General features: G+C 62.8%; 43 protein-coding genes (1 of these 43 only partly in view). 24 read left to right on the plus strand and 19 right to left on the minus strand.

The window, feature by feature from the left end:
• The 11 genes from V2L18_RS21950 to pufC form a co-directional block, all read left to right on the plus strand.
• Positions 1-534: the 3' end of a methyltransferase gene (locus V2L18_RS21950; RefSeq protein WP_336180489.1), read on the plus strand. Its footprint begins 663 nt before the window's first position; the window shows 534 of its 1197 coding nt (coding positions 664-1197); the start codon falls outside the window, past its left edge; it ends in the stop codon at positions 532-534.
• A gap of 110 nt (positions 535-644) precedes the next feature.
• Positions 645-1586 (plus strand): chlorophyll synthesis pathway protein BchC, encoded by a 942-nt coding sequence (bchC, locus tag V2L18_RS21955; RefSeq protein WP_336180490.1) that lies wholly within the window; start codon positions 645-647, stop codon positions 1584-1586.
• On the plus strand, positions 1583-2587 hold the full coding sequence (locus V2L18_RS21960) for a chlorophyllide a reductase iron protein subunit X (protein ID WP_336180491.1): 1005 nt from the start codon (positions 1583-1585) through the stop codon (positions 2585-2587). Before bchC ends, V2L18_RS21960 begins: the two co-directional genes overlap by 4 nt.
• A 16-nt stretch (positions 2588-2603) precedes the next feature.
• Complete coding sequence (gene bchY, locus V2L18_RS21965; protein WP_336180492.1) at positions 2604-4145, plus strand: chlorophyllide a reductase subunit Y; 1542 nt, start codon at positions 2604-2606, stop codon at positions 4143-4145.
• A complete protein-coding gene (bchZ, locus tag V2L18_RS21970; RefSeq protein WP_336180493.1) occupies positions 4139-5581 on the plus strand; it encodes a chlorophyllide a reductase subunit Z in 1443 nt (480 codons plus the stop codon). The genes bchY and bchZ overlap by 7 nt, the downstream gene beginning before the upstream one ends.
• Before the next feature lie 44 nt (positions 5582-5625).
• Positions 5626-5859 (plus strand): hypothetical protein, encoded by a 234-nt coding sequence (locus V2L18_RS21975; RefSeq protein ID WP_336180494.1) that lies wholly within the window; start codon positions 5626-5628, stop codon positions 5857-5859.
• Between the two features lie 118 nt (positions 5860-5977).
• On the plus strand, positions 5978-6199 hold the full coding sequence (gene pufB / locus V2L18_RS21980) for a light-harvesting antenna LH1, beta subunit (RefSeq protein WP_336180495.1): 222 nt from the start codon (positions 5978-5980) through the stop codon (positions 6197-6199).
• 12 nt (positions 6200-6211) lie between these two features.
• Positions 6212-6409 carry a light-harvesting antenna LH1, alpha subunit gene (gene pufA / locus V2L18_RS21985; protein WP_336180496.1) on the plus strand — a complete coding sequence of 66 codons (198 nt, stop codon included), beginning with the start codon at positions 6212-6214 and terminating at the stop codon, positions 6407-6409.
• A gap of 118 nt (positions 6410-6527) precedes the next feature.
• Entirely contained in the window at positions 6528-7373 is an 846-nt protein-coding gene (pufL, locus tag V2L18_RS21990; protein ID WP_336180497.1) for a photosynthetic reaction center subunit L, read from the plus strand.
• A gap of 12 nt (positions 7374-7385) precedes the next feature.
• Complete coding sequence (pufM, locus tag V2L18_RS21995; protein WP_336180498.1) at positions 7386-8351, plus strand: photosynthetic reaction center subunit M; 966 nt, start codon at positions 7386-7388, stop codon at positions 8349-8351.
• A gap of 11 nt (positions 8352-8362) precedes the next feature.
• Positions 8363-9505, plus strand: a complete 1143-nt coding sequence (pufC, locus tag V2L18_RS22000; RefSeq protein ID WP_336180499.1) for a photosynthetic reaction center cytochrome PufC — start codon at positions 8363-8365, stop codon at positions 9503-9505.
• Between the two features lie 135 nt (positions 9506-9640).
• Here pufC and idi read toward each other — a convergent pair whose 3' ends face one another.
• Genes idi through bchF form a run of 15 tightly spaced genes read right to left on the minus strand, consistent with a single transcriptional unit; the run spans position 9641 to position 25961 of the window.
• Positions 9641-10162, minus strand: coding sequence for an isopentenyl-diphosphate delta-isomerase (idi, locus tag V2L18_RS22005; protein WP_336180500.1), 522 nt, complete (start codon positions 10160-10162; stop codon positions 9641-9643).
• 36 nt (positions 10163-10198) lie between these two features.
• On the minus strand, positions 10199-11416 hold the full coding sequence (gene hemA, locus V2L18_RS22010; protein WP_336180501.1) for a 5-aminolevulinate synthase: 1218 nt from the start codon (positions 11414-11416) through the stop codon (positions 10199-10201).
• 29 nt (positions 11417-11445) lie between these two features.
• A complete protein-coding gene (gene puhE / locus V2L18_RS22015; protein WP_336180502.1) occupies positions 11446-12300 on the minus strand; it encodes a putative photosynthetic complex assembly protein PuhE in 855 nt (284 codons plus the stop codon).
• A gap of 10 nt (positions 12301-12310) precedes the next feature.
• A complete protein-coding gene (gene acsF, locus V2L18_RS22020) occupies positions 12311-13420 on the minus strand; it encodes a magnesium-protoporphyrin IX monomethyl ester (oxidative) cyclase (protein ID WP_336180503.1) in 1110 nt (369 codons plus the stop codon).
• Positions 13417-13722 carry a hypothetical protein gene (locus V2L18_RS22025; RefSeq protein WP_336180504.1) on the minus strand — a complete coding sequence of 102 codons (306 nt, stop codon included), beginning with the start codon at positions 13720-13722 and terminating at the stop codon, positions 13417-13419. Before V2L18_RS22025 ends, acsF begins: the two co-directional genes overlap by 4 nt.
• The gene (gene puhC / locus V2L18_RS22030; RefSeq protein WP_336180505.1) at positions 13719-14213 is read right to left on the minus strand and encodes a photosynthetic complex assembly protein PuhC; all 495 of its coding nucleotides are present in this window, start codon (positions 14211-14213) and stop codon (positions 13719-13721) included. The genes V2L18_RS22025 and puhC overlap by 4 nt, the downstream gene beginning before the upstream one ends.
• Before the next feature lie 11 nt (positions 14214-14224).
• Entirely contained in the window at positions 14225-14899 is a 675-nt protein-coding gene (gene puhB, locus V2L18_RS22035) for a photosynthetic complex putative assembly protein PuhB (RefSeq protein WP_336180506.1), read from the minus strand.
• Positions 14896-15705 carry a photosynthetic reaction center subunit H gene (gene puhA, locus V2L18_RS22040; protein WP_336180507.1) on the minus strand — a complete coding sequence of 270 codons (810 nt, stop codon included), beginning with the start codon at positions 15703-15705 and terminating at the stop codon, positions 14896-14898. Before puhA ends, puhB begins: the two co-directional genes overlap by 4 nt.
• Before the next feature lie 34 nt (positions 15706-15739).
• Positions 15740-17179 carry a BCD family MFS transporter gene (locus V2L18_RS22045; RefSeq protein ID WP_336180508.1) on the minus strand — a complete coding sequence of 480 codons (1440 nt, stop codon included), beginning with the start codon at positions 17177-17179 and terminating at the stop codon, positions 15740-15742.
• Entirely contained in the window at positions 17176-17895 is a 720-nt protein-coding gene (gene bchM / locus V2L18_RS22050; RefSeq protein WP_336180509.1) for a magnesium protoporphyrin IX methyltransferase, read from the minus strand. The genes V2L18_RS22045 and bchM overlap by 4 nt, the downstream gene beginning before the upstream one ends.
• 16 nt (positions 17896-17911) lie before the next feature.
• Positions 17912-18841, minus strand: coding sequence for a ferredoxin:protochlorophyllide reductase (ATP-dependent) iron-sulfur ATP-binding protein (bchL, locus tag V2L18_RS22055; protein ID WP_336180510.1), 930 nt, complete (start codon positions 18839-18841; stop codon positions 17912-17914).
• Entirely contained in the window at positions 18838-22608 is a 3771-nt protein-coding gene (locus V2L18_RS22060) for a magnesium chelatase subunit H (protein WP_336180511.1), read from the minus strand. The genes bchL and V2L18_RS22060 overlap by 4 nt, the downstream gene beginning before the upstream one ends.
• Positions 22583-24121, minus strand: coding sequence for a ferredoxin:protochlorophyllide reductase (ATP-dependent) subunit B (gene bchB / locus V2L18_RS22065; RefSeq protein ID WP_336180512.1), 1539 nt, complete (start codon positions 24119-24121; stop codon positions 22583-22585). Before bchB ends, V2L18_RS22060 begins: the two co-directional genes overlap by 26 nt.
• Positions 24112-25419, minus strand: a complete 1308-nt coding sequence (locus V2L18_RS22070) for a ferredoxin:protochlorophyllide reductase (ATP-dependent) subunit N (protein ID WP_336180513.1) — start codon at positions 25417-25419, stop codon at positions 24112-24114. Before V2L18_RS22070 ends, bchB begins: the two co-directional genes overlap by 10 nt.
• Entirely contained in the window at positions 25416-25961 is a 546-nt protein-coding gene (gene bchF, locus V2L18_RS22075; RefSeq protein WP_336180514.1) for a 2-vinyl bacteriochlorophyllide hydratase, read from the minus strand. The genes V2L18_RS22070 and bchF overlap by 4 nt, the downstream gene beginning before the upstream one ends.
• A gap of 78 nt (positions 25962-26039) precedes the next feature.
• Between bchF and V2L18_RS22080 the strand changes: the two genes are divergently transcribed.
• From V2L18_RS22080 to V2L18_RS22095, 4 genes are all read left to right on the plus strand, one after another.
• The gene (locus V2L18_RS22080) at positions 26040-27161 is read left to right on the plus strand and encodes a hypothetical protein (protein ID WP_336180515.1); all 1122 of its coding nucleotides are present in this window, start codon (positions 26040-26042) and stop codon (positions 27159-27161) included.
• Positions 27158-28597, plus strand: a complete 1440-nt coding sequence (gene ppsR, locus V2L18_RS22085) for a transcriptional regulator PpsR (protein WP_336180516.1) — start codon at positions 27158-27160, stop codon at positions 28595-28597. Before V2L18_RS22080 ends, ppsR begins: the two co-directional genes overlap by 4 nt.
• A 113-nt stretch (positions 28598-28710) precedes the next feature.
• Positions 28711-29622 (plus strand): chlorophyll synthase ChlG, encoded by a 912-nt coding sequence (chlG, locus tag V2L18_RS22090; protein ID WP_336180517.1) that lies wholly within the window; start codon positions 28711-28713, stop codon positions 29620-29622.
• Between the two features lie 60 nt (positions 29623-29682).
• A complete protein-coding gene (locus tag V2L18_RS22095) occupies positions 29683-30888 on the plus strand; it encodes a geranylgeranyl diphosphate reductase (RefSeq protein WP_336180518.1) in 1206 nt (401 codons plus the stop codon).
• Here V2L18_RS22095 and V2L18_RS22100 read toward each other — a convergent pair.
• A complete protein-coding gene (locus V2L18_RS22100; protein ID WP_336180519.1) occupies positions 30879-31121 on the minus strand; it encodes a hypothetical protein in 243 nt (80 codons plus the stop codon). The genes V2L18_RS22095 and V2L18_RS22100 overlap by 10 nt on opposite strands.
• 29 nt (positions 31122-31150) lie before the next feature.
• Positions 31151-31600, minus strand: a complete 450-nt coding sequence (locus V2L18_RS22105; protein ID WP_336180520.1) for a TspO/MBR family protein — start codon at positions 31598-31600, stop codon at positions 31151-31153.
• A gap of 135 nt (positions 31601-31735) precedes the next feature.
• Between V2L18_RS22105 and V2L18_RS22110 the strand changes: the two genes are divergently transcribed.
• The 7 genes from V2L18_RS22110 (at position 31736) to V2L18_RS22140 (ending at position 38567) form a co-directional block, all read left to right on the plus strand.
• Positions 31736-32116 carry a cytochrome c family protein gene (locus V2L18_RS22110; protein ID WP_336180533.1) on the plus strand — a complete coding sequence of 127 codons (381 nt, stop codon included), beginning with the start codon at positions 31736-31738 and terminating at the stop codon, positions 32114-32116.
• A gap of 232 nt (positions 32117-32348) precedes the next feature.
• Positions 32349-34244: a 1-deoxy-D-xylulose-5-phosphate synthase gene (locus tag V2L18_RS22115; protein ID WP_336180521.1), complete on the plus strand. Its 1896-nt coding sequence runs from the start codon at positions 32349-32351 to the stop codon at positions 34242-34244.
• Positions 34245-34366: 122 nt separating this feature from the next.
• A complete protein-coding gene (locus V2L18_RS22120; protein ID WP_336180522.1) occupies positions 34367-35296 on the plus strand; it encodes a cobalamin-binding protein in 930 nt (309 codons plus the stop codon).
• Positions 35297-35660: 364 nt separating this feature from the next.
• Positions 35661-36359, plus strand: a complete 699-nt coding sequence (locus tag V2L18_RS22125; protein WP_336180523.1) for a glutamine amidotransferase — start codon at positions 35661-35663, stop codon at positions 36357-36359.
• Positions 36356-37036, plus strand: coding sequence for an MOSC domain-containing protein (locus V2L18_RS22130; RefSeq protein ID WP_336180524.1), 681 nt, complete (start codon positions 36356-36358; stop codon positions 37034-37036). The genes V2L18_RS22125 and V2L18_RS22130 overlap by 4 nt, the downstream gene beginning before the upstream one ends.
• A 339-nt stretch (positions 37037-37375) precedes the next feature.
• On the plus strand, positions 37376-37915 hold the full coding sequence (locus V2L18_RS22135) for an alpha/beta hydrolase (RefSeq protein WP_336180525.1): 540 nt from the start codon (positions 37376-37378) through the stop codon (positions 37913-37915).
• Between the two features lies 1 nt (position 37916).
• Positions 37917-38567, plus strand: coding sequence for a LysE family translocator (locus tag V2L18_RS22140; RefSeq protein ID WP_336180526.1), 651 nt, complete (start codon positions 37917-37919; stop codon positions 38565-38567).
• 64 nt (positions 38568-38631) lie between these two features.
• Here V2L18_RS22140 and V2L18_RS22145 read toward each other — a convergent pair whose 3' ends face one another.
• Positions 38632-39975: a PLP-dependent aminotransferase family protein gene (locus tag V2L18_RS22145; RefSeq protein ID WP_336180527.1), complete on the minus strand. Its 1344-nt coding sequence runs from the start codon at positions 39973-39975 to the stop codon at positions 38632-38634.
• A gap of 430 nt (positions 39976-40405) precedes the next feature.
• On the opposite strand from V2L18_RS22145, the gene V2L18_RS22150 reads away from it, so the two are divergent.
• Positions 40406-41332 carry a LysR family transcriptional regulator gene (locus V2L18_RS22150; RefSeq protein ID WP_336180528.1) on the plus strand — a complete coding sequence of 309 codons (927 nt, stop codon included), beginning with the start codon at positions 40406-40408 and terminating at the stop codon, positions 41330-41332.
• Positions 41329-41457: a hypothetical protein gene (locus V2L18_RS22155; RefSeq protein ID WP_336180529.1), complete on the plus strand. Its 129-nt coding sequence runs from the start codon at positions 41329-41331 to the stop codon at positions 41455-41457. The genes V2L18_RS22150 and V2L18_RS22155 overlap by 4 nt, the downstream gene beginning before the upstream one ends.
• 73 nt (positions 41458-41530) lie before the next feature.
• Here V2L18_RS22155 and V2L18_RS22160 read toward each other — a convergent pair whose 3' ends face one another.
• Entirely contained in the window at positions 41531-42025 is a 495-nt protein-coding gene (locus V2L18_RS22160) for a cupin domain-containing protein (RefSeq protein ID WP_336180530.1), read from the minus strand.
• Positions 42026-42188: the final 163 nt, after the last annotated feature.

Raw genomic sequence — 42188 nt, forward strand, 5'->3', positions numbered from 1 at the left:
GCAGCGCACGATTTCGGCCGTTACGAATCAATCCTCGATGTCGGAGGCGGCGACGGGACCTTTCTGGCAACGGCCGCCGCCGCCTATCCGGATCTCAAGCTGCAGCTCTTCGATTTGCCGCCCGTCATCGAATTGGCGCGCCAGCGATTTGCCGAAAGCTGCCTCGTCGAGAGGATCGAATTTCACAGCGGAGATTTTGCGAAGGCCCCGGTCCCAGCATCCGCGGACTGCGTCTGCCTGACCCGGGTGCTGTGCGACCACGATGACGATCGCGTCCTGACGATACTCACTAACCTCCACGGATCTCTCAAATCCGGAACCCGGATCATGGTCGCCGAGGCGATGGCGGGAAAGACCGAAGGCGCCCGGCTCGCTGCGGTCTATTTCAACCTCTACTTCCTCGCTATGGGTTCCGGCAAATGTCGAACTGATAACGAAATCAGAAACTTGCTGAAATCTGCCGGTTTCAGGCGCCCGTACACAATTGCCACCGCGAGCCCACTCCTGGCCACGCTCGTTTTCGCCACGCGCTAGCGCCGGGCATCGTCCAGTGTCAAAAAGTGTAAAATTTAATTGACACTTCATTGCGTCAATTTACAATTACACTTCAAGAAACGCCGAACCCAGATGCGGGAGGCACGGAGATGTACACCACAGCGGTCGTTTTCCAGGAGCCCGGCTCCCTGCAGGTCAGACGTCTTGCGTTGACCAGGCCGGGCTGCTCGGACGTGGTCGCTGAATCTCTTCTCAGCGGCATTTCCACGGGCACCGAGAAAATGCTGTTCGATGGCTCCATGCCGCCATTTCCCGGGATGCGCTATCCGCTGGTCCCGGGATACGAGACAGTCGCCCGCGTCGTCGAAGCGGGACCGGACTCAGAGCACGCGATCGGCGATCTCGTCTTCGTGCCGGGAGCGAACTGCTTCGAAGATGCGGCAGGCCTCTTCGGCGCAACCGCCGAACGGATCATCCTTCCTGGCGGCCGCGCCATTCCGATCGCAGATGATCTCGCCGAGGACGCAGTCCTGCTTTCGCTCGCGGCCACTGCCCATCATGCGGTGAAACGTGCCCATGCGCCGGCGGATCTCGTCATCGGACATGGTGTTCTGGGCCGTCTGATCGCCCGCGTTCAGATCGCTCTTGGTCACAAGCCGCCGCGCGTCCTGGAGACTTCCGCAGATCGCAGGAAGGGAGCGGACGGATATGAGGCGGTTGATGCGGCTTCCGAGTCCGCCGGCGCGCCTTGTGCCTGCATCATCGACGCAAGTGGCAACCCGGCGGCGATCGATGGCGCCATTGCGCGGCTGGCCAGAGGTGGCGAGCTCGTACTCGCCGGGTTCTACGGAGAGCGGGTCGGCTTTGCGTTCGCCCCCGCCTTCATGCGCGAGATCTCCATCTCGCTCGCCAGTGAATTCAAGCCCAACGACATTCACGCCGTGCTTGCACTGGTCGCCTCAGGCCGCCTTTCGCTGAAGGGGCTGATCACGCACAGCGCCCGGCCCGCCGACGCGGAAGCCGCCTACCGCACCGCCTTCGGCGACCCGGCCTGTCTGAAAATGGTAATCGACTGGAGGACTGCCGGATGACCCTGCACGAGCCGATCGGCCAGCACCAGATGCGCGATTTCCTGCGCGCGGAAGCGGAGATCGAACCGGATGCCCCGGCAACGGGTCCGGTGACCAAGGAAACGCAGATCATTGCGATCTACGGCAAGGGTGGCATCGGCAAGAGCTTCACGCTTGCGAACCTCTCCTACATGCTTGCCCAGCTCGGCAAGAAAGTACTGCTGATCGGCTGCGATCCGAAAAGCGACACCACGTCTCTCCTCTTCGGAGGACGCGCATGCCCGACGATCATCCAGACCGCCTCCAACTGCAAGCAGGCCGGGACGGAAGTCACAATCTCAGATGTCTGCTTCAAGCGGGACGGTGTCTTCGCGATGGAGCTTGGCGGACCGGAAGTCGGACGCGGTTGCGGCGGACGCGGCATCATCCACGGTTTCGAGACACTCGAAAAACTCGGTTTCCATGACTGGGATTTCGACTTCGTGCTGCTCGATTTCCTGGGCGATGTCGTCTGCGGCGGCTTCGGCCTGCCGATCGCGCGCGACATGTGCCAGAAGGTCGTCGTCGTTGGCTCCAACGACCTGCAGTCGCTCTATGTGGCGAACAACGTCTGCTCAGCAGTGCAATATTTCCGCAAGCTCGGCGGCAATGTCGGCGTGGCGGGACTGGTCGTGAACAAGGACGACGGAACCGGCGAGGCGCAAGCCTTCGCAGACGCCGTCGGGATCCCGATCCTTGCCTCGATCCCGCAGGACGAGGACATCCGCCGCAAGAGCGCCAACTACCAGATCATTGGCAATCCCGACGGGCGCTGGGGGCCTCTCTTCGCCTCGCTTGCCGCCAATCTCGCGTCGGCACCGCCGGTCCTTCCCAACCCTCTCGATCAGGACGGTCTGCTTGCCCTTTTCGATTCCAGCGAAACAGGGGCCGATTTCCGGCTTCAGCCCGCATTGCCTGAAGACATGTGTGCAGCCGGCGCGCTGAACGCTCCGTCTCTCGAAGTCATCTATGACACCGTTTAACCGACCGGACCTGGACATGGATACGCACCCCACGGAGCTTGAGCTTGAGGCCATCGCAGGCGACGTCGCGTCCGCTGCCGACAGCGGCTGCCACGGTGGAGCAGAACGTTCCAGGGCCGCGGCCCGGGCTGCCGGCAACGACGCCCTGATCGACCGCTACGAGGCCGACTATCCGAAAGGACCGCACGACCAGCCGCAATCCATGTGCCCCGCCTTCGGCTCGCTCCGCGTCGGGCTGCGCATGCGCCGGGTGGCGACGATCCTTTCGGGGTCCGCTTGCTGCGTCTACGGGTTGACCTTCACCTCCCACTTTTACGGCGCCAAGCGCTCGGTCGGCTACGTACCGTTCAATTCCGAGACCCTCGTGACCGGGAAACTCTACGAAGACATCGTAGAGGCCGTGCACACGATGGCCGATCCGGAGAAGTTCGACGCCGTCGTGGTGACGAACCTCTGTGTTCCCACCGCCTCGGGCATCCCGCTGAAGATGCTGCCCCGCCAGATTGACGGCGTGCGTATCGTGGGCATCGACGTGCCTGGCTTCGGCGTTCCGACCCATGCGGAAGCCAAGGATGTCCTCTCCGGCGCCATGCTCGCCTACGCGCGCCAGGAAGCGATGGAAGGCCCCGTCCTGCCGCCGCGCGACGGGCTGAAGGGCACGCCGACCGTCAGTCTCGTGGGCGAGATGTTCCCGGCCGATCCGGTGGTCATCGGCGGCATGCTCGCGCCGATGGGACTGGCGGCGGGGCCGACCGTCCCGGTTCGCGAATGGCGCGAACTCTATTCCGCGCTCGATTGCGCGGCGGTGGCCGCTATTCATCCCTTCTATACGGCGGCGTTCCGGGAGTTCAAAGCGGCCGGACGCACTGTCGTGGGCTCCGCTCCGATAGGGCTGGAGGGCACGGATGCGTGGCTGCTTGCCATCGGCGAGGCGTGCGGCGTCTCGCCAAGGAAGATAGATGCGAGCCGCAATGCCATGTTCGGCGCCATTCGCGCGGCGCTGGCCCAGAACAGCGTCAAAGGTCGCATCACCTTGTCGGGCTACGAGGGTTCGGAACTGCTGGTCGGCCGACTTCTGGTCGAACTCGGCGCGGACCTGCGCTATGTCGGCACCGCCTGCCCAAAGACACCCTTCAGCCAGGCCGATGCCGAGTGGCTTGCAGACCACGGCGTCGAGGTGCGCTTCCGCACCTCGCTGGAACAGGATCTGGCCGCCTTCGAGGAATTTCAGCCCGATCTCGCCATCGGCACCACCCCCGTCGTGCAAAAGGCCAAGGAAAGCGCGACGCCGGCGCTCTATTTCACCAACCTGATTTCCGCCCGCCCCCTGATGGGGCCGGCAGGCGTCGCCTCGCTGCCGGGTGTTGTCTCGACGGCGATTGCCAGCAAGGACCGCTTCCTGCAGATGCAGGATTTCTTCAAGGGCGTCGGCCACTGCGACACGGCCGGCATCTGGCAGGACGTGCCGGAGGACAAGAGCGGCTACCGGGCGAAATACGCCAGGAAGACCCAGAAATCGCAAAACGCGGTCGACAACGGGGAGAGCGTCGGATGCTGATCCTCGACCACGACCGCGCCGGCGGCTATTGGGGCTCGGTCTATGCCTTCACCGCCATCAAGGGCCTGCAAGTCGTCATCGACGGACCTGTCGGCTGCGAGAACCTGCCGGTAACCTCGGTTCTGCACTACACCGATGCGCTGCCGCCGCATGAACTGCCGATCGTCGTAAGCGGGCTGTCGGAGGACGAGCTGGGTCAGCACGGCACCGAGAACGCGATGAAGCGCGCGCGCGCGGCGCTCGACCCGGAGCTGCCTGCGGTGGTGGTAACCGGCTCGATCGCCGAGATGATCGGCGGCGGCGTGACGCCGGAAGGTTCCAATCTCAAGCGTTTTCTGCCGCGCACCATCGACGAGGACCAGTGGCAGAGCGCCGATCGCGCCCTCAAATGGCTGTGGACCGAGTTCGGCCCCAAGACCCCGCCGAAGCCGCGCGCCCGCAAGGAGGGCGCGAAGCCGAAGGTCAACATCATCGGCCCGATCTACGGCACCTACAACATGCCCTCCGACCTCGCCGAGATCCGGCGTCTGGTGGAAGGGTTGGGGGCGGAGGTCAACATGACCTTCCCGCTCGGCAGCCATGTCGAGGACGTGCGCAAACTGGCCGATGCCGAATGCAATGTTTGCCTTTATCGAGAGTTCGGCAGGCTCTTGTGCGAGACGCTGGACCGGCCCTACCTCCAGGCGCCGATCGGCCTCCACTCCACGACCGCCTTTCTGCGCACCCTTGGCGAAATTCTGGGGCTGGATCCCGAGCCGTTTATCGCCAAGGAGAAGCACACCACCCTGAAGCCTCTTTGGGACCTTTGGCGGTCGGTGACCCAGGACTTCTTCGCCACCGCCAATTTCGCGATCGTCGCCAACGAGACCTACGTGCGCGGCGTCCGCACGTTCCTGGAAGACGAAATGGGGCTGCCCTGTGCCTTCGCGGTTCCGCGCAAGGCGGGCGCAAAGACGGACAACGGCGCAATCGCAGACCTCGTCGCGGCGCGAAAGCCCATGGTTCTGTTCGGTTCTTTCAACGAGCGGATGTATATGGCCGAGGCGGGGAGCCGAGGCAGTTTCATCCAGCTCTCCTACCCGGGCGCGATCGTGCGCCGGCACACCGGCACCCCCGTGATGGGCTATTCCGGCGCCTGCTGGCTGATCCAGGAAATCTGCAACGCCCTGTTCGACATGCTGTTTCACATCCTGCCGCGCGCCGGCGAGCTTGACGCGATCGAGCCGACGAGCGCGCGCGCCCCGGACATGACCTGGGACGCCCAGGCACAGTCCGCGCTTGAGGATCTGATCAATCGGGAACCGGTGCTCGTCCGCATTTCGGCGGCCAAGCGGCTGCGGGAGGCGGCCGAACGGGAAGCCCGGCGAGGAAATGCGTCGCACGTCGTCTTGGAACATGTCGAGCGGGCATCGGCACGCCCGCCCGTACCAGCCTGAGATCTGGAACCATGGCGCCTGCGAGATCGAGAGGAGGTTGAGAAATGGTCTCTATCGCAAGTCCTGAAGAGTTCACCCGCCGCCATCGTGAGCGGGCATCCGAGCGCCTGATGATGAGGCGGCTCTTCTTCGTGGTCTATCCGCTCTGCCTCGCCGTCGTCACCGTGACCCGGCTCGGCAAGCTCCTCGCCCCCCGCGACGGGACGATAGAGGGGTCCGTTTTCGCCGAGGCGAGAGCATCGGCATACGCCCTGTTGGGTTACGCGTTCAGCGTGTGATCCCAAGCCTTTGCCGGTGTTCTCGACGTCGGCAAGAGCCCAGTGGGACTGTTCATCCGGCTTCACTGGAACCTGGCCGCGGGGGCCCCGCGGCGTTCGAGACTAGGAGGTGGATTTGATGGCGGAACCATCAAATGTCTCACTTTCGGGTCTGACCGAAAGCGAAGCGCAAGAGGTCCACGGATTCTTCATCCAAGGCTTCCTGATATTCACGGCGATCGCGATCGTCGCGCATATCCTGGTCTGGCTGTGGCGTCCCTGGATCCCTGGTCCGGATGGCTATGCCTCTCTTGAAGGCATCAACCAGACGGCTCAGGCGCTTCTGCCGATGCTTGCATAGGGGGATCGCAACATGTGGAGAATCTGGCTCATGTTCGATCCGCGCAGGGCGCTCGTTGCCCTGTCGGTCTTCCTGTTCACGCTCGCTCTCCTGATCCACTTCATCCTGCTGAGCACGGACCGCTTCAACTGGCTTGAGGGCAAACCCCTCAAGACCGGGGCGATCGAGCTGTCCGTTCCGGTGGGCTGGGATCTGAGGCTGATCGGCTGAAACGAAAAGGCGGCGGGCGCGGCCGCTTACGCGGTCCTGGCCGCCGCCGTACACGAACAATCGTCATACACGGGCAATCGTGTTGCACGACAGGGGCGAGCCCCTTGGGGAGGAGACTATGGCGCTGCTGAGTTTTGAACGCAAATATCGTGTGCGTGGCGGGACGCTGATCGGCGGCGACCTCTTCGATTTTTGGGTCGGTCCGTTCTACGTAGGTTTTTTTGGTGTCACGACGGCGTTTTTCGCAAGCCTCGGGACGGCACTGATCGTCTACGGCGCGGCCCTCGGACCCACCTGGAATATCTGGCAGATTTCGATCGCGCCGCCCGACCTTTCCTACGGCCTCGCGCTGGCTCCACTGAAGGAAGGCGGCCTATGGCAGATCATCACGGTCTGCGCGATCGGGGCCTTCTGCTCATGGGCGCTGCGCGAGGTGGAGATCTGCCGGAAACTCGGCATCGGCTATCACGTGCCGTTCGCCTTTTCCTTCGCGATCCTGGCCTACGTCACGCTGGTGGTGGTCCGCCCGCTGCTGCTGGGAGCGTGGGGACATGGCTTCCCTTATGGGATCTTCAGTCACCTCGATTGGGTTTCCAACGTCGGCTACCAGTACCTGCATTTCCATTACAATCCGGCGCACATGATTGCGGTGTCGTTCTTCTTCACGACATGCCTCGCGCTGGCGCTTCATGGCGGGTTGATCCTGTCGGCAGCCAATCCGGGCGCCGCTCGTGAAGGCGACGGCAGGCGGGCCGAGGTGAAGACCCCCGAATACGAAGACACATTCTTCCGCGACATCATCGGTTATTCGATCGGCACGCTGGGTATCCACCGCCTCGGCCTGATCCTGGCGCTCAACGCAGGTTTCTGGAGCGCGGTCTGCATCGTCATCAGCGGACCGTTCTGGAACCAGGGCTGGCCGCAGTGGTGGAACTGGTGGCTCGAGCTGCCGATCTGGAACTGAGGGGCCCCAGCCATGACACAATATCAGAACATCCTTACCGTCATTCAGATCCACGGCCCCGTCGATGACGGCATCGACCTGCCGCGAGGCGACAGCGAGCGCGTTGGAAGTCCCCGCGTCTCACGGCTTCTCGGATGGATCGGCAACGCCCAGATCGGACCGATCTATCTCGGTTTTCTCGGCACCCTGTCCCTCGTTTTCGGTTTCATCGCCTTCGAGATCATCGGTCTCAATATGCTGGCTTCTGTCGACTGGAATCCGATCCAGTTCGTGCGCCAGCTCTTCTGGCTGAGCCTCGAACCGCCGTCCGCGCAGTATGGCCTGAAGGTCCTGCCGCCGCTCGGCGAGGGAGGCTGGTGGCTGATTGCCGGCTTTTTCCTGACGCTATCGGTCTTGCTGTGGTGGGTCCGGGTCTACCGCCGCGCACGGCAGCTGGAACTCGGTACACACGTGGCATGGGCATTCGCCTCGGCGATCTTCCTGTTTCTCTCGCTCGGCTTCATCCGGCCGCTGCTGATGGGCAATTTCTCCGAAGCCGTGCCCTTCGGCATCTTCCCGCATCTCGACTGGACCGCGGCATTTTCGATCCGTTACGGCAATCTCTACTACAACCCCTTCCACTGCCTCTCGATCGTCTTCCTGTACGGATCGGTGCTGCTCTTCGCCATGCACGGAGCCACCATTCTGGCCGTCGGCAAATATGGCGGCGAGCGCGAGCTGGAGCAGATCACCGACCGGGGAACGGCGTCCGAGCGCGCGGCTCTCTTCTGGCGCTGGACGATGGGCTTCAACGCCACCATGGAATCCGTTCACCGCTGGGCCTGGTGGTTCGCCATCCTCACACCGCTCACCGGCGGGATCGGCATCCTTCTGACCGGCACCGTCGTCGACAACTGGTACCTGTGGGGCATCGAGCACGGCATCGTCCCCCCGGCGCCGCACGTCTTTCCGGGCGTCGTCGACCCGGCAGCGCAATAGGGAGAAGAACCATGCAACTCTGGGTACCTTTTGCCGCCTCGGCCGGATCGCTTCTTCTCGTCGCCAGTTTCTTCACCGCCGGCTGGGATGCCCCGCCGGTGGAGTCCACCCAGATCGGCTACCGTGGAAGTGGCATGTACCTGGAAAAGAGCGTGGAGAGGCAAGCGGCCCTGAAGGCCGCCAACGTCGCCCCCCCGGCGCCCTGGGAGGCAGACCCCAGCGGCGACCGGGCTGGAACCATCTATGAGAATCTCCAGGTTCTCGGCAACCTCTCCGACGACCAGCTCAACCAGTTCATGGCGTCGATCACCGAATGGGTCGCCCCGGAACAGGGCTGCGAATATTGCCACAACCTGGAAAACCTCGCCTCTGACGAGAATTACAGGAAGGTCGTTGCTCGGCGCATGATCCAGATGAACCAGGCGATCAATGTCGACTGGGACGCCCATGTCGGCCAGACCGGAGTAACCTGCTACACCTGCCATCGTGGCAAGAACATTCCCGAAAATCACTGGATGATGGAGCCGCCACCTGCCAACTTGTTCAGCCAGGCCGGAATGAACGGCGTCAATGACGCCGCCGGCAAGTCGTCGCTGCCCAAGGCCGCCCTCACCGATTATCTTCTCGGCGACGAGCCCATTCGCGTTCACTCGCTTTCCGCGCTTGCCGCCGGTACCAATTCGGCGGGTGTGAAGGAGACCGAACGAACCTTTTCCTTGATGGTGCACATGTCGGAATCGCTCGGCGTCAACTGTGTCACCTGCCACAATTCCCGCGCCTTCAACAGTTGGGACCAGAGCCCTCCCCAGCGCGTTACAGCCTGGCACGGCATCAAGATGGTCCGGACGCTGAACAACGACTATCTGACGGGCCTGACGCCGATTTTCCCCGAAAATCGCAAGGGGCCGGATGGCGACGTCTTCAAGGTCAACTGCGGCACTTGCCACAATGGCGTGCAGAAACCGCTCTACGGCGTCTCGATGCTGCAGGACTATCTCGATGCCCTCGACAAGAAGGGCCCCGCCGACGCGCCCGACTATTCGACCTACGTGCCTGGAGAAACCAAGGTGATGGGCGCCGCTACGTCCGATGCCTCGCCCCCTCCCCCGGCACCGGGCCCGGGCCCGGGCCCGGGCCCGGATCAAGCCAACTGAACACCTTCAGGAACGGCAAGCAGGAACGACAAGAAGGGAGCTCTCGGGCTCCTTTCTTTTCTGCCAGCGGAGTTTTGTCCGGAAGGAAGACCGAAGGCCCGCCACTCCCCCAGGATGGGTTGGGCGTTTTTTTCGTCAGAATTTCAATTCGGGAAATCGGTTCAGATAGATGCGGAACCATGGCGTGAACGCATCGGGACACGCGCCGAGCTCGTATCGCAACTGCGATGGTGCGATCCAGCGCACCGCTTCCACCTCACTCGGGTCAGGATTGATCTCTATCGAATCCGCTGCGACCTGTGCGCAGAAAAGGGTGACGCGTTCATGCTCGCTGAGCCCTTCGCCGACGCTTGCCGCATACTCGACCGTCTGACGACGGATGAGCGGAACGGAAAAGCCGAGCTCCTCTTGCAGCCGGCGGCTGGCGCAGTCTTCCAGGGTCTCGTTCCAATGCGGATGACTACAGCACGTATTCGCCCATTGCCCGGCGCAATGATATTTCACTGCCGCCCGCTTCTGGATGAGGAGCCGGTCGCCATCGAAGACAAAGACCGAGATCGCGAGATGCAGCACGCCTTGGACATGCGCCGCCATCTTCTCCACCGGGTAGAGACTGCCGTCGTCGGCTATTGCCGGGATGATAATGGTCTTGTTCACGTCGGAGCTGGTCCGGCTTAGATCGGGCACGTAAGGTCAGGCCACGGCCCGGGCGAGGGCACATTGTGACCACATGGCGCACAATGCTTGCGCAAGATGCCGGATGTCGGCATCGGAATGCGCCGGGGTCGGCGTGATGCGCAACCTCTCGGTTCCGACCGGAACAGTCGGATAGTTGATCGGCTGCACGTAGATGCCGAAATCGCGCAGCAACACGTCCGAGATCCACTTGCATTTGGACGCATTGCCCACCATCACAGGCACGATATGGCTCGGGTTTCGCATATGCGGAATACCGCGCGCGTCGAGAGCGGACCGGACCTTGGCAACGTTCGCCTGATGGGCCTGACGCTCGACCGAGCTCTGCTTGAGATATCGGATGGATGCCGTGGCGCCGGCGGCAAGGGCGGGCGGCAGCGCGGTCGTGAAAATGAAGCCGGAGGCGAAGGATCGAATGAAATCGACCAGAACGGCCGGTCCGGTTACATAGCCGCCCATCACCCCGAAGGCCTTGCCGAGCGTTCCCTCGATTACCGTCAGCCGGTCCATCAGCCCCTCGCGTTCGGCGACACCGCCGCCGCGCGGGCCGTACATCCCCACCGCATGGACCTCGTCGAGATATGTCATCGCGCCGAACGCATCGGCGGCGTCGCAGATTTCCGCAATGGGCGCGATATCGCCATCCATCGAGTAGACGCTCTCGAAGGCCACGAGCTTGGGCGCATTCGGGTCATCGGCTGCCAGAAGTTCGCGCAAATGAGCCGGGTCGTTGTGCCGGAAGAGACGCTTCTCGCAGCGTGCATGGCGGATGCCTTCGATCATCGAGGCATGATTGAGCGCATCGGAATAGACGATGATGCCGGGGATGCGGGACAAGAGCGTTCCCAGCGCCGCCCAGTTGGAGACGTAACCGGAGGTGAAGATGAGTGCGGCCTCCTTGGCATGGAGGTCGGCGAGTTCTCGTTCCAGCAACACATGGTAATGATTGGTGCCGGAGATGTTTCGAGTTCCCCCTGCCCCGGCGCCGCACTTGTCGATGATTTCCTTCATCCGTCCGGTCACGATCGGGTTCTGGCCCATTCCGAGATAGTCGTTCGAACACCAGACCGTCACCTCCCTGGTATCGCCCGTCTCGTCGAAGAAGGTCGCTTTCGGGAACTCGCGACACTGGCGTTCAAGCTCGGCAAAGACGCGGTAGTTGCCGTCAGACCTGAGACCCGAGAGTGCGGCTTCCATATGGTCGAGAATGTTCATCTTGGGTTCCCCTTGCTTCTCAGGTGCCGTCAGGACTTTTCGGCCTGTCGGTCCGCGCCGGCGGTCACCGGTGCTAGCTTTGGTTGAATTCTCTTGGGCCCGCCGATCGGCGACCTGCGTCCGGGAACCGCCCAGCGCCAAAGGGCGGTATCGGAGACCGGCAGCACAAGAATGAGATGTTCGACGATTGCGAGCGCCATGAAGGCCGCCAGGAGGATATGGCCCACGAGCGCATAGTCGTGCTGTGCCCGCAACGCCCCTGCGATCAGCACGGCGAACAGCCCCACCGCCACCGCGAGCAGCAATGGAAAAAGCGGCGTTGTCTGGCCGGTGTTGAAATAGGTTCTGAGATGCAGGATCGCCGGCGGCATCAGTCCGCTGATCGAGTGCCGCGCGCCTAGGAAAATCAGCACCTTTGCCGAGATACGCATGCCCCAGAGGAGGCCGAAGGTCGCGAGGGCAAAAAGATTGTCGCTGCCGCTGAGCGTCAACCACAGAATAACGCCGGTGAACAGCAGCGCGATTTCATGGTCACAGACAGCCTTCCATGCGGCCATGAAGCGGGCAAGTCCGGTCAAACCCGGCGGGCATTCCTCCTTGCGCCGACCTGTGACCATGCCGGTCAGAAAGGTGGTTTCGTGCCAGGTCCATACAAGCAGCGCCCCTAAAAAACCCGCATAGGATCCAAGCGGCGTCTTCTCACCGCTGCCATAGAGCATCAGCAGGAAACCGAGGACACCGACAACGGTAACCGCCGGAAGCAACTGCCATGCGCCAAGGCCTCGCCTCGTCGACCAATGAACCAGGGCGAGCACGAGCCCGGTCGCCAGCCACCAAACACCGATGGCTATCAGGACCGCAATGAACGGGCTCGCGAGGGTCATGGTTTCAGCCCTACCAGACCGGTTGCAGACGAGAGGTGTCGGGCAGCGTGTTCTTTCTCGAGGGGATCATGTACATCCTCAGGAAATTCAGGCCTGCGGCCGCCCCCCAGCCGAGCCTTGCGACGCGCCCGGCGATGCCGCCTCTGGCTGTCGCCGCCCGCAGCTTGCGATTGATCCGCTCCATCCGCCGGAAGCCCTCGACCAGCAACGGGTTGTCCAGATCCAGGACCAGAGGGAAGCACTGACGGGAAATTTCGGAGGTCAGCCTAAAGACCTTCATGTCGTAGTCGTCGATATCGACACCCATCGCCTTATGGAACGCCGGGCGCATGTGGTCACGCACATACATCGTCGCGAAGACGGCGAGCAGGAAGAACTTGATCCACAGCTTGTTGCGCCCTTCCAGCAGGCGCCGGTCGGACCGGATGATCAACGAGAACGCCTCGCCGTGGGTGAACTCGTCGTTGCACCACTGGCGGAACCAAAGAAAGATCGGATGGAACCGGTGCTCGGGATGCTTCTCCAGATGGCGGAAGATCGTGATGTAACGGGCGTAGCCGATCTTCTCCGACAGATAGGTCGCGTAGTAGATGAACTTGGGCTTGAAGTAGGTGTATTTCTTCGCCTTGGCGAGAAAGCCCATATTCACGCCGATGCCGAAGTCCTTCAACGCATCATTGATGAACCCCGCGTGCCGGGATTCATCGCGGCTCATGTAGCCGAAAAGCTCGCAGATTTCCTTGTTTTTGCCGCGCCGCTTCATCTCCTTGTAGAGAACGCAGCCCGAAAATTCGGAGGTCAGCGAGGAGACGAGAAAATCGATGAGCTCCTCTCGCAGATCGGCAGGAAGGGCCTCCAGATCGATCGCGTCCCAATTCTCGTTTCGCTTGAAGTGGTTTTTGTTCGGATCGCTGCGCATCTGCGCGATCAGCGCATCCCATTCACCGCGCACGGGTTCCACGTCGATCCTGTCCATTTCGTCGAAATCGGTCGTATAGAACCGGGGGGTCAGCATTGTCGAAACCAACGCGCTGCGCGTCGTATCGTTGAGCGTATCCCTGCGGCTCTCGACGCTCGCTTCGTGCTCGGCCAGGTCTGAATTCGAGACGAGCTTGTTCATGACAGCGCCCTTTCCGTGAAGCTGAATTCACATAATTCCATCATCTCGAAATCGCCGGTCGCTCGCGTCCAGGCGCGTTCGATGAAGCCCGCGCGCCGGATCGTCGCCTCGCGGCGGAAGCTACGGCACTCGCCATAGGGAATTGAGACGGGAGCGCCATGGACCAGGACTTCGTCGCCGGGATGGACGACGACCCCGTTGTCGAAGCGGACATGGGCGCCCAACTGGTCGAACGTGTTGTTGATCTCCACGGTGCAGTCGACCGTTTCCCTGCGCCGCATAATGTCGAAGATGGATATCATCGGCCTTTCCCTCCCTGGGCGCCGAGCAGTGCCGCGAAGGCCGCGGCGTTGTCCTTGCCGAAAGCTTCCAGATAGATGCGTTCTCCCGTCGCCGTGTCCGACAGGCTCACGGCGCCGTTTTCCCATTTGATCAGCCGGTATGGCGTCGCCTCCGCCACGTTCGCCACCATCCGCATGCGCTCGAACGCGCGCAGCGAGCCGCGCACGAAGCCGCCCGTCTGCGTCTCGTAGGCAGCGATCTCGATGCCGCTTACGGCATCGGTGACGACCACGCGGTCGTTTTGCCCGCGCTCGATGGTGATGTCGCGCATGGCAATCGGCGCGCCGGTGCGGTATTTGAGCACCCCAATGCCGGTAATCTGACCAAAAACCACGGCGCCGACGGCGAAAAGAAGCAGCGCGGCAGCGGAGAACAGGATGCGTTTGGGAAACGCATTGGCCCCCTTTCCCGCGGCAGGCGCCAGGTAGCCGAGATGAGATGCCGAGGCCATCAGTTCCCTCCCTACTCTGCGGCCGCGATCGCCGGCGGCAGCCTGCGCTGCGGCGCTGCCTTTTGCGTTAGAGACGCATGGCCGGAGGCGAGTGCGGCATGTTGCGTGATCGCAAGCACCAGGATGTCCGCCACGGCCGAGGCATCCGCCAGACAGATCTGGCCCGGTTCGGGCTCGGCCAATCGCCATGCCCGGACGTGCGGCCACTGCACCAGCCAGGACATGCGATGCCCCGGAAGAAGCTGGATGGCGATAGAGCCCGCCTTCCCGCCGAGTTTGCCAATCGAAACGGCATTGACCTGCGTAAAGGGCAGATTGAGCGTCATGGAGAAGGCAACGCCGAAGCGCAGCACAACCCGGCGCGACGTGATCGTGTAGAGCGTGGTCTTTTCCACCGCGAAGGCGAAGAGCTCCAGCAAGCCGAGAACAACGGCGGCAAGCGCCGTCAGCACGGCAACGGAAAAGACGATTCCCGCCAGGGGTCTGCCGTCATAGAGCCCCCCGATAAGAGCCCAGACGCCCAACACGACGAAGTAACCGGCAATCCAGCGGTTCTTGAGAACATGGCGCGCCACGAGCCTTGCGGACGGACGCCCCTGCCAGAGCATTTCCTCGCCTTCCGGCAGAAGGCCGGGAAGGCCAGGCACGGGCTCTATTTCGTGTTCGCGCGCAACAAACTGTTTCACAGCAGGGCCTCCCGGCGGTTGCGCAGGGCATAGAGCAGACCGCTGCCGTAATACGCGGCGATCCGATCCTCCTCCAGCCGCGTTACGGTCCGCGCTGCGGCCCTGGCCGGCACGAGGGCGAATTGCTCCGACGTGATCGCATGCACGTAGAGATAAGGCGCCCGTGCGCGACCGCGCTTGATGACCACGAAATTGTTCGGCAGCAGCACCCCGAAACCGTCCTCTTCGGCGTCCGGATCGGTTGTTGCCTGGCCTTCCACATCGACCTCGTAGTACCGGATCAGATGTTCAGACCGATCGACCCACACATCCCGGACAGTGCCGGCCACGAGGCGGTCGCATCCGACGACGGCGAGACCGCGCGGGTCGATCTCGCCCGCCGCGATCTCGAAGCCGGTCGCCATGCGCATCGGCACGATACGGGCCTCGCCGTGGGCAGTAAGATCGGGAACGTCCTGCCGCATTGCCCAGGAGCCCGGCCCGACGCCCGCCAGCATCGGATCGCCGACCGGCTCAAGCGGATATCCGGAGGCCCGGGAGATCCGCTCGGCATTCGCCGGAGGCGGGTCGCGTCTGAAGTTCGGTGCCTGAACGGCACCTTGCCCGTGAGGCAGCAAGAAGGTCTTGGCAGGCGGCACGAAGAGCCACGGGCTCTTGTTGTAGGCGCCCGAAACATCCGCTTCCAGCGGATAACCCTCGCGACGATCCTCTGTGCGCAGATACCAGATGAGGCCTGCGAAAAATATCCAGAACGCATAAAGCACCACCTGGGCGACATCTATGCTGCCGACGATTGTCCCGGTCATGGGTCACTCCTCCTCCTGAGCGCTCCGGCCCGGCTCAGCCGGGCATCTCGGCCAGCCCAAATCGAATGTCGCTGCCGCGTTGCTGCCGGTAGCGATGCCCGGCCAGCGGGCCAAGCACCGCCAGGCAGATGAACAAAAGCCCAATTTCGATGTGATAGACGACGAGGTAGCCACTCGCAGCAGTATCCATGGCGGCGCCGAGCACGTGGTCGAGCGCCAGCATGTTGACGGTGTTCTTGATCAATGCTCCGAGGAGCAGGCTGACACCGATGGCAGTGGCCTGAACGGCGCTCCAGGCGCCCACCAGGATGCCACTGTCTGAGCGTGCGGAAACACTCATGGCCGCCAGCATGGTTCCGACCGCGAAGAGCCCGCCGCCAAGGCCAACCCCAGCCGCCCCCGCATAGAACAAACCGTCTATTCCGAGGGGATAGGCGAAGATGACGCTTGAAAACGCGACGATGCCGACCAGCAGACCGCGCGCGGCGACGCGATAGACATGCGCGCCGTGATTGAGATCGTGGGCGGCCCAGGCGAAGCCGGCCATGGTTCCGGCGGCCCAGAGCCCGGTCAGCAGCGTGGTCCGACCAACGCTCATGCCCAGGATCTCGCCGCCATAGGGTTCCAGAAGGATGTCCTGCATCGAGAAAGCCGCAGAACCGACCGCGACGGCGAGCAGCAGCCGCAAGGTGCCCGGCTCGCGCCGATAGTCGGCCAGCGCATCGAAGAACCCGATCAGTTCGCGGTCCTTGGCAGTCCGGCCTGGATTACGTGCTTCCTGCTTCCACATCGCAACGACGTTGAGCGCGATGGTCAGGACGGCCGTGCCCTGGATCACCTGGATCAGTTGTTTCGGCGTGAAGTCGACCAGAAATATGCTGTAGAAGCCGGACGCGGCCATCATGCCGACCAGCAACATCACGTAAAGAAGCGCGACGACCCGTGGCCTTTTCTCCTCAGGAACGATGTCGGTGGCAAGTGCAAGACCGGCCGTCTGCGCCATATGGAGACCGAACCCCGTCAGCAGGAACGCTAGGCTCGCCCCCGCCGCCCCCGCCCATGACGGCCCAAGTGTCTGCGATTGCAGCAGGAGAAGCGCAAACGGCATGATCGCCAGACCGCCGAACTGCAGCAGACTGCCGAGCCAGATATACGGTACGCGTCGCCAGCCAAGCACAGATTTGTGGGTGTCGGACCGATACCCGAAGAAAAGCCTCAAAGGTGCCGCGAGCACGGGAATGGCGACAACGGCGGAGACGAGGGCGACCGAGACACCGAGCTCCACGATGAGAACGCGGTTCAAGGTCCCTGTGAGAAGCACCAGAATGCAGCCGGCCGAAACCTGGAAAAGCGCCAGCCGCAGCAGACGCGGCAGCGGCACCTGCGGTGTGGCGGCGTCCGCGAACGGCATGAAGCGCGTTCCGGCCCTCTGCCAGAGCGCGATCATCTTTCTGTTTGCCGAGCTGAGGATCATGACCGCCTCACCTCCACCGCTTCCGACGTATAGAAGCCGACCGAAATCCGGTGGGTGCGTCCCGGCTGCCAGTTCGTCATGCCCTGCTGCTGCACCACGTCGCCGACGAGACGGACCGAATTGGTCGGATAGATCGCGGGCGCGCGGTTTCCGCGCGGAAAAACCTTACCGATCGCCAGCATGGCCATAAGCACTCGGGAGCTCGGTGCCAGGGTGAAGATAAGGCGCTTCCGGGCGCGGGCGGCAAACTGTTCAAGGACCCGCTTGGCGTCGCTCGGGGAATAGTGGATCAGGACGTCCATCGCCATCACGGCATCGAACTCCCCCAGAGCCGGGTCAAGCATGTCGCCGCTGCGAAAATCGACGCTGCCGGCAAAGGGGGCGCCGCGCTTCGCCTGCAGGTCGGCGGCGCGCTCGCGAGCAAAGGAAATCATCTGCGCGGAAAGATCGATACCCACGACATCGGCGCCGCGAGCCATCAGATCGAGCGATAGCACGCCAGAGCCACAACCCGCGTCGAGAATGCGCCATCCGGTCAAATCTCGGGGCAACCAGCCGGAAAGCGTGCGGCGCATTTCCTCGCGTCCTCGCCGCACGGTCGCCCGGATGCCGCCGACCGGTTGTTCGCTCGTGAGCCTCTTCCAGGCTTCCAGCGCCGTGCGGTCGAAATAATGCTCGATCTCGCCGGTCCGTCTGATGTAGCTCGCCTGTGTCATGATCGCTCCCAGCGCCTCACTCGAAACCGAGAAACTCGAAGATTTCCCGGTCCTTCATTGGCTCGGCGTTCAAGGCTTCCGTGCCTGACCACAACTGCTCGGCCAACTGGATGTATTCGTTCTGTATGGTCCGGATTTCCGGCGCATCGCCCATTTCGAAGAGCGTCGCCTTCTTCAGCCGGCTGAGACGCACGTGATCGGAATCCGGCACATGCGCCAGACGCTTCAGGCCGACGGCCGTGTTGTATCGATCGATCTGGTCGGTCTCGCGCGAGCGGTTTGCAATGACGCCACCAAGGCGCACTTCGTAATTTTTCGCCTTCGCCTTGATCGCCGCAACGATCCGGTTCATGGCGAAGATGCTGTCGAAATCGTTGGCGGCCACTACAACGGCCCGCTCCGCATGCTGGAGGGGAGAGGCGAAGCCGCCGCACACCACATCGCCGAGCACATCAAAGATGACGACGTCGGTGTCATCGAGAAGGTGATGTTCTTTCAGCAGCTTCACCGTCTGTCCGACAACATATCCGCCGCAGCCCGTGCCCGCCGGCGGGCCGCCGGCCTCAATGCATTGCACCCCGTTGAAGCCCTCGACCATGTAGTCTTCCGGCCGCAGTTCCTCGGTGTGGAAGTCCACCTGTTCCAGGATGTCGATCACGGTCGGGATCAGGCTCTTGGTCAGCGTGAACGTGCTGTCGTGCTTGGGATCGCAGCCGATCTGCAGCACCCGCTTGCCAATCTTGGAAAAGGCTACGGAGAGGTTGGACGAGGTCGTCGACTTGCCGATGCCGCCCTTGCCATAGACGGCGAAGACCTTCGCGCCGTCGATTTCCATCGTCGGGTCGAGATGCACCTGGACGCTGCCCTCCCCGTCTGCGCGCTCTTTCAGCCTCTCGGCGAGACGCGCCTCGTGCGCCGCGGTCTTCGGATGGGTATGGATGTTCATTCAGCGGCCTCCGTCGCCAGACCTTCCAGCCTGTCCTCGAGTTCTTCTCCCGCCCGTCGCAAGGCTTCGAGCGTCTCGGTGTCCGGGTGCCAGAAGTCGCGTTCATGCGCTTCGATCAGCCGGGCCGCGACCCGCGCCGCGGCAGCCGGATTGAGATCGGCGAGCCGACGGCACATGATCTTGTCGAGCACGTAGGTTTCCGTGATCTTCTGATAGATCCAGGGGTCGACGCCCCCGGTCGTCGCCGACCAGCCAAGCGTGTTGGTGACGTTCGCTTCGATATGGCGGACGCCTTCATAGCCGTGCCGAAGCATGCCCTCGTACCATTTCGGATTGAGGGTCCGGGTCCGGGTTTCCAGCGCGACCTGCTCACCGAGCGAGCGGACCTTCGCCTCGCCCTGCGTCTGGTCGGAAATGTAGACGGGCAGATCCCCGCCCCCCTTGGCTTTCGATACGGCCTTGGAGAGACCGCCCAACGTGTCGAAATAGTGCTCGATCGTCGTCACGCCGATCTCGACAGAGTCGAGATTCTGATAGGCGAAATCGACCTCGGCGAGTACCGCGTCGAGCAGCGCGCTCTGCCGGCTGGTCTTGCCGTTGCGACCGATCGCGAAGCTCTTGCGGCTGGTATAGGTTTGCGCGATTTCCTCGTCGTCGTTCCAGGCGGACGACGAGATCAGCATGTTGACGTTGGAACCGTAGGTGCCGTCCGCATTGGAAAAGACCCGATAGGCGGCAGCTTCCAGATCGCAGTCGTGGGCCTCGCAATAGGCCAGCGCGTGCTTGCGGATGAAATTGCGGTCGCAGGGTTCGTCCGCGGTTGCCGCGAGATAGCTCGCCTCGGCGAGCATGCTTGCCTGGATCGGAAGAAGATCGCGAAAGATACCGGAAAGCGTCATGACCGCGTCGATACGAGGACGGTTCAGCTCTTCCAGCGGGATCAATTCCGCACCACAGACGCGATTGTAGGAATCGAGCCGCGGACGTGCGCCCATCAGCGCCATGGCCTGTGCGAGCGGTGCTCCGCCTGTCTTCAGATTGTCCGTCCCCCAGAGCACGATCGCAACCGTCTCGGGCAGCTTGCCGTCGGAGTTGACATATCGCTCCAGGACGCGAGCCGCCTGCCGCGCGCCATCCTCCAGCGCGAACCGGCTCGGAATGCCGAACGGATCGAAGCCGTGGATATTGCGCCCCGTGGGCAGCAGGTCCGGTGTTCGCAGAAGATCGCCAGAGGGAGCCGGCGGGACAAAACGACCATCAAGCGCGCGGACGAGGCCGTCCAGTTCCCGGTTTTCAGCGAGCTCGCGATCGATCCGCGAGAGTTTGCGAACCGCTTCAAGTGCCTCCCGATCCAGATTGCGGGTCGCGGCTTCGAGCGCGACACCGTCTGAACTGGCAATCACCCGGCATAGCTCAATATCGGCAACGAAACCGGTCCTGGTCTTCAGGCCGTTGGCCATATGCGCCAGCATCTCTGTGCGTTCGGCCAGAGCCATACCGCGCCCTGCCACATGCAGACCGTTAGGGATCAGGGCGTATTCGGTCTCCGCGACGGCGGAAACCAGATGCTGCACGAAGGCATCCTGGGAAAGCTCCGCCGTTTTACCGGTCAGGTCGAGCTGATCGGCTTGCAAGCGGATGACATCCATCAGGCGCTCCCGCTCCTCCCGCGCCGCGGGCGCCGTCGAACGATACTGATCCAGGCTGGCTTTCAGGCTGTTGAGCCCCTTGTAGAGACCCGCTTCAGTGATCGACGGCGTCAGATAGGAAATCAGCGTTGCGCCCGAACGGCGCTTCGCGATCGCCCCCTCGGAAGGGTTGTTGGCCGCATAGAAATAGAAATTCGGCAGAGCCCCGAGCAGCCGGTCGGGCCAGCAGGTGCCAGACAGGCCAGTGTGTTTCCCCGGCATGAATTCCAGGGCGCCATGCGTTCCGAAGTGCAGGACGGCGTCCGCGCGGAATGTCTCGCGCAGGAATGTGTAATAGGCGGCAAAAGCGTGGTTCGGCGCGAAGCCGCCTTCAAACAACAGCCGCATCGGATCGCCCTCATAGCCGAAGGGCGGCTGGATCGCGACGAGCAGATTGCCGAACTGGCGGCCCAGGACATGAATACCGCGACCGGTGGAAAGGACCCGGCCGGGCGCCGGTCCCCACTGCGCCTCAACATCGGCAAGATGACGCTCCTGGCGCACGTGATCGTCCGCCGATACGGTTGCGTGAACGTTGGCCTGCGTGCCAAAGCGCTCTGCATTGCCGTTCAGGATCATGTCCTGAAGCGTGTCCGCATCTGCCGGCACCTCGATATCGTAGCCTTCGGTCGAAAGCCGCTTCATGGTCTCAAGAAGGCTTTCGAATACGGACAGGAAAGCGGCCGTGCCGACGTTGCCGCCGTTGGGCGGATAGTTGAAAAGCGTCACTGCGATCCGGCGGTCCTTTCGCGGCGTTTGCCGCAGGCGTGCCATCGCGGTGAGACGATCCGCCAGAAGGCCGACGCGTTCCTCGTCGGGCCGCATGCAGGCCCGGCCGGAAGGACAGGCGCCGAGCTGGCGCGCACAGATGCAAGGCTCCTTCTTGCCCGCAACGCTTGAACGGCCGCCGATCACCATGGCACCGACGGCCCCGTCGAGTTCCGGGATGGCCACCATCAGCGTCGTCTCGATCGGGGTGAGACCCTGGGTGGAGGCCTGCCAGCCTTCCCGGGTCTGAAACTCGGTGACGCAGGCCGACAGATAGGACACATCGAGTTGCATCAGGGCTTCCGCCGCAGCCGCCGCATCGCTGTAGGCCGGACCGCCGACAAGGGAAAAGCCCGTCAGCGAACACAGCGCATCGACGGTCGCCTTGCCGTTCGCGTCGGTCATGAACGCTTCAATGGCCGAGCGCATGTCGAGCCCCGAACAGAACACCGGCACGACGCTGTATCCGCGCGCCTCCAGAGCGGCGATGACGGCATCGTAATGGCCGGTATCGCCGGAAAGGATGTACGTGCGCAGGAGCAGCAGCCCGATCGTACCCTTCACCTTCATACGCGTAGGCACATCCTTGAGCCGCGTCGCGATACGCGGTTTTGCGCGCGGGTGATAGAGCCCCTGCTCCGGATAATCCTTCGGTGCCGCCGCCATGACGTGACTGCGCAGCGGCTGACGCTCGCCGGATGCGTATTTGGCGACCAGCAGCCGAACCATGTTGGCGATGTTCTCGTCCGAGGCTGAGATCCGATATTGCAGGGTCAGGAAATAATTGCGCACGTCCTGGGCGGTGCCGGGGATGAATTTCAGCAGCTTCGGCAGGCGTCTCAGCATGGCGAGCTGCCGTTCTCCCGCGGTCTTTCCGCTATCCTTGCCGCTTCGGGAACTCGCGCCACGCAGCTTTTTCAGAAGCGCCAGTGGTCCGCTCTGCTCGCCGCTCATGCGGAAGCGGCCCATGGCCGTGTATTTCATGATGGTGCCTGCGGACATGCAGCAGACCATGGCGTCGCAGGCGAGATGCCGGTCGCGGAGCGCGTCGGCGATTGCCGTGACGTGCTCTTCGACGAAGATCATCGAGACGATGATGATGTCGCCGGTGCGGATCGCGTCGCGGCACCGGGCCAGAGCCTGCGGGTTCTCCGCCCAGTCAGTAGCGGCATGCATGCTCAGGTGGAGCCCCGGCAGATCCCGGGTCAACAACCTGCGCGCGTCCTCGACGGCTGCCGCGACATGATTGTCGAGCGTTATCATCACCACCCGGATCGGGAGGCAGCTATCGGGCGAAATGGGCTTTCGCATCGTATAACGTCTCCACTGTGATCGGATGAATGCCGTTCGCCGCAGCGAAAGTCTCGGTATTGCGCCGCGCCTTGCCCCTGACGAAGAAGGGGACCTTCCTCAATTCGTGTTCCGCATCGTCGGTCCACAGCTCCGCCCGGGGCCGCGTGATCGGCGGCGTTGTGTCGGGTGAAACCGGCGACGGAACCGGGCTATGCGCCTGCAGATGAGAAGCGATCGTCTCGTCATTGAATTCGAAATCGTCCCGGAACATCGTGAGCAGATGTTCCTCGAGCCCCATCATGAGCGGGTGCACCCAGGTATCGAAGATGACGTTGGCGCCCTCGACCCCCATCTGCGGCGAGTAACGTGCCGGGAAGTCCTGCACGTGCGCCGGTGCGGAAATCACGGCACATGGCAATCGCAGGCGCTTGGCGATATGCCGCTCCATCTGAGTACCGAGCACAAGCTCGGGGCGCGCCTCGACGATCGCCTCCTCGACCTCAAGATGATCGTCGGTGATAAGGGCCTCGACGCCGTGCTCCTTTGCGGCGACCCGAATGTCGCGGGCAAATTCGCGCATGTAGGTCCCAAGCCCACAGACCGTGAAGCCCAACTCGTCGGCGGCGATGCGGGCCGCCGCAATGGCGTGGGTGGCATCCCCGAAAATGAAGACGCGCTTGCCCGTCAGGTAGGTGCTGTCGACCGATCTGGAGTACCAGGTCAGCCGCTCCCGAGGGCTTTGGTGCTGCCGGCCGTCAAGACCGGCGAGTACGCGGGCTTCGGCGACGAACCGCCGCGTCGCCGCAACCCCGATGGGAACCGTCGACAGGAAGGGCATGCCGTGGGCCTTCTCAAGCCAACGCGCCGCGGTTTCGGCGATCTCCGGATAGAGGACGATATTGAATGCGGCCTCAGGCAGGCGGGCCAGATCCTCAGGCCGCGCGCCGAGCGGCGCGACGATCCGGACATCGAGACCGCTCGCCTGCAACAAAGCTTTGATTTCGTTTACGTCGTCGCGATTGCGAAAGCCGAGTGAGGTCGGGCCCAGAATATTGCAGCTGTTTGGAGCAATCATCGCCGGGCGGGACCGGTTGGCGCTGCAAGCGCGCACGAGCCGATAGAAGGTCTCCGAAGCGCCCCACGTTTCCTTCTTCTGGTAGGAGGGTAGATCCAGCGCGACGACGGGAATGTCGAGCTCCAGCGTTTTGGCGAGGCCACCGGGATCGTCCTGAAGCAATTCGGCCGTGCAGGAGGCCCCGACCAGCAACGCGTCGGGCTTGAACCGGGCGACGGCGTCACGGCAGGCAGCCTTGAAGATATCCGCGGTGGACCCGCCGAGATCCCGGGCCTGGAAAGTCGTATAGGTAACCGGAGGCCGCGAATTCCGTCTTTCGATCATCGTGAAGAGAAGATCGGCGTACGTATCGCCTTGTGGCGCGTGCAGAACGAAGTGCACGCCTTCCATCGATGCGGCAACGCGCATCGCGCCGACATGAGGGGGCCCCTCATAGGTCCACATGCTCAGCTGCATGGCGCGCCCTCCCCGACCACGAGCCCCCGCGAAATAACGGCATCGCGCCGCAACGGGCGGGCGAACAGCTCCGCCAGATCGCCGGCCTGCTCGTACCCCTGGATCGGCGTGAAGGCGAACTCAATCGACCACTTGGTAAGACGGCCCTCGGCCTCGAACGGATTTGCGAGCCCCATGCCGCAGACGATGAGATCCGGGTCCGCAGCGCGGCAGCGGTCGATCTGCAGATCGACGTCCTGGCCTTCGGAAATCGCGACGCCCGGGGGCAATAGCGCAAGTTCACCCGCCGCATGCTCCCGGTGCAGATACGGACTACCGACCTCTACGATGTGGGCACCGACTTCGCGCGACAGAAAACGAGCGAGCGACGGCTCCAGTTGAGAATCGGGAAAGAAGAAGATCCGCCGACCTTCAAGCCAGGAACGATAGGCCGCCACAGCCGCCTGGGCACGGCGACGTGGTGCCTGGGTCACATCCTCGAAACGCGCCGCCGGCACGTCGAAAGCGTTCGCGATCGCCTTGAGCCATGCGGTCGTGCCTTCTTCTCCGAACGGAAACAGGGCATCAATGCGCCGCGCGCCACGCGCCTCCAAACGTGCGGCCGTGGCGCCGAGATAAGGCTGCGCCAGAATGAACCGGGTGCCTTGGCCGATAGCCGGAACGTGGCGACTGGTGCGACCGGGAAGGAAGTGGACCCCGTCCAGGCCGAGCGCCCCAATCAATCGCGCGAGTTGATCCTCCACCAGATCCGGAAGGCATCCAGCGACGACCAGGCGCGCGCCGTCGTCGCTTGCCCCAGGCGAGGGCGCCTCATCGATCAGCGCCGCCAGGAAGTTGTCCTCCCCTTGTGTAAAGGTCGTCTCGATGCCGCTTCCGGAGTAGCAAAGCACCCTGTGTCTGGGGGCATGAACGCGGTCGAGCCGCTCGGCCGCCTTTGACAGATCGAACTTGATCACCTCCGACGGGCACGAGCCGACGAGGACCAGCATCCGGATGTCGGGACGGCGGGCCAGAAGCTTGTCGACGACCCGGTCGAGCTCGTCGTGCATGTCAGCCATGCCGGCCAGGTCGCGCTCTTCCATGATCGCGGTCGCGAAACGGGGCTCAGAAAAGATCATCACGCCGGCCGCCGACTGCATGAGGTGGGCGCAGGTCCGCGACCCGACGATCAGAAAGAAGGCATCCTGTATCTTGCGGTGGAGCCAGATGATGGAGGTGAGCCCGCAAAAGACCTCGTGCTGGCCACGCTGGCGGATGTGGGGAGATGGGCTGCAGCCGACCGAGAAGCGCTGGTTCATCGCGCGCCCTCCGCGGGCTGCAGCCGGCTATCATCCGCACCGGCGAGTTTTTCTCGCCGCGCCGTTCGATCGAAACGCGCCCGGCGCAGTTTCCAGACGAACTGTCCTGCATTCACGACGTAGGTGGCGTAAGCGGCCAGCGCGAGCACCATCAGGCCTGAGGGGCTGAGCGCAGAGGTGAAAAGCGCCGCCAGATAGGCCGAGTGCAGCGCGAGGACAAGAATGGAGAAAACGTCCTCCCAAAAGAACGGGCGGGCGAACAGATAGCAGCCAAACACCTGCTTTTCCCAGATCGACCCGGTGATCATGATCGCATAGAGCGCCAGGGTCTTGATCACGATGGAGGTGGTGGCCGCAACGAGGCCGTCTCCGGTGACGAGATAATGGAGAATAAGGATCAGGCTGATCAGAAAGACGAGAAACTGGATCGGAGCGAGGATGCCCTGCACCAGAGTCCAGATGCTCTCGTCGCGCCGCCGCCGCTCCTCCGCGGTATAAAGCAGCCTTGGCTCGACCGACTTGCTGTTTGCGACTGCGGACATCCATTCCTCCCATCCGGAACCCATGGCGAGTCCGGCATATGAGAGGAGGGTAACGCCGACACGGCGGAAGTGTCAACTTTGAGTGACGTATATTTTAGTTTACATATCGGTGAGGGCGAGGCATTCTTGAGGCGCTTGCAAAGCATTCGAAACCAACAATCGCCTACGCCTGAACTTTACCCTTTCCGCAAGGCCAGGGAGGCCGACCTCAAAATGAGGACGAACGGCACCATAGACCCTCCCGCCGATAAGTCAGGCGCACCCTGGAATACCGATTCCAGCGAAATCTTTTTTGTATCCCACCGAGCCCACATGTTAAGAAGTTCGCAGCTCAACCGAGGCGAACAAGCAACCCTTCGCAGCCTCATTCAAGGACCTGTGGCTGCGATGACTGCCGAGCACCTATCCGGCTTGTTGGACACCGGCCTTGAAGGCAACGTTCGCTACGTAAGCGCGATAGCCAGCATGCGCGATCGTGTTCTTGCCTCTGGCTCCCGGCTTTATGATCTTCTCGACGATCTGCATCGCGAGGTTCCGGCTCGCTTTTCAAAAGACGAGCAGATTCCGGCACCCTCCCCCACGGCGGTGAAGATCATGCTCCTTGAGGCCGTTGCGCGACAACTCGGCAGGGATTGGGCCGCAGATTGCGCGAGTTTCGTTGACGTCACGATCGCCTCCACCCGGCTTCAGGACGCCGCCATGGCGCTGGCGGTCGAGGCGGGAGGCGACACGGTCACCACAGGAGCTCCCTTTGCAGCTCTTGTACTGCCGCGCCATGAGCAACACACCCTTATGTCCCATCTCACCGGCGCGCTGTTTCAGACGCTCGGATGGCAGCAGCAGGTTGTGCCGCACGAATCGTTGATACGGGCGGACGTATCACGGATGGTCGCGCGGGCGGATGTCATCTGTATCGGCTGGAGTAACATGCGACTAAAGCCGAATGTCAAACGACTGATATCCGAAATTAAATCGCATTGCGGGCACAGAACGCCCCTGATGATAGCCGGCGGCGCAGCAGCGCTTGACTCGGTCGAATATCTCGTCGAATTAGGGATCAACTGTATTTGTGACAGTGCTTATTCGGCTGTAAATATTGCAGAAAATTTCTACAATTTAAAAAAAATAAATCGTTTTTCGAAATTGGAGGGCAGTGCAATCAAAAGACGAATGAGCAGGATCGATCGGCAATCCCTATGACGCTTCAATCGACACATGGCGAACAGCAAGATATCGGGGTCGAGAGTGATTTACTTGACGGTCTGGGGGCGGATGCGCTCACAGTATTGATCGGTCTCGGCGCCGACATCGTCTGGCTTGTTGATGAGACCGGGATCGTACGGCACGTTCATTATCGAAACCGGGAACTTGACGTCTATGGCCTGTCATCGGTCGTGGGCAAACCCTTGCGGGACAGTGTCACGGGGGAATCGATCCCCAAGATCGACGCCTTGCTCGGCCCCACGACGAAGCAGCGCCCTGTCCGCGGCTATCAGGTCAACCACAGCGCTCCCGGACAGCCCGACCTGCCTATTGCCTACAGTGCCGGCAGAACGCCAGGCTTTCCTCTCACGATCGTCGTCGGCCATGAGATGCGCCGCCAAATGCAAGACCAGCAACGGCTGGTCGAAGCGCAGATCGCGATGGAGGCCGATTACCGAGACCTCAGGCAGGCTGAAGCGCGCTATCGAACTGTCTTCAAGATGTCCGAGACGGCTCATCTGGTTCTTGACGGAGAAAAGCGGACCGTCCTCGAGGCGAACGCGGCCGCCGTGCAGCTCCTGCTCGGCGGCACAGGCAACCTTACAGGTAAACCGGTCCGAGACTTCTTCAAGAAGGCAGATCGGGACAGGCTCGCCGATGCCATCGGAGAGGCGAAGCATAGCGGCGAACCAGTCGATATCTTCGCGTTGCATGGCGCCAAGGGCGGAGAAATCGATGCGCGCCTGCGCGCCTATCGGGAATACGGCGCGACGAACCTGATCGTGACCTTGCAGCCGGGCCCGGCCGGCGACCAACCGCTCGCGCATCGGGCGGCGACGGTCGCCAACGTCACTGATTTCGACCTCGATCTGCTTCCCGAAGCGGCCCTGACGACCGACAAGGACGGCACGCTTCTGGCGGCGAACACGATTTTCTTAGACCGGGTTCACGCACCGACGCACAATCAAGTGCTTGGGCGCAACCTCGCCAATTGGCTGGGCAAGTCGGCCGTGGAGATGAACGTTCTCTATGGGCGCCTTTTCGATGAACGAACCATCAGCGGCTTTTCCTCGATCGTGACCGACATGCTTGGCGAGGAAAGCCCGGTGTCGCTCTCCGCGCGTTACGACGACCGGTCGGGAATGGTCCACCTGCTGGTTGTCTCGCACTCGGACACCGCCGACAAAATCGCGCTGCAACCGCCGGCGACGCAGGAGCAGGCGGAGGGTTTTGCGAGCCTCGTCGGCAAGGTTCCCTTGAAGGAACTGATCCGCGAGTCCCTCGACGTCGTCGAGAAGATCTGCATCGAGGCTGCGCTTGACAAGACCAGGAACAACAGAGCCAGTGCCGCGGAGATGCTGGGCCTCTCCCGCCAAAGTCTCTATATAAAATTGCGCCGACATGGGCTGGAGAACTACCGCCCCGGCTCGTGAGGCCTTTCCCTTTCCCCGAAGCCGTCAACTTGGCGGAGTGGCAGCCCCGCCGACGCACGTAGGAGTGTCAATTAATATTGACACTTTTCAGACCGGGGCATAGCATTCCGGGCATGGACCTCACACGCCAGCCACCGCAGACATCCTGGCCCAGCGCCGGCGCCGTCATAGAGCTGCTCAAACCGATCACCTGGTTTCCGCCGATGTGGGCCTATGCCTGCGGCGTCATCTCCGCCGGACCCGGCTTCGGAGAGCGCTTCGGTTTCGGTTTCCTCGGAGTGCTGCTCGCCGGCCCGCTTCTGTGCGGCACCAGTCAGGCGGTGAACGATTGGTACGACCGGTTTGTCGACGCCATCAACGAACCGAACCGGGTCATTCCATCCGGCCGCATGCCCGGCCAATGGGGCCTCTACATCGCGTTCGTCATGTCCGCACTTTCCCTGCTGGTCGCGTGGGCCCTGGGGACATTCATTTTCGCCGCCGCCCTTCTCGGTCTTGCGCTGGCCTGGGGGTACAGTGCCCCTCCCCTGCGCTTCAAGCGAAACGGCTGGCTCGGCAACGGTGTGGTCGGCTTCAGCTACGAGACCCTTCCATGGCTCACGGCGGCGACCGCGATGACGGGATACGCGCCCGCCGCGCCGTTGTGGACCGTCGCGCTGCTCTATGGCGCTGGCGCCCACGGGATCCTGACGCTGAATGATTTCAAGTCGATTGCGGGCGACACGGAGATGAGTGTCAAGACGCTGCCGGTGCTCCACGGCGCGCGGCCGGCAGCGATCATCGCCTGCATGGTCATGGCCGCGGCGCAGACCGGCGTCGTTCTCACGCTCTGGTTTTCGAACCTGCCCGCCTACGCCCTGGCTGTTCTGGCGCTCCTGTTCCTGCAGTTGGTCTGCATGATGCGCTTCGTACGCGATCCCGTCCGCTTCGCGGTCTGGTACTCGACCATCGGCGTCGGGCTCTTCGTATCGGGAATGATGGTAACCGCGTTCGGGCTGCGCAGCCTCGCTGCGATAACGGTCTGACGGGCACACCACGCGCTTCGGGATGCTCGCCGGACGCCCCTCGCGAATGGGGAGGAAACCATGCAGACAGTTTTCGATGTGGCCATCGTCGGTGGGGGCCCCTGCGGCGCTACCGCGGCCGAAAGGCTGGCGCGGACCGGCCATTCGGTCGTGCTGGTGGAGCCTGGCAACCGGATCAAGCCGTGTGGCGGCGCCATCCCCACCCGGGCCATGCGCGACTTCGATATCCCCGAAGAGCTTCTCGTCGCCAAGGCAAATGCCGCCCGGATAATTGCACCGTCTGGAAAAGCAGTGGAGATGCGGGTCGGCGATATCGGCTTTGTCGGCATGGTCGACCGCGAGACCTTCGACCCTCACCTGCGCGCCCGCGCCTGCAAGGCGGGCGCCCATCTCGTGGCCGGCAAGCTCGCCGCAATCGAGGAGGAAAGTTCCGGAATTCTAAGCCTCGCGATAGAGCGATCGAACGACACCGGCCCCGCCTTGCAAGAGACCGTGAGAGCGCGATTGGTGATCGGCGCGGACGGCGCGAATTCGACGGTCCGACGCCTTATGTTTCCGAAAGCTCGGAAGCCGCCCTACGTCTTTGCCTACCATGAGATCATTGAAAGTCCGGCAGACGCAGATGCCGACCGGTTCCGGGCCGATCGCTGCGATGTCGTCTATGACGGCCACATTTCGCCGGATTTCTACGGCTGGGTTTTTCCGCATGGCAATCGGACGTCGGTTGGCTGCGGCTCGGCGGTAAAAGGTCACGACCTGCGCCGCGCGACCTCCGCGTTGCGCCAAAATGCCGGCCTTGCCGAGCAGCGGACCCTTCGACGCGAGGGCGCGCCCCTGCCGCTCAAGCCCCTGCGCCGCTGGGACAACGGCCGGAACATCGTGCTGGCGGGCGACGCAGCCGGCACCGTTGCGCCCTCGTCCGGCGAAGGCATCTACTATGCGATGCTGTGTGGATCCCTCGCGGCCGATGCCGTAACAGCCTGCCTGACGAGCGGCAAGGCTTCTGCGCTTCGTCAGGCACGGCGCCGGTTCATGCGAGAACACGGGCGCATCTTTTTCATCCTCGGCATCATGCAAGCGGTTTGGTATCGCAGCGACAGGCTTCGCGAGCGGTTCGTGTCTCTCTGCGCCGATCCCGACATTCAGCGTCTGACCTGGGAGTCCTATCTCGAAAAGCGCCTGGTACGACGGGACCCGCTCGCCCATATGCGCATCTTCTTCAAGGACATGACGCAACTGCTAGGCTTGCCGGCAGGTCAGAAATGAGTGTGCTGCTTGGCCTTCTTCAGTCCGGCTGGATCGCCTTCGCGGCGATCGGTTTCCTCTGGATCGAGTTCGCGCTTCTGACCGTTCTTGCCCATGTGCCGGGCCATCGGTTCAAGCTGCTTCTTCCCAATGTTCTGGCCGGAAGCTGTCTGCTTGCAGCGTTGGGTTTCGCACTGCGGGGCAGCGCCGTGGCGTTTGTCCTGCTCTATCTCAGCCTCGCCCTCGTGGCCCATGGCTGGGACGTTGTCTCGCGCCTTCGAAATCAGCCGGCCGAATTAAGGCGCAAGACCGAGAAATTAAGCAATCCGGCAGCCGTAACCCACGCCAGATAAGGCAGGAACAGGATCGCGGCGAGTTGGGACGCCGGCCAGGCGGCGACGATGAAACACGCAATGGCGAACCATAGAAGAGCGATATCTCCCAAGGCGAGATCCATGCGCCTCCGCCCGAAGAAAAGCGCAGACCACGCCGCGTTCAACACGATCTGCAACGCCCAGAAAAGCAGCGGGAGCGACCAACCGGCCGCATCCCACACAAGCCAGCCGGCATAGGCAATCAGGATGTACAGGACCGTCCAGACCGCGGGAAAGGCCCATTTCGGCGGTGTCCACGACGGTTTGCGCAACGTCTCGTACCACGGCCCGGGCTTGAAGATGGCCCCGCTCGCTGCGGCCAGAATGACGATAACGATAAAAGACGCAGCGGCGACCATTGGCAGGCTCCGTTCCAGAACTGGCTAACTTGCCCACCACATAGGGGCACTTCGTTCCAAAGAAAGGCCCCGCGAGCTTTCTTAACGGCAGACCAGTCTGTCTTATCGCAGCGAAGGAGGAAAGAAATGCCGACGATAAGGATCATGCTTGCAGCCACCGCGGTTTTCGCCGCCGTCCCGTCAGCCAATGCGCTTGAAGGCGACGCCGAAGCCGGAGCGCAGGTCTTCAAGAAATGCGCTGTCTGTCACAACATCGAGAGCGCTGACAAGAAGGTCGGCCCTTCGCTGCAAGGGGTCATCGGGCGTCAGCCCGGCACCGCCGCGGGTTTCAACTACTCGAAGGCCATGATCGCCTTCGGCCAGGGCAAGATCTGGAACGAGGATCTTCTCAAGACCTATCTGGCCAATCCGCGCGAGGTGGTGAAGGGAACCCGCATGGCCTTTCCCGGTCTGAAGAAGAATGAGGACATCGCCAATGTCATCGCCTACGTCAAGCAGTTCAGCCACACGAACTAGGGACGGGGGAGCCGAAATGAGAGGCGAGTCATCCGCCGCGCCGAAGTTCCGGCGGCGGCGCCCTCTCGGGTGCGTAGTGTAAAAATAAGTTTACACTTTCTCAAAGATCTCCGAGAATGAAGGCAATCTTGACCGTTCGTCGGACGGGCGTTGCGGCAACAAGCGCCGAATAGGATCGGCCAAACCAGCAAACGCCGGCAAGCGAACGGGCTCATGCGCGGGAGGAAACGCTATGAGCTTTACTACCGGGATCGATGCCGCCACCCCATTGCTCGACCGGGTCAAGGATCCGCGCGATCTGAAGGGCCTCACCGACGAAGAACTCATCCGTCTCGCCGACGAAGTGCGCACCGAGATTATCGACATAGTCTCCGAGACCGGCGGCCATCTAGGTTCCGGTCTTGGGGTGGTTGAATTGACCGTTGCGCTCCATGCGGTCTTCGACACGCCGGAGGACAAGGTCCTTTGGGACGTCAGCCATCAATGCTACCCGCACAAGCTCCTGACCGGGCGGCGCGATCGGATGCGAACCCTGCGCAAGAAGGATGGCCTGTCGGGCTTCACCAAGCGCAGCGAGAGCATTTATGATCCTTTTGGCGCGGCTCATTCTTCGACCTCCATCTCCGCAGGCCTCGGCTTCGCTGTGGCGCGGGATCTCAAGCAGGAAGCCGGGCATGTCGTCTGCGTCATCGGAGACGGCGCCCTCACGGCTGGCATGGCCTATGAGGGGCTCAATAACGCAGGCGACCTGAAACGCCGGCTTATCGTCATTCTCAATGACAACAACATGTCGATCTCACCGCCGACAGGCGCAGTATCGCGCCATCTGAACGACCTGGCCGCAAAGACCGTGACCGATCGCGAACGCAGCCTGTTCGAGGCAATAGGCTTCGCTTATCACGGCCCTGTCGACGGCCATGACGTGCCGGGCCTGCTCGCCACCCTGCGCGAGTTGAAGCAACACGCGGACGGGCCGATCCTGCTCCACGCCATAACGCGAAAAGGCGCCGGATACAGCCACGCCGAGGCGGCCCCGGACAAATACCACAGCGTCGCGAAATTCGATGTTCCGACCGGCGTTCAGGCCAAGCCCGTTCCGAAGGCAGCCAGCTACACCAAGGTGTTCGCCAACGCCCTGGTCGGCGAAGCGATGACGGACGAACGCATCGTCGCCATTACCGCGGCCATGGCGGAGGGAACCGGCATAGACCTTTTCGCCCGCCATTTTCCCGACCGCGCCTTTGATGTCGGCATTGCCGAGCAGCACGCCGTGACATTCGCGGGAGGCCTCGCTGCAAGCGGCATGCGGCCGTTTTGCGCCATATACTCCACCTTCCTGCAACGCGGCTACGACCAGATCGTCCACGACATCGCCTTGCAGAACCTCCCCGTGCGCTTCGCCATCGACCGGGCCGGACTTGTCGGCGCAGATGGTCCGACCCATGCGGGCGCCTTCGATGTCGGCTACCTCGCGAACCTGCCGAATTTTACCGTGATGGCAGCCGCAGACGAGGCCGAACTCGTCAACATGGTCAGGACGGCCGCGCTACATGACCAGGGCCCGATTGCCTTCCGCTACCCGCGGGGCGAGGGAACCGGCGTCCGTCTGCCCGAAGCGGCGACGGCGTTGCCGATCGGCAAGGGGCGCATTATCGACATAGGACATACCGCAGCCCTGCTCAGCTTCGGAGCCAGACTGCAGGAATGTCTGGAGGCACGCGCGCTGCTGGCGGCCCTGGGGATTTCCGTCACGGTGGCGGATGCTCGTTTTGCCAAGCCGCTCGACGTCGAATTGATCGAGGACCTGTTCTCGACGCACGAACTGCTGGTGACGGTGGAGGAAGGCGCTACCGGAGGGTTCGGCGGCCTGGTTCTGCACCATCTCGCCGAACGGGGGCTGCTCGACGGCCGTTGCCAGATCCGAACCATGACATTGCCGGACCGCTTCCTTGCCCAGGCCTCGCCTCGGGAGATGTACGATGCGGCAGGCCTCAACGCACGGCATATCGCCGGCCTCGTTCGCTCTGTGCTTTCGGGCGAACGAAATGACCTGATCATGGTGGGCGGGGCGGCCGGGGCGCGTATTCAGGAACGGCCGCGCTGGATGCAGCGGGCGGAGGACCGATGAGAACGGGAGCATCGATTTCCCTAGAGGAAACCATGTTCTCGTTTGGCGGAGAGAAGACCATGTAGTAACATTTACGCAGTGGAGGAGCTTGCCTGCCAGTGCCGAATTACCGGGAGGGGGAATTGGCATACAGAGAAGACGGCAGCGACCGGGCGGAAAAAAACAACGCGCCGCCCCGACTTGCTGAAATCGGCCAGAGACTTGGGGCAGATAAGAAAACAAAACTGTCCTCCCAGGATCTGACGGTTCTTGAAAAGAGCGTACGAGGCCAGGTTTCCGGCCTTGTCGGCGCCCTGCACCGCAACCTGAATGGGGCAAGCGGCGACACGGATCGCGTGCCGGACATCGACCACCGTCTTCATCCGGAACTCCATGAGCTGGCTCGGCAAATGCCGGGTATGGACAAGGCACTCTCCTACCGGGAGACCTTCCTCAAAGCCCTGATCGATCCGGATCCAGCACATCACCGCGACTTGATCAACGAGTTGCTTCTGGCGGACATCCCGCTTCAAACGCTCGCCATCCACCTGCTATGTCCCATCGCGACGGAACTTGGCACCTTCTGGTGCAACGATGACGCCGATTTCATGCAGGTGGCTGTCGCCTCCACCCGTCTGAGCAATGTTGTAAATCACCTGAGCCATGCCGGCCCGCAGACGTCACCGCCAGCATCCGCAAAGCGAATTCTGCTCGCCAGGTCGCGAGGAACGAAGCACACGCTCGGCGTAACCCTGGTCCGCATGTGCTTCCAGGATCTCGGCTGGATCGTCGACGGCGGTGCGGATATGGAAATCGGCGAGACGATGTACATGCGCTTGTCCAGCCGTCCTTATGACATGCTCGGCCTGTCGATCGGCCAGCTGGAGGAAGCCAGGGACTGCAGGGAGGCCATTGACCGCTTCCGCTCGGACGCGACGACGCGCCCCACCAAGATAGCCGTCGGAGGCGCAGCCGTCTTGATGCATGCGAACGAATTCAAGACGATCGGCGCCGATATCGTCGCGCGTTCGGCCCTCGAAGTCATCAACCTCGCCGACCGCGCCGCCGTGTGAACGCTCCCGGTCCGAGCCTTGGCTTGCCGGATCATGGAGTTTTCCGGCAGGCATCATGGCGGCGAGTGGCGAGACGATGCGGGAGTGCGGACACATCTGCTCAAGCACGTCGCGCGACGGATTTTCCAAATCGATGATGACGAGGTCGAGCTCAAGCTCGAAGCTCCGCTGCAACAAGAGCCGCCTGTACCTTGTGCGCGGTCATGTCGTGAACGCCCACTTCGCGCATGCGATAGACGAGAATGGCGGCGCCGCACAGGCAGCGTAGGCCGCATCGCCGACCGCCTGACCGGGACGACTGGCTTGTGGTGCGGGGTCGGGCCGGCTATTCGCTATATTGACGAAAAGCCGAGAGCAAAATCCCATGCCAAGATCTGCCCTGATCCTGCGCCACCTCGCCTTCGAAGACATCGGCAGCTTTGGCGCTGTTCTGGAAGAGCAAGGTTACCAGCTCGTCCACGCCGAAGCGGGCATCGATCCGCTGCCGGCTCCGCTCGATCCGGATCTCGTCGTCGTGCTTGGTGGTCCGATCGGCGTGAATGATGCCGAAGCCTATCCCTGCATTCCGGCCGAACGCGATTGGCTGGCCGTGCGCCTTGCCGACCGTCGTCCGACACTCGGGATCTGCCTCGGCGCACAGCTCATGGCGGCGGCCCTAGGTGCCCGGATCGCCCCCATGGCTGCCAAGGAAATCGGCTTCGGACCGCTTACGCTCACGCAAGCCGGACGCGAGGGACCGCTCCGCGCTCTTGAGGCCGTGCACGTACTGCATTGGCATGGCGACGCGTTCGAGACGCCGGCAGAAGCCCTGAACCTGGCGACGACCGAAGCCTGTGCGTCCCAGGCCTTCGCGCTGGGACAGACCGTTCTCGGACTGCAATTCCATCCCGAAGCCGGTGAACTGCCCGCCTTGGAACGCTGGCTGATCGGCCACAGCGTGGAGCTGGCGCAAGCCGGCATCGCCCCGCAAAGCCTGCGAAGTGCGGCGCGGGAACATGGGGACGCGTTGAGGCGAGCCGGCCAGTCGATGCTCCGGTCGTGGTTGCAGGCCCTTCCCGTATGACCGAAATCACCCTTCTGACCGGCCGCGCCGCCCCACTGCCCGGCCGCGATGCGCTGAGCGGCATCGCCAAGAAACCGGTGGGGCGGCCGCTTTGCCTGGGCCTGGAAGGGTTTGAAGGCGACGAACAGGCCGACCGCCGCGTCCATGGTGGCCCCGAAAAGGCGGTGCACCATTATCCGTTCGATCATTACGCCGGCTGGCGGGAAGAACTCGGCGACCTACCGCCCCTGCTCGCGCCCGGCGGTTTCGGCGAGAATATCTCGGCGTCCGGCCTGAGCGAGGCAACAGTGGCCGTTGGCGACATCTTCCGGCTGGGAACCGCGCTTGTTCAGGTCTCGCAGGGGCGGCAGCCCTGCTGGAAGCTCAACCACCGCTTCGGCGTGCCGGACATGTCTCGGCGCGTACAGACGACGGGACGCACCGGCTGGTACTATCGCGTTCTGGAGGCGGGCATCGTGCTCCCGAGCGACCGGATCGAGTTGGTCGACCGCGTCTCCCCTGACTGGACCCTCCGCCGGCTCTGGCACGTTTTCTACGTCGACCGTCTGAACCTTGATGAGCTCAAGGGCATCGCAGCGCTTGATGTGCTTGCCGAAAGCTGGCGCAAATATGCGGTGCGGCGCCTCGAAAGCGGACGGGTCGAGGACTGGGGCAAGAGGTTGGACGGAACGGCATGATCGCGCCGCGCCCGCAAGGCGCAACGGCGTGAGAAATACTTGAGATCAAGTGAGATGGCTGCAGTTTTGCGCTGTCCGCGTGGCGCTATGATCCTCGCGCAGAAAAACGAGGATCGTCACGATGATCGCCTATCGCCCGTTGACGGGTGTGGATGACGCGGCCGTCTGCCATCCAGGTGCCGGGACTTCGAAGCTGGGCGGGCACCACTTGCGCGCTCCCGGTCTCCCCTTCGCCGCCGCTTGCCGGGCGGTTGCCTGGGAAGCGGTTATCGCGAACGACGGGATCGACAACCAAAGCGGCCTTTCTCAGCATCCGCCCAGGCAACAGGAGCCGGACCGATGACGTCGTTCATCACACTTCCGGGCATCGGCGGCTCCGCGCAGACGCACTGGCAAAGCTACTGGGAAGCCGACGACCCGTCGTTTACTCGGTTCCAGCCAGCCGATTGGGACCAGCCGGACCTTGACAATTGGCAGAACGCGCTGGAAAGAGCGATCGATGGCAGCAGGACGCCGCCCGTGCTCGTCGCGCACAGTCTTGCCTGCCTGCTCCTCGTGCACAGCGCCGGGCAAATCGCCGGTCGGGTGAAAGGCGCCTTTCTCGTCTCGGTGCCCGATCCCAGCTCCGCCTCCTTTCCGGCTGAAGCCGCGAGCTTCGCTAATCCGCCCGGGCAGGCCCTCTCCTTTCCGGCGCTTGTCATCGCGAGTTCAAACGATCCCTACGCCACACCCGCCTACGTCAGGAAATGCGCGGGCGAATGGGGCGCCGGCCTCATCGAGATTGGGGCCTGCGGACACATCAATGACGCAAGCGGCCTTGGTTCGTGGCCTCTCGGACGGATGCTCCTGGACGCATTCTGCGCCGGATTGAGAGACTGACATGGCCCCTCTGTCCGCCATCATCGCCTTTTCGATCGCAGCAGGGCTGCTGACCATCACGCCAGGACTGGATACCGCCCTGGTCCTGCGGACGGCGACCGTGGAAGGCGCCGGCCGCGCCATGCAGGCGGGCGCCGGAATTGTCGCGGGCGTATTGTGCTGGGGTCTCGTCGCATCGGTCGGTCTTGGGGCCGTTCTCACCGCGTCGCAGTTTGGCTACAGGCTCCTTCAATACGGAGGCGCCGCGTATATTGTCTGGTTGGGCGCGCGGCTCGTCCTTGACGCATCTCGCAGCGCCAAGAAAGAGTCGGGGACACCGGGCGACCAATGGCCGGGAGCCCGGCAGCGCAATGCTGGCAACTGGTTCGGGCGCGGGTTGATGACAAACCTACTCAACCCGAAAGTCGGCATCTTCTATGTCGGTTTCCTGCCGCAGTTCATCCCGCCGGATGTCCCGGTCGTCACATTCGGCATTGCGCTCGCTGCCCTGCACGCCCTCATGGGCCTCATGTGGTTCGCCGTCATCGCGATGGCCACGCGACCGTTCGCCCGGCTCGTTCGCAGCCGGCGTTTTGCGCGTGGCGTCGATGGCCTGACCGGTTCGGTCCTGATCGCCTTCGGGCTTCGTTTGGCTTTCGAGAGCCGGGGCTGAGACATCAAGAACGCGGCGTCGGCGAGACGGACCGCCCTGTCCTGCCGAACCCTGCCGCTTGCTCCTAACGGAGTGCCCGGAGCTCAGACCGGCTGCGGGCCGCCATTCTCTCCAGAATGGCCTTGATCCCTGAAAGTGCGCGTTCGAGATCGGGGCCAGAGGGCGCGCCGATACAGAGACGGATCCCGGCATGCGCAATCTCGGTTGAAGGTCCCGCTGTGGTGCTGGACGGCGGCGTCACCAGAACGCCCAGCGCTTTCGCCGCAGCGTCGAGCGCCTCCGCGTCGGACTGGTCCAGCGGAAGCCAGAGATGGTAGCCGACATGGATCGGCCGGACGACGGCCCCACCCAGAACGTCCATTGCGAGCGACCGCCGGCGACCGGCCTCCTCCTGTATCGCCGCACTGATGGCATCGGCACTGCCGTCGAGAAGCCATTGTTCCATAACCGAGCAGCTGAGCGGGCTGACCATCAGCCCGCTTGCGTGCATCGTGGCCTCGGCGCGGTCCAGCCACGCCCGCGGAACGACGAGCCCGCCCAGCCGCAAGGCCGGATTGAGCGTCTTCGAAAGGCTGTTGATGTAAAAGACGCGCTCCGGCGCAAGGCTCGCGATCGGTGGATAATCGGATTTTGGCGCAAGTGCATAGACATCGTCTTCAATGATGACGACATCGGCCTCGCGGCACACGCCGACGATCGCTTCGCGTCTCGCCCGGCTCATCGAGCTCGTGGTGGGATTCTGCATCGTGGGCGTGAGATAAACGGCTGTCCTGCCCCGCTCGCCTCTCGCGAGTACCCGTTGCAGCACGTCCGGCCGCATGCCTTCACCATCCATGGCGATTGCCACCAGCCGAACGCCGAGATGACGCGCGAGACTGATTGCGCCGGGATAGGTCTGCTCCTCAACGAGCAGCGTGCCGCCTGGAACGCACAGCGTCGACAGGCTGACCGACAACGCGTGCTGGGCTCCGTTGGTCAGCAGCAGGCATTCGGGATCAGCCTCCATGCCGTGCCGGCGAAACCACCGCGCCAGTTCGTTTCGAAACCGGACGTGCCCGGTCACCGGGGGATAGGCATTGAAGACATCGGCATCGACGCGCCGGGCGATGGCCGTGAGGGAACGCGACAGGAGCCTTTCGCTGATGACGGCCGGCGGAGCGTTTCTGGACAGGTCGATAACCGGCCCCTTGCGGGCTTCGGCAACCGCCACGAAAGTTCCGCGTCCCTTGACAGAGCGCACCAGGCCGCGCCGTTCGAGGATCCCGTAAGCCTTGGTGACCGTGCCCAGCCCGATGCCGAGCCGCCACGCAAGATCCCGGTGCGCCGGAAGCCTCGCACCGATATCCAGCCGTCCGGCGATGATGTCCTGCGACAGCGCGGCAACGAGGCGATCGCACGGAGACTTCATGTCCCCCGCCAGACGGGGCTCCCAGGGAGACTGCAGGCGCATGCGCATCCTCGATAGCGTCACGTGACACTTTTATATTTTGAGACAAGTGTCATGTCCACTATCGTCAAAAACCTGCCAGCGTCCCATTGCGACGCTGGCATCCAGAAGACGACCGGAAGACAATTGGTGAGGATATGGAGACAAGCCCGCCGCCGCCGAATGAATGCCCTTCAGCGCCGGCTCAAGCCGTCTCGGCCCTCAGAGGAGCGTATCGACATCTCAGGCGGAGCCGCTGGATACAATCGGCGGACACCCCATTTTCCTCAAAGGCATGCGCGCGGCGAGTGAGCAATCTTTGCAGAAAGCTGAGAATTCCTCTCGCCGCACCATATGGGCGAGAGAATGCGCAGCGCTTCTCCTTCGCCGCCCAAACGCCCTTGGCAACGCCATGACCGGAACGATGCACCTCCCCGTCCCCCTGAACGCCCTGCGCGCCTTTGAGGCCGCCGCGCGCCACATGTCCATCAAGTTTGCCGCCGAGGAAATCGGCGTGACGCCGTCAGCGGTCAGCCATCAACTGCGGATACTCGAAGATATTCTCGGCGTGGAGTTGATGCGCCGTGTCGGACCGCGCCTGGAACTGACAGAGACTGGACGGCAGCTTTCGCCAGACCTGACCGAGGGGTTCACACGGATCGTCGGGGCGGTCGGAACGTTGAGAAATGACCGCAAGCTGGGACCGTTGCGCCTGTCGATGCTGCCGACATTCGCCGTCCACTGGCTCTCGCCCCGGCTGGCCGACTATCCATTTGCACGCTCCGGGTTCGAACTCCTGATCTCCACCACCCAGACTGCCGTCGATCTGGGCGCCGGCGTCGCGGACGCTGCAGTGCGTCACGGTTCAGGACAATGGAGCGGCGTCGTTTCCGAGCGGCTCTTCGATGAAAACGTCACATTGCTGGGGCGCGCCGCGGACTGGCAGGTACGGAACGAGGTGGATATCCGCAAGGCAATCTCGGGGATGAACCTGTTTCTTTCCCAACATCGGCGCGAGGATTTCCGGCGCTGGAACGAAACATTGCCGGGCGGCCCGGTCGAGCCGGCGGCAATCACGATCGTCGATACATCGGGCCTAGGTCTCAAGGCCGCGATCGACGGCGCCGGCATCGCACTTGCCGGTGTCGAGATCGCGGGCTGCGATATTGACGCGGGCCGCCTCCTGCCGATCCTGAAGCACAAGATTCCGGTGAATGCGGGGTACCACCTCTGCTACCCCCCGGCCCTTAAGCGCGACCGTCGCATCAAAAACATTCGCGCCTGGATGCAGTCGCAAGCCGCGAAGATGGAGCATGTGAGTGCACACGAACACCCATGATCGCGACGCCTGACAAGCGCCTCCTGTGCAGCCATTTTTTCGCCACCTTCGGCCTTGATTTCCTTCCCACCTTCGAAAAATGGGAATGGGGAGCTTTCGCAACGCAAATCAGCACGGTATGGTGAGGCTTATACTTATGCCAAGAACCGGCCCTGCAGGGCTCCACGTCGCGCCGTATCGCCCGGCAGCGGCAAGCGGTCATTCTTCGCCCTCCCAATAGCCGACCGCGGCATTTTTCTTCACGGTCAGCTCCAACCGTCGCGCAGCCTTTTCGCCACCCGGCGCTGCACCCGCAAAAACCGCGACCTTTCCGCTGTCGGGATACTCCAGAACATCAGGTTCGTTCATGGTGCTGATCGCCAGATAGCGCAGCGGTTCATCTCCGTCCGCCCTGAGCTGATGTGCCGTCTCCACCCCACCGGCAGGACAGACAACCACATCGCCCGCGTTTACACAGTGCTCGGCCACGCCATATCTCAGCACGCCACGCCCACCGAGGATGACGAAGAGCTCGTCATTGGCGTGATGACAATGAAGCGGCCATGCTCTCTTGCCCGGCGGCACCTCGACATAGCGCGCGCCCAACAGCCTTGCGCCAAGCGGCGCCGCAACACTGGCCATAAGCGCTTCGAAATTCGCGCCATGCGTTTGGCTCTGGAGCGACAATTCCCGAAGGTGGACGATCGGATGCATTGGCGTGTTCCCGCGTGGTTTCGTGCCTGCGAATAGAAAGCGCGCCGAACGAAGACGAAGACAATTGAAGACTTCTCACGCAATGCGGAGACGTGTTCATTCGACACGAACGGTCAACGCCGCCCAAGAAGACCCACGCGAACGAACTGCAAGCCTGGTGTCT

Origin of the sequence: Breoghania sp. JC706 (assembly GCF_037026715.1) — a bacterium.
In the GTDB taxonomy this organism is placed as follows: Bacteria; Pseudomonadota; Alphaproteobacteria; order Rhizobiales; family Stappiaceae; genus Breoghania.

Bases quoted from the DNA above. Each gene is read 5' to 3' on its own strand.
- V2L18_RS22105 (WP_336180520.1), bottom strand. From the start codon at position 31,600: ATGGTCGCCGCTGCGTCTTTTATCGTTATCGTCATTCTGGCCGCAGCG.
- pufM (WP_336180498.1), top strand. From the start codon at position 7,386: ATGACACAATATCAGAACATCCTTACCGTCATTCAGATCCACGGCCCC.
- V2L18_RS22145 (WP_336180527.1), bottom strand. From the start codon at position 39,975: ATGAAGTCTCCGTGCGATCGCCTCGTTGCCGCGCTGTCGCAGGACATC.
- hemA (WP_336180501.1), bottom strand. From the start codon at position 11,416: ATGAACATTCTCGACCATATGGAAGCCGCACTCTCGGGTCTCAGGTCT.
- V2L18_RS21960 (WP_336180491.1), top strand. From the start codon at position 1,583: ATGACCCTGCACGAGCCGATCGGCCAGCACCAGATGCGCGATTTCCTG.
- acsF (WP_336180503.1), bottom strand. From the start codon at position 13,420: ATGAACAAGCTCGTCTCGAATTCAGACCTGGCCGAGCACGAAGCGAGC.
- V2L18_RS22150 (WP_336180528.1), top strand. From the start codon at position 40,406: ATGACCGGAACGATGCACCTCCCCGTCCCCCTGAACGCCCTGCGCGCC.
- puhC (WP_336180505.1), bottom strand. From the start codon at position 14,213: ATGGCCTCGGCATCTCATCTCGGCTACCTGGCGCCTGCCGCGGGAAAG.
- bchF (WP_336180514.1), bottom strand. From the start codon at position 25,961: ATGTCCGCAGTCGCAAACAGCAAGTCGGTCGAGCCAAGGCTGCTTTAT.
- bchZ (WP_336180493.1), top strand. From the start codon at position 4,139: ATGCTGATCCTCGACCACGACCGCGCCGGCGGCTATTGGGGCTCGGTC.
- bchL (WP_336180510.1), bottom strand. From the start codon at position 18,841: ATGAACATCCATACCCATCCGAAGACCGCGGCGCACGAGGCGCGTCTC.
- bchM (WP_336180509.1), bottom strand. From the start codon at position 17,895: ATGACACAGGCGAGCTACATCAGACGGACCGGCGAGATCGAGCATTAT.
- ppsR (WP_336180516.1), top strand. From the start codon at position 27,158: ATGACGCTTCAATCGACACATGGCGAACAGCAAGATATCGGGGTCGAG.
- V2L18_RS22135 (WP_336180525.1), top strand. From the start codon at position 37,376: ATGACGTCGTTCATCACACTTCCGGGCATCGGCGGCTCCGCGCAGACG.
- V2L18_RS22045 (WP_336180508.1), bottom strand. From the start codon at position 17,179: ATGATCCTCAGCTCGGCAAACAGAAAGATGATCGCGCTCTGGCAGAGG.
- V2L18_RS22070 (WP_336180513.1), bottom strand. From the start codon at position 25,419: ATGAACCAGCGCTTCTCGGTCGGCTGCAGCCCATCTCCCCACATCCGC.
- pufC (WP_336180499.1), top strand. From the start codon at position 8,363: ATGCAACTCTGGGTACCTTTTGCCGCCTCGGCCGGATCGCTTCTTCTC.
- pufB (WP_336180495.1), top strand. From the start codon at position 5,978: ATGGCGGAACCATCAAATGTCTCACTTTCGGGTCTGACCGAAAGCGAA.
- chlG (WP_336180517.1), top strand. From the start codon at position 28,711: ATGGACCTCACACGCCAGCCACCGCAGACATCCTGGCCCAGCGCCGGC.
- V2L18_RS21975 (WP_336180494.1), top strand. From the start codon at position 5,626: ATGGTCTCTATCGCAAGTCCTGAAGAGTTCACCCGCCGCCATCGTGAG.
- bchY (WP_336180492.1), top strand. From the start codon at position 2,604: ATGGATACGCACCCCACGGAGCTTGAGCTTGAGGCCATCGCAGGCGAC.
- V2L18_RS22160 (WP_336180530.1), bottom strand. From the start codon at position 42,025: ATGCATCCGATCGTCCACCTTCGGGAATTGTCGCTCCAGAGCCAAACG.
- V2L18_RS22095 (WP_336180518.1), top strand. From the start codon at position 29,683: ATGCAGACAGTTTTCGATGTGGCCATCGTCGGTGGGGGCCCCTGCGGC.
- puhA (WP_336180507.1), bottom strand. From the start codon at position 15,705: ATGACCGGGACAATCGTCGGCAGCATAGATGTCGCCCAGGTGGTGCTT.
- pufL (WP_336180497.1), top strand. From the start codon at position 6,528: ATGGCGCTGCTGAGTTTTGAACGCAAATATCGTGTGCGTGGCGGGACG.
- V2L18_RS22060 (WP_336180511.1), bottom strand. From the start codon at position 22,608: ATGCGAAAGCCCATTTCGCCCGATAGCTGCCTCCCGATCCGGGTGGTG.
- pufA (WP_336180496.1), top strand. From the start codon at position 6,212: ATGTGGAGAATCTGGCTCATGTTCGATCCGCGCAGGGCGCTCGTTGCC.
- V2L18_RS22125 (WP_336180523.1), top strand. From the start codon at position 35,661: ATGCCAAGATCTGCCCTGATCCTGCGCCACCTCGCCTTCGAAGACATC.
- V2L18_RS22115 (WP_336180521.1), top strand. From the start codon at position 32,349: ATGAGCTTTACTACCGGGATCGATGCCGCCACCCCATTGCTCGACCGG.
- V2L18_RS22100 (WP_336180519.1), bottom strand. From the start codon at position 31,121: ATGGGCCACGAGGGCGAGGCTGAGATAGAGCAGGACAAACGCCACGGC.
- V2L18_RS22025 (WP_336180504.1), bottom strand. From the start codon at position 13,722: ATGATATCCATCTTCGACATTATGCGGCGCAGGGAAACGGTCGACTGC.
- V2L18_RS22140 (WP_336180526.1), top strand. From the start codon at position 37,917: ATGGCCCCTCTGTCCGCCATCATCGCCTTTTCGATCGCAGCAGGGCTG.
- V2L18_RS22155 (WP_336180529.1), top strand. From the start codon at position 41,329: ATGATCGCGACGCCTGACAAGCGCCTCCTGTGCAGCCATTTTTTCGCC.
- bchC (WP_336180490.1), top strand. From the start codon at position 645: ATGTACACCACAGCGGTCGTTTTCCAGGAGCCCGGCTCCCTGCAGGTC.
- puhE (WP_336180502.1), bottom strand. From the start codon at position 12,300: ATGACCCTCGCGAGCCCGTTCATTGCGGTCCTGATAGCCATCGGTGTT.
- V2L18_RS22130 (WP_336180524.1), top strand. From the start codon at position 36,356: ATGACCGAAATCACCCTTCTGACCGGCCGCGCCGCCCCACTGCCCGGC.
- bchB (WP_336180512.1), bottom strand. From the start codon at position 24,121: ATGCAGCTGAGCATGTGGACCTATGAGGGGCCCCCTCATGTCGGCGCG.